At 70.8% G+C, this 45007-nt stretch carries 35 protein-coding genes and 2 pseudogenes; 7 read left to right on the top strand and 30 right to left on the bottom strand.

Going from position 1 to position 45007, the window contains the following annotated elements; genetic code table 11:
- Positions 1-340 precede the first annotated feature (340 nt).
- Complete coding sequence (locus HZB25_06385) at positions 341-976, top strand: PEP-CTERM sorting domain-containing protein (protein ID MBI5836852.1); 636 nt, start codon at positions 341-343, stop codon at positions 974-976.
- A 125-nt stretch (positions 977-1101) separates the two neighbouring features.
- Here HZB25_06385 and HZB25_06390 read toward each other — a convergent pair whose 3' ends face one another.
- From HZB25_06390 to HZB25_06405, 4 genes are all read right to left on the bottom strand, one after another.
- Entirely contained in the window at positions 1102-1998 is an 897-nt protein-coding gene (locus HZB25_06390; GenBank protein ID MBI5836853.1) for a hypothetical protein, read from the bottom strand.
- On the bottom strand, positions 1995-3455 hold the full coding sequence (locus tag HZB25_06395) for a M48 family metalloprotease (protein ID MBI5836854.1): 1461 nt from the start codon (positions 3453-3455) through the stop codon (positions 1995-1997). Before HZB25_06395 ends, HZB25_06390 begins: the two co-directional genes overlap by 4 nt.
- 414 nt (positions 3456-3869) lie before the next feature.
- Positions 3870-4577 carry a hypothetical protein gene (locus tag HZB25_06400; protein ID MBI5836855.1) on the bottom strand — a complete coding sequence of 236 codons (708 nt, stop codon included), beginning with the start codon at positions 4575-4577 and terminating at the stop codon, positions 3870-3872.
- Positions 4578-4905: 328 nt separating this feature from the next.
- Entirely contained in the window at positions 4906-5442 is a 537-nt protein-coding gene (locus HZB25_06405; GenBank protein ID MBI5836856.1) for a hypothetical protein, read from the bottom strand.
- A 242-nt stretch (positions 5443-5684) separates the two neighbouring features.
- Here HZB25_06405 and HZB25_06410 point away from each other — a divergent pair, with 242 nt between their 5' ends.
- Positions 5685-7331 (top strand): hypothetical protein, encoded by a 1647-nt coding sequence (locus HZB25_06410; GenBank protein MBI5836857.1) that lies wholly within the window; start codon positions 5685-5687, stop codon positions 7329-7331.
- Positions 7332-7335: 4 nt separating this feature from the next.
- Here the strand turns inward: HZB25_06410 and HZB25_06415 are convergent, their stop codons facing one another.
- From HZB25_06415 to HZB25_06430, 4 genes are all read right to left on the bottom strand, one after another.
- The gene (locus HZB25_06415) at positions 7336-9411 is read right to left on the bottom strand and encodes a TonB-dependent receptor (GenBank protein ID MBI5836858.1); all 2076 of its coding nucleotides are present in this window, start codon (positions 9409-9411) and stop codon (positions 7336-7338) included.
- 158 nt (positions 9412-9569) lie between these two features.
- On the bottom strand, positions 9570-11150 hold the full coding sequence (locus tag HZB25_06420; GenBank protein ID MBI5836859.1) for a hypothetical protein: 1581 nt from the start codon (positions 11148-11150) through the stop codon (positions 9570-9572).
- A gap of 68 nt (positions 11151-11218) precedes the next feature.
- Positions 11219-12073: an ABC transporter substrate-binding protein gene (locus HZB25_06425; protein ID MBI5836860.1), complete on the bottom strand. Its 855-nt coding sequence runs from the start codon at positions 12071-12073 to the stop codon at positions 11219-11221.
- 184 nt (positions 12074-12257) lie between these two features.
- Complete coding sequence (locus tag HZB25_06430) at positions 12258-12740, bottom strand: hypothetical protein (GenBank protein ID MBI5836861.1); 483 nt, start codon at positions 12738-12740, stop codon at positions 12258-12260.
- 212 nt (positions 12741-12952) lie between these two features.
- Here HZB25_06430 and HZB25_06435 point away from each other — a divergent pair.
- Positions 12953-13736: pseudogene (locus HZB25_06435) on the top strand (acyl-CoA desaturase).
- Here HZB25_06435 and HZB25_06440 read toward each other — a convergent pair.
- The 10 genes from HZB25_06440 to HZB25_06485 all read right to left on the bottom strand — a co-directional run bounded on the left by HZB25_06440 (position 13733) and on the right by HZB25_06485 (position 27188).
- Positions 13733-14695, bottom strand: coding sequence for a DUF2877 domain-containing protein (locus HZB25_06440; protein ID MBI5836862.1), 963 nt, complete (start codon positions 14693-14695; stop codon positions 13733-13735). The pseudogene HZB25_06435 and the gene HZB25_06440 sit on opposite strands and share 4 nt — an antisense overlap.
- Positions 14696-14709: 14 nt before the next feature.
- Complete coding sequence (locus HZB25_06445) at positions 14710-15576, bottom strand: cyclase family protein (protein MBI5836863.1); 867 nt, start codon at positions 15574-15576, stop codon at positions 14710-14712.
- Between the two features lie 39 nt (positions 15577-15615).
- Entirely contained in the window at positions 15616-17052 is a 1437-nt protein-coding gene (locus HZB25_06450; protein ID MBI5836864.1) for a DUF1116 domain-containing protein, read from the bottom strand.
- Entirely contained in the window at positions 17049-18611 is a 1563-nt protein-coding gene (gene fdrA / locus HZB25_06455) for an acyl-CoA synthetase FdrA (protein ID MBI5836865.1), read from the bottom strand. Before fdrA ends, HZB25_06450 begins: the two co-directional genes overlap by 4 nt.
- Before the next feature lie 123 nt (positions 18612-18734).
- Positions 18735-21608, bottom strand: coding sequence for a molybdopterin-dependent oxidoreductase (locus HZB25_06460; protein ID MBI5836866.1), 2874 nt, complete (start codon positions 21606-21608; stop codon positions 18735-18737).
- A complete protein-coding gene (locus HZB25_06465; protein ID MBI5836867.1) occupies positions 21605-22465 on the bottom strand; it encodes a xanthine dehydrogenase family protein subunit M in 861 nt (286 codons plus the stop codon). Before HZB25_06465 ends, HZB25_06460 begins: the two co-directional genes overlap by 4 nt.
- Positions 22466-22497: 32 nt before the next feature.
- Positions 22498-22836 carry an OB-fold domain-containing protein gene (locus tag HZB25_06470; protein ID MBI5836868.1) on the bottom strand — a complete coding sequence of 113 codons (339 nt, stop codon included), beginning with the start codon at positions 22834-22836 and terminating at the stop codon, positions 22498-22500.
- A 1-nt stretch (position 22837) separates the two neighbouring features.
- Positions 22838-24022 (bottom strand): acetyl-CoA acetyltransferase, encoded by a 1185-nt coding sequence (locus HZB25_06475; protein ID MBI5836869.1) that lies wholly within the window; start codon positions 24020-24022, stop codon positions 22838-22840.
- Positions 24019-24708, bottom strand: a complete 690-nt coding sequence (locus HZB25_06480) for a hypothetical protein (GenBank protein MBI5836870.1) — start codon at positions 24706-24708, stop codon at positions 24019-24021. Before HZB25_06480 ends, HZB25_06475 begins: the two co-directional genes overlap by 4 nt.
- A gap of 230 nt (positions 24709-24938) precedes the next feature.
- Positions 24939-27188: a T9SS type A sorting domain-containing protein gene (locus HZB25_06485; GenBank protein MBI5836871.1), complete on the bottom strand. Its 2250-nt coding sequence runs from the start codon at positions 27186-27188 to the stop codon at positions 24939-24941.
- 489 nt (positions 27189-27677) lie between these two features.
- Here HZB25_06485 and HZB25_06490 point away from each other — a divergent pair, with 489 nt between their 5' ends.
- The gene (locus tag HZB25_06490; GenBank protein ID MBI5836872.1) at positions 27678-29855 is read left to right on the top strand and encodes a glutamine synthetase III; all 2178 of its coding nucleotides are present in this window, start codon (positions 27678-27680) and stop codon (positions 29853-29855) included.
- Between the two features lie 69 nt (positions 29856-29924).
- On the opposite strand, the gene ccoS is transcribed toward HZB25_06490, so the two are convergent.
- From ccoS to HZB25_06540, 10 genes and pseudogenes are all read right to left on the bottom strand, one after another.
- Positions 29925-30311 (bottom strand): cbb3-type cytochrome oxidase assembly protein CcoS, encoded by a 387-nt coding sequence (gene ccoS / locus HZB25_06495; GenBank protein ID MBI5836873.1) that lies wholly within the window; start codon positions 30309-30311, stop codon positions 29925-29927.
- A complete protein-coding gene (locus tag HZB25_06500; protein MBI5836874.1) occupies positions 30206-32686 on the bottom strand; it encodes a cation-translocating P-type ATPase in 2481 nt (826 codons plus the stop codon). Before HZB25_06500 ends, ccoS begins: the two co-directional genes overlap by 106 nt.
- Before the next feature lie 10 nt (positions 32687-32696).
- Positions 32697-32858 (bottom strand): annotated as a pseudogene (locus HZB25_06505) (heavy metal translocating P-type ATPase metal-binding domain-containing protein).
- Entirely contained in the window at positions 32855-33565 is a 711-nt protein-coding gene (locus tag HZB25_06510) for a sulfite exporter TauE/SafE family protein (protein ID MBI5836875.1), read from the bottom strand. The pseudogene HZB25_06505 and the gene HZB25_06510 overlap by 4 nt, the downstream one beginning before the upstream one ends.
- Before the next feature lie 4 nt (positions 33566-33569).
- Positions 33570-34043 carry a FixH family protein gene (locus tag HZB25_06515; GenBank protein MBI5836876.1) on the bottom strand — a complete coding sequence of 158 codons (474 nt, stop codon included), beginning with the start codon at positions 34041-34043 and terminating at the stop codon, positions 33570-33572.
- Position 34044: 1 nt separating this feature from the next.
- A complete protein-coding gene (ccoG, locus tag HZB25_06520; protein MBI5836877.1) occupies positions 34045-35553 on the bottom strand; it encodes a cytochrome c oxidase accessory protein CcoG in 1509 nt (502 codons plus the stop codon).
- Positions 35554-35582: 29 nt separating this feature from the next.
- Positions 35583-36173, bottom strand: a complete 591-nt coding sequence (locus tag HZB25_06525) for a c-type cytochrome (GenBank protein ID MBI5836878.1) — start codon at positions 36171-36173, stop codon at positions 35583-35585.
- On the bottom strand, positions 36170-36367 hold the full coding sequence (locus HZB25_06530; GenBank protein ID MBI5836879.1) for a cbb3-type cytochrome c oxidase subunit 3: 198 nt from the start codon (positions 36365-36367) through the stop codon (positions 36170-36172). The genes HZB25_06525 and HZB25_06530 overlap by 4 nt, the downstream gene beginning before the upstream one ends.
- Positions 36364-38580 carry a cytochrome-c oxidase, cbb3-type subunit I gene (gene ccoN / locus HZB25_06535; GenBank protein ID MBI5836880.1) on the bottom strand — a complete coding sequence of 739 codons (2217 nt, stop codon included), beginning with the start codon at positions 38578-38580 and terminating at the stop codon, positions 36364-36366. Before ccoN ends, HZB25_06530 begins: the two co-directional genes overlap by 4 nt.
- 535 nt (positions 38581-39115) lie before the next feature.
- Positions 39116-39988, bottom strand: a complete 873-nt coding sequence (locus HZB25_06540; GenBank protein ID MBI5836881.1) for a hypothetical protein — start codon at positions 39986-39988, stop codon at positions 39116-39118.
- 193 nt (positions 39989-40181) lie between these two features.
- Here HZB25_06540 and HZB25_06545 point away from each other — a divergent pair, with 193 nt between their 5' ends.
- Positions 40182-40937 carry a hypothetical protein gene (locus HZB25_06545; GenBank protein ID MBI5836882.1) on the top strand — a complete coding sequence of 252 codons (756 nt, stop codon included), beginning with the start codon at positions 40182-40184 and terminating at the stop codon, positions 40935-40937.
- Positions 40938-40952: 15 nt separating this feature from the next.
- Here the strand turns inward: HZB25_06545 and HZB25_06550 are convergent, their stop codons facing one another.
- The gene (locus HZB25_06550; GenBank protein MBI5836883.1) at positions 40953-42023 is read right to left on the bottom strand and encodes a thiol reductase thioredoxin; all 1071 of its coding nucleotides are present in this window, start codon (positions 42021-42023) and stop codon (positions 40953-40955) included.
- Positions 42024-42137: 114 nt separating this feature from the next.
- Entirely contained in the window at positions 42138-42344 is a 207-nt protein-coding gene (locus tag HZB25_06555; GenBank protein ID MBI5836884.1) for a hypothetical protein, read from the bottom strand.
- Positions 42345-42640: 296 nt separating this feature from the next.
- Between HZB25_06555 and HZB25_06560 the strand changes: the two genes are divergently transcribed.
- Together HZB25_06560 and HZB25_06565 are read left to right on the top strand one after the other, a co-directional pair.
- A complete protein-coding gene (locus HZB25_06560) occupies positions 42641-43591 on the top strand; it encodes a hydrogenase small subunit (GenBank protein ID MBI5836885.1) in 951 nt (316 codons plus the stop codon).
- A 2-nt stretch (positions 43592-43593) separates the two neighbouring features.
- Positions 43594-45007, top strand: a 1414-nt coding sequence (locus tag HZB25_06565) for a nickel-dependent hydrogenase large subunit (GenBank protein MBI5836886.1), incomplete at its 3' end; no start/stop codon positions are given.

The raw sequence follows: 45007 nt of genomic DNA on the forward strand, positions 1-45007 counted from the left end.
GTCAGGCCAAGCAGGCCGGTATACAGGCTGCGGCTGTCGATCGTCATGCGCGTCCTCTCGGTCGAAGGTCCGCGCCAACTCTATCAGCACCCTACGCTGCACGCCTCAACGGCTTTACCCACACCAAAGCCGGAAGCGCCTATTTTCTTCACTGGCTGTAGTCGAGATACTTCCGGGGTCGCCCCTCGTGGGCTGGACGCTGCCCCCAACTCCGTCCCGTTGTATCGAAAGGAGTACGCCAGCCATGCGCAACAGGATACTGGGATTCCTCTTCTGCGCCGGGTTGTTGCTGACCCAGGCACCCGCATCCACGGCGGGCCTCATCCCGACAGCCCCCCGCATGCCGGGTTACAGTGCCATCGCGGGACCCGCGCCCGACTTCACCGCCACGTACTGGTGGAGGGAGGACGGCTCGACCCAGGTGAACGGGGACGCGCCGCGGGATGCCGTCGTGGGAGTGGGACAGTTCGACTTCTACGTGGAGGACGAGTTCCACAACCCCTACACCGCTTTCCTCTATCAGGTGTCCAACATCGCCTACCGGCCCGCCGCGGGGCTCAATGGCCTCAGCGGCTTCAGCCTGCTCGACATCTCGCCCTTCGCGTACGGGTACATCATCACGCCGAACGACCCGGTGACCGGGACTGACTGGACGGCGCTCTTGTCCGCGAGCCCGAACTGGCAGGCCATCCTCTCGGTGGACCCTCCGTTGGCCACCGCCGGGCTGTACCCCCTCGGTGAAGGACCGACTGGAGCTTTGAACGCGGCCCTGTTCGGCTACCTGGTCCCGGGATTCGCGGAGATCGGGGAGCGGGACGCCGCGGTCAACACGTGGGGCTTTGACGAACTGGGCGGCGGCCTGGGACCTCGCGACTTCCGCATTGGCCGGGTGAGCGCCCCGGTGCCGGAGCCGGGCACGCTGCTGCTGCTCGCGGCGGGCCTCGTGGGTTTGGCCACCCTGCGCCGCAGGGCCTAGCTCGCAGCGCACCGGATCTTCATGACGTGGGGCGCACCTCCCGGGAGGTGCGCCCCTTCGTTTGTGGATGATCCCGGACTGGGAGGGCCGGGCTTCGGGCTGCCGGTCCGGGGAATCGGTCCCGCCTACTTCCCCACCGCCGCATAGACCTTCAGGTGAATCGTCCGGGGCACTTCCCGCGGCCCCAGCGCCCCCTCGGCCTTTCCTCCCAGGTGCACCCGCCCCGCGACCCGCATGTCCGCGCCGAGTACCAGGGCCGTGTACCGGGTCCCGGCCCGCAGGCCCGAGTACGAGTCGACCGCCTGGCCCGCGGCCCCCAGCGGATAGAGGCCGGCGGCGCGAAATGAAAACCACCAGCGCTCCCAGCCCGGATGCAGGAACCGCAGACCGACCTCGAACCCGGTCAGGATCTGATCTTCGTACCGGCCGGTCTCCGGCGTGGGCTCCGTCCCGGAACGGGGCGAGATGCCACGCTTGCGCCACCCCGCGCCCAGCGACCAGTAGCCCTGAGTGGCGGCGCCGCCGAATCCATGGCCGGCTTCGAGCCGGCCTTCGAGCGAGAAGTCGCCGCTGCCGGTCTGCAGATTCAGCCCCGAGCCCGGATGCCCGGGCGACGAGGCGGGCGCGGGATCGCCGATCGGCAGGCCCGCGATCACGGACGCGGAGACAACCAGCGGTCCCCGCACCAGCCCGGTGGTGGCTCCCAGGCGCAGGTCGCCGACACCGGCTTCGGACCCCAACCCTTCCTGACGCACCGCGCGCAGGGCCTGCCAGTCCGCGACCAGTGTCAGCCAGCGGTCCACTACCCCCAGCTCGCCGTAGATCGCGACGACCTGCTGCGAGTATGCCGAGGGAAGTTCGCGCACGGCGCCCGTGGAGTCGAAATAGCTCGAGGCGCGGATGCGCGCGTAGCTCACATTCAGGTAATAGTCCCCCGCCGCGCGGGTCCACGGCGAGGCGGGCGCGGGAGCGGCCCAGATCGAGGCGAGACACACAGCGGCCCAGGCCGCCCGCGACCTCATGGCGCGAACCGCGGCAGTTTCACGGGCTCGCCCCGCGGCGGAACGCTGCTCTCCTCCAGCCCGTTGAGCCACGCGATCTCGGATGCAGGCACCGAAAGCCGGCCCTCGGTTCCCTGCGCCAGCCACGCGGCCAGGCTGAGCCCGCCCGGCGGGGTGCGCAGCGCCAGGCGCGCCGGCTGCACCGCGAGACGCGCCGGGTCCCGCAGGTCGCGCACGCTCTCGACACAGGCGGTGAAGCTGGCACGCACGCCGCCGCCCGCGGCCGGCGCGCCCACCCACTGGAGCAGCGAGCCGGACTGCCACGACACCCAGGCCGCCAGCAGCTCCTGCGTCCCACCCTTGCCGTCGGGAGCGCTCACCGTGCCCATCCACGCCTCGTGCCCGCCGACGCGGCTGGTGCCGCCGGAGGCCGCCGCGATGCGGCCCTGCTGCCGCAGCGAGGCCGGATAGCCGCCGACATCCGGGCCCTGCCACTTGACCAGCGTGAGCTGCAGCCCCGCCTCACCCTGCGCCGCACGGGCGGTCACCGCGCTGCGCGCGTTCTGGATCTTCCAGCCCGGCGGGAAATCCACCTGCAGCTTCAGTGCGGGGTCGAAAAACCGCGAGCTTTCCACGTAGCCCTGCCGCGGGTCCTCCCCGTACACCACGCCATCCAGCGCCTTCCGGTAGTCCGCACGCAGCACCGCCAGGGAACCGGTCGTGCCCCCGACGGCCGCGTCGGCCAGGGCCCGGGTGCGCGCCTCCCGATCGCCGGGGTCCGGGTGGGTGGAGAGGAACGTGGGGAGGGTGCCACCCTCGCGCTGTCGCATCCGGTTGAGCATGCCGTAGGTGGACGGGATCTCGCGCGGATCGTAGCGGGCGCGGGTGGTGTACTTCACACCCAGCTCGTCGGCCTGGGTCTCGTCGTCCCGGCTGAACTTGAGGAACAACAACCCCAGGCCCTCAGAGGCCACTCCGGCGTAGCGGTCGAACCCGTGGATCAGCACCGAGCCCAGCCCCAGGCCCAGGCCGGCCAGCTGCTGCTGCGTGGCCTGGCGTGCGCTGTGCCGGGCGGTCACGTGCCCGATCTCGTGACCCAGCACGCCGGCCAGCTGCGCCTCGCTGTTCAGTGTGGCGAGGATTCCCCGCGTCACGTAGATGTAGCCGCCCGGAAGCGCGAACGCATTGATCACCGGGGAGTCCAGCACCCGGAAGTGCCATTTCAGGTCCGGCCGCTCCGAAATCGCGGCCAGCTTCTGCCCCACGCGATCCACGCTCGCGGCCAGCCCGGCGTCGTCGTACAGGCCGTACTCCGCCACCGCGGCCTCGTCCCCCTGCTCCCCCATCCTGAGCTCCTGGTCCGCCGAGACCAGGCTCAACTCGCGCTTGCCCGTCACCGGGTTCACGGCACAGCCGACCAGCAGGGCCATCCACGCCGCCACCAGCCCGGTCCGGGTCCAACCGTTTCGTGATCGCATGACATCTCCTTCCGCGGGCGCCGGACCCGTGGGACATCCCTCCCCACGGCCTCCAAGACAGGGGCTCGCCGCGCCGTCCCTCCACACTACGCCACGGGGGAAGTCTGCGCCACTCGCGCCGGAACCCCCCTCGTGCCGCCGTGCCCAGGAAGCGCGGGAGCCCGGGACCAGCCGGTCCCCGGGCTCCGGTTCACTCAGGTCACCGACGATGCGCCGGGCCGCGATGCGGCAGGTCGAACTCCACGCGCGCGGCGCCGCGGGGGCGGATCGGGCACATGGTCGCTCCACGGGACTGGGGGGCGCCGCGGACCGGCCTTCGGGCCGCGGCTGAAGCGCCAAGCCCCCCGGCGCCGTGGGCTCCGGGGGGCTCGCGATGCTGCGCACGCCTGCCGCGTCAAGCGGCGGGCGGCCGCGCTAGCGGAATGTCCTCCGCAGCCGGCCCCAGGTGCTGTCCGTGGTCTTCGTGGGGTTGGTGCAGCAGTCATGGCTGTCGTCGAACCGGGTGCTGCCGAGGATGATGTGCTCACCCGAGGCCAGGGTCACGTGCAGCGCGCGGAACACGTACTCGTCCTGCCCCTGGCAGTCCTTGTTGCCGTCCTTGCTCATTTCGTTGACCACGACCGTGGCCACTCCCGGGATGGTGAACACTTCGTTGAATGCCCCGGACGGGGTGACCGGGTTTCCGCCGATGGTGAGCGAGGTGAAGTGGCTCCTGCGGCGGTGCTTGGGAATCGCGCAGCAAGTGTCGTCGTCTTCCGAGTGCATCCCATCGAAGGTGATCTTCGCCGGATGGCCGTCCAGGACCACTCCGCTGACCAGGTCGTTGTCGCTGTGGCCACCGCAGGTGTCCGACTGCGTGTGGCTGTCCGAGCTGGCGAGCTGCAGCACGGTTCCCATGGCGACGTTGTAGGCGTGGCTGGTGAGCGAGCCTCCCGTGGAGGGTAGCCAGCCGGTGTCGCAGATGTACGTGGAGGGGTACCCCATGCTGGGAACGTAGACCCAAGCGCCGTACGCACGGCCGAGCACCGCAGCCGAACCAACCGCCGGGACGATGAGCGCCAGGGCCAGAGCCAGGGCGAGAGCCGGGCGCTTCATGCTGCTGAGGGTGTAGCGCTGATTCATGGGGCGTGCCTCCTGTGTCGGCGCTGCTGGTGGAGCGCGATGTCATCACGGCCAGGTGGGCGATTGACGAAAGTGGTTGATCTCGCGATGATGAGAATCTTATTGCAGGAATAGGGCTTAGCGGCCCGAGGCTGTTCCCAAGTAGACTTTAGTATAATACACAAGCTGCCTTGGGTTGGCAAGTGCAAACCGCCTTGAAGCCCCGAAATCCAGCCACTTGCACGGGCCCCTCCAGCCCATTCCCGGGGACCCCGCCGCACCAACATGGAGAGGGGCCGGCGAGCTGGCCCGCCGGCCCCATGATGCACCTCGCAGGAGGCGCTCTCCCCTACTTCTTCCTCGCCAACTCGAACACCGCCACCCCGTGCTGCTTCCCGCCCTCATAGCTGGCCCACTCGGACCGAAGGTGGTCGGCGTCCACCAGGTCGATCTTCGCGCTGTGCATGTGCGCGTCGCGTTTCGGGTTGATGCCCGGGCTGGGCTCGTAGTCGAAAACCAGCTGCTTCGCCGTGGATTTCTGGCTCAGCAACATGTGGGGCTGATTGCCGTGCGCGCAGTAGTGGGTGAGCGCCACCCGGTGGCCGGCACGGGTGTACATGGTGACCATCTCGTGGGGCGTGCCGCCGAAGATCGTCTCCATGACGGTCGAGCCCGCGGCGGTCACCTTGTACGTGACTTCCATGTCAAAGGTCTCGCTGCCGTGACTGGCCTTGCCGGCCCAGGTTCCCTCCAGGGCCTTGAGGCTCTCGAAGGCGGGAGAAGCGGGCGGAGCCGAAGCCGGGGCGGTGCCCTCGGCGGCATACACGGCAAGGGGAAGGAGCATGCACAGTGCGGCGCAGGATAGGGTGAGGATGGTGCGCTTCATGGGAGTACCTCCTGGAAGCATCAAGATCGGCCCGCCGGCCTGCGGGCGCTCTGGGAATCCCGCGCGCTCCTGGCGCGACGCGGGGCGGGCACGGAAGACGATACAACGCGGAGCAGGGACGTGGAAAGGGGCGCCGGCCGTTGTGCGCCCGCCGTCATGGGGCGCCCGCCGTTGACATCCCGACCCCTCCCCCACACCATGGGCCCAGCTTGCCCCAATGCCACTCCCACAGGAGCCCTTCCGTGACCGTACCGCGCCCGCGCATCACATCCCGGTGCATCCTGGCAGTCTGCCTGGCCGCGGTATTGTCCCCCGCGGGCGCCGCATTCGCATCGCCACCGAATGCAACGGCCCCGCGCCCCGGGGGCCACACCGCTGCCCGCTCCTCCCCCGACCTCTCCCGCGACACGCTCGCCGTGGTCGGCCCCCGCGCCATCACCGCCGAGGACCTGGTGAAGCGGATCGAATGGATGCCCTTCGATGGCGCTGGCGGGCCGGGGGGAATGGACTCCACGAAGGTGCGGGCGCTGCAATCCCTGGTGGGCGAGGCGCTGCTGTCGCAGGAGGCACACCGCCAGGGACTGGGAGAGGGCGGCCGCATCGCGCGGATGATCGCCTCGTTGCGCCGCGCCCTGGCGCGCGACGCGCTGTACCGTGAAGTCACCCGTGGCGTGACGGCCCCGGCAGCCGAGGTGGAGCGGATCGTGAGTGCGCGCGCACCGCGGGCCCGGCCCCCGGCACGCGCCACGTTGCGCAAGGCGGTCTCCGACTCCCTGGCGGCGCTCGCCCGGCGCGATCGCGCCGCGCGGTTCATGGAGGGCGCCCTGCGCGGACAGCGCGTGGAAGTGGATTCCGCCACCTTCATGCTGCTGGCCGACTCCCTCCGCGCCCTTATGGCCGAACGCCGCGCCGGCGACGGAGCCGGACGCGGCCACCCGCTGGACCCCGGCGACGTGGACGTGCTTCTGTCGCTGCTCGCCCCGCACCTGGAGCGGCCCATCGCGCGCCTCCCCGACGGGCCGCTCACGCTGGGGGACGCGCTGGAGGACCTGCGCTACTACTCGTTCTTCATTCGCTCGCTGGCGCCCCGACGCTTCGCGGTGGAGCTCAGCATGAAGTTCCGCGAGGTGGTGGAGGCGGAACTGATGGCCCGCGAGGCGCTGCGGCGGCATCTCGACGCGCGGCCCGAGGTGCGGGCCGACCTCGAGATGTGGAGCGGGGCGTGGCGCGGGCGGCTGCTGCTGGAGCGCGTCGCTGCCGGCGCGGCGGCCACCGAGGACGAGGCGCTGCGCCGGATGGCGGTATTCGAGCCGCAGCGCGCCCGGCAGGCGTGCGAAGTGGACGTGGAGGAGGTGCTCTCGGCCACGGAGGCGGACGCCGGGCGTGTCCGCGCCGAACTGGACTCCGGCGCTCGCTTCGATTCGCTGGCGCGCGCCCGGACCTCGCGCGCGGAGTGGCGCGGGAGCGGCGGCCGCTCGGGCTTCTTCCGCGTAGCGCTGCGCCCGGGCCTGGGCACCGCGGCGCTGCTCGCGCCACTGGATTCGCTGCGCGGGCCGGTGAGGCTGCCGGAGGGATCGTCGGTGTTCCGCGTCCTGGGCAAGCGGCTCACGCCCGACTCCGCGGCGACGCGCACCGCCGTGGAGCGGCACATGGACGCCATCACCGCCGCCCGCCGGTCGGAATGGGTGGCGCGCCGGACCGCCGAAATCGCGGCAGACACCCCGCCCGCGATCCGCTACGAGCGGCTGCCGTCTCTCGAGATCCTGGACACCCGCATGGTCACCCGGCGCACGCTGGGATTCGGGGGCGGCATGCTGGCCGCCCCGGGGCTGCCGCCGCTGTGGGAGTGGGTCCGGATGTGGCGGCCGGGGCGCCCCGCGCTGCCGTAGAAGCCTACGGCAGCAGCTTCACACCCAGCGACACGAACGCGTTGCGCTTCAGCCCCGGCTCCAGGAAGGCGGCGGTCGCGGGGTTGATGAAGGCCGACGCGGCGTACTTCCGGTCGGCCAGGTTGTTCACGCCCGCGCGCGCCTGCACCTGCAGCTTGCCGGCCTCGACGCGGTAACCCGCGGCCGCGTTGAGCAGGACGTAGGACGGCACGCTCAGCGTGTTGGCGTCGTTCGCGAAGTAGCTTCCCAGGTGCTGCGCGCCGATCTCGGCCATGCAGCCGGGCTTCGGCTCGAAGGCCAGCCGGGCGTTCAGCATGGTGTTGGCGATCCCCGGCACCTTGTTCCCCGAGAAGTCGCCGAGTTCGTTGGAGTATTCCTGGTACTTCGCGTCCATCCAGGTGAAAGCCAGCGAGAGCGCCAGGGAGTTCGCCAGGCCGGCCTCGCCGCCGAGCTCGAATCCGTAGCGGCGAGACCTGCCCGCCGAGAAGAAGTACCCGCCGCCGTTGTAGGGCACGATCTCGTCCCGGATGCCGATCCGGTAGGCGGCCGCGTTGTAGCTCACCCTGCGCAGCAGCCCCTCACCTTCCAAGGCTCGATATCCCTTGGCGCCCAGCTCGACGGTGAGTGAGGTCATCGGCTTGAGGAACGGGTTCAGGTACGCGTCCTTCAGCGTGTCGGGCGGGTCCACCTCGTTGAACGCGGGCGCCTCGATCCCCCCACCCAGGGTGAAGTACACCGAGTGCGTGGGGGTCACCCGGTACAGCGCGGCGAACTTGGGCGTGACGCGATCCAGGTTGAGTTTCTGCCCCACGGTGGCCGCCAGCCTGCCGGCGGCGAACTCCTCGTAGATGTAGCGCTGCCGGTCGAAGCGCCCGCCGGCCGTCAACTGCAGCCGGTCGGTGAGGTCCACCTGCGCCTGGGCGAACACGCCCAGGGCGTCGGCGCCCTCCCGCTTGTTGGTCCGCAGCGAGTCGCCGCGCTGACCGTCGGCCAGGTTGTAGAAGAGGATACTGCCGTCGAGGTAGGCCTCGTCCAGGCCCGCGGTGAATCGCGGCCCGGTGCCGTCCGGGTTGGCGCGCCAGCGGTACACCATGCCGCCGCCGACGTGGTAGCGATTGAAGTCGCGATAGGTGCCGCGTTCGGAGCGCTGCAGCACCTTGGGGGTCACGTAGGCGGTGGCCTCGAGGGTGCTGTGCGGCCCGAAGTCGGTCACCAGGTTCAGGCCCAGGCGCCCCACGCGGTTGTAGCGGCGCTCGTCGCGGGACTTGTACATGGCGTTGGCCTGGGTCGCGGCGGAGTCGAACTGCTGCTGCGTGAGCGCCCCGGGAATCTGGAACTTGTTGGAGCTGGCGCCGGCCAGCAACCGGAGCACACTGGATTCACCCAGCTGCGCGGTGAGCACCGAGCTGAACTGCGTGGTGCGGCTCCGGGTATGGTCGCGCCAGCCGTCGAACCGGGAGTTGGACGCGGTGGCCGAGAACCATGCGGAGCCCAGCGGCAGGATCCCGGTGACGCTGTTCTTGCGGAATCCGAACGCGCCGACGATGTTGTCGCTCGAGACCGAGGCCGGCCCGTTCCGCGCGCCCGTCTCGATGTTGATCAGGCCACCCGAGGCGTTGCCGAACAATGTGGAGGCGTTGCTGCGCACCACCTCGATGCGGCTCGCCGCGGCGAGGTCCACCAGGTCCAGCGCGCTGCGACCGTCCGGGTCGGTCTCGGGGATGCCGTCCACCAGCACCTTGATGCCGCGGATCGTGGACGAGTTGGACTTGTCGCCGCTGGCGCGCGCGCCGAAGCCGCGGATGGTGAGGCGAAGGTCACCGCCGCCGGCGCGGCTCTGCGCCTGCACGCCGGGCACCATGCCCAGCGCCTCGTCCAGCGCGAAGTGGCGGCTGTTGGCGAAGGACCGCGCTCCGGCCACGGTCACCGCCATCGGCAGCCCCAGCGGGTCCTCGCCGAGCCGGGTCCCGGTCACGGAGATCTCCGGCAAGCGGTAGCGCAGCGAGTCGGGCGAGGAAGCGGCGTGGGCCGCGGACACCGCTCCGGCCAGGGAGAGCAGTGTGAGGAAACGGCGGATCACGAAGGGCTCCTTTCGGGTTGCCCGGGGCGAGGGTGGCGGCATCCGGGGCCGGTCGAGTCTTTCGGGGGTTTCACGGGAGGCAGGCGAGGGAGGCGGGGAGACACTCGCGCCCCGATCCCCGTGAATCCCGAGCATGTTCGGCGTTTCCCGCGCGAGGGTCAAGGGCGACCGGGCCGGCGACCGGGCCGGCTCACCAGCCGCAACAGCTTCCCCCCGGCGCTGATATCGGGGGTCTCGCGCACCAGCCGCAGCGTGTCGGCCTGCCGCCAGAACTCCGACACCACCCGCTGGCCCGACTTCCTGCGGTGGAGCTCCGCGAGCACCGCGGGCACGAAGGCGGCATCCTCCAGGCCCGGCACCGCGGGGCTGACCACGATTGCGATCCGAACCAGGCCTTCGGGGCCCGCCTCCTCGCGAAACTGGAAGTCGTCCGGGCCGCCGCCCGCGCGGGCCACCAGGTCCGCCACGATGGCTGCGAGGTCCGCGCCCAGCAGGCTCATGCCCTCACCCGTCAGCTTGTCGCGGCTGCCCACGCCGTGAATGTGCAGCCGCATCCCGGCGGCGCCGAACGCACAGTCGCACGGACGCCTCTCCAGCGTGCCGAAATCCCCCAGCTCCGTGTTCAGCAGGATCTTGCCCGTCGCGGTGGACAGGGTGGTGTACAGCAGGCTGCGCGCACCGGGCACACCGGCGGGCTCCCCGCCGGCGATCGCCGCCAACCGGTCCTCGTAGAGGTGCATACTGTCGGGCGGATCCCCGGAGGGGCAGGCGGCTGCGATCAGCCCGGTCTCGGTGGAGACGTAGCGCGCATACGCGCGCGCGCCGCCGGCCTGCAGGAATTCGTGGCGGCGGGCCGTGAGCGGCTCCCCGCCGGTGAGGAACACCGCACCGCGCAGGTCCAGGCCGCGTTCCGCTGCGGCGCGGGCCACGCGCACGGCGGAGCTGGTGAACGCCTTCAGGTAGCATCGCCCGTGCTCCGCGAGGGCACGGCGCATCCAGTCCGCCACCTCGCCCGCCCCGTCGGCGCCGGCGAAGCTCGCGCGCGGCGCGCGCAGCCCCGCGAGCGCGCAGGAGAAGGCCACAAATTCCATGGCCATGCGGTCGGCCAAGCCGCTGCGCACCTGCGAGAACCAGGCCCGCGGGGGTTTTCGGAAGCGGAGCTGGATGAGCAGGTTGTGGATGCCGGAGATGGACGGCAGCGCGGGCATCCAGTACGCGCCGGGCGCGTCCAGCAGGCCGTGTGCCTCGAGCAGCAGCAGCTCGTTGTCGGCCTCCTCCGCCAGGAACTCCCAGTCGTAGAGCACCCGGGTGCCCGCGGAGCGGCTGCCGCTGGTGGAACCGGCGACGGCCCCGCGGGACGGGACGGGGTTGTCGAAGTCGGTCTCGCGCGTCGCCCGCTCCAGCCCCGCGCGGCGCACCGGGGCGCGGGACTTGAACTCATCCAGCGAGAGGCGCACGCCGGCGTCGCGCAGCTGTTCCAGGACGCGCTCCAGCCCGGAGCGTCGAACGCTGTGCTCCAGGTCTTCGTAGGCGCAGCCCGCGTGCTTCAGGAGATCGAGATAGGGGCTGTCCGGATGGTCGAAGATGCGCGAGCGGGCCAGCTCCAGAAAGCGGGGCTCGCGCCGCTGCATCCGGTCGAGCAGGCGGGCCCGCGCCGACCCGGGGGTGAGTGGCGCGCGCAGGTAGTCGTGAAGGCCGAGCGCCAGCGAGACGCGCGATCCGGCCTGGCGCAGGTTCATGCGGAGTATTTCACGCGGGCATTCCCCTCGCACCCGGCCGGGGGCCGGCGTGCGGCCGGGCATCCCGGCTAGCGGGCCGCGACGCGATCCAGGAAGGAGAGATCCACGAACCCGGTCGGGATGGCCTTGATGTAGCCCAGGCGCAACATGAGCTCGAGGATGCGGTCCATCGCCTGCGTGCTGCGCACCGCGTCCACGTTGGGCCGGTTGTGCTCCAGGGCCTTGCGGATGAACACCGGGCTCACGCCCACGTAGCGGCGCGCCATCTCGGCGGCCTCGTCGCGGTGCTCGTTCACGTAGGCCGCGCCGCGCGCAAAGGCGTGCACCACGCGGCCGACCAGGCCGGGATCCTCGTCGCGCAGGCTCTTCGTGGTGCACAGCGAGCAGCCCGGCGCGTCCTTCCAGATGTCGCCGGTGCGGCGCACCACGGTTCCCACGCCCAGCTCCTCGAGCATCGTGGCGTACGGCTCCACCATGGAGGCGGCGTCCACGCCCTGGCCGAAGAAGGCGATGATGGCCCCGTCCCCGGAGGGCTGGCGCAGCAGCTCGGCGTCCTTCCAGCCGAGGCTCTCGATGAGCCCCATGGCCGTGAGGTCCTTCATCCCGCCGCGCATCGGCACCGCGACGCGCTTCACGTCGGGGATGGCCATGCCCTTGCGCACCACGATGGCGGCCTCCTCGTGGCCCGAGCCGCACACCACCACCAACGGCGCCTCGCCCTCGGCGGAGGCGGCCACGCGGGTCCAGGGGATCACGCCGAACTGGGAGTCCCCGCGGTGCAGGCGGGTGGGCACCATCCACGCGGTGGGCTCCACGTTGAGCTCGGAGGCGAGCCCTTCGTCGCGGAAGAAGCCCTTCTCGTGGGCCACGTAGGCCGGGGTCTGACAGACGCCCCGGAGGACGGAAATCTGAACACGACTCATCTGCAGGACTCCTGCGAGCGGGAATTGGCGAGGTGTGGCGACGGGGGCGACCGGGCGCAGGAGAATCCGCTCCGGGTCGCTCGCCGGGACGGCCCATGGTAGCACGTCCCTGCGGATGGTATGCGCTGGATCGCTGGGTGCGGGTCCGGGCGGCCGAAACCCGCGCCGTGGACCCGGGAGTTCGCTAGCGGTAGATGGTGCGGAGGCGGCCCCAGCTGACGGCGTCCGTGGGGATGATGCAACCGGCCAGGGCGTGGAAGGTCGGGCCCGTCGTGGGCACCACGTGAAGCCCGAAGACCTGGCCGGCGGGGCAACTGGAGTACTTGGCCTTGAACCCGCCCACGGTGGGGACTGCCTTGGAAGTCGCGATGCTCCAGTTGAGGGTGGCATCGTCACAGATCTTGGAGTTCCAGCCGGAGGGCGTGGCCACGATGGACTTGGCCTTCTGCGGACCCATGGTGTACACGGTGAGCTGCGCGCACTTGTAGCCGGGCTTCATCTGGACGGCGTACGTCGCCACGCTGTCGGTGCAGGTGACGGATACCGTTCCATAGCAATTGGCGGCCCCCAGCGAGCCCTGGGAGGGGCAGCCCGCGGCCGAAACCTCCCGGACCTGGGATACAATCGGGAGCAGCGACGCAATCAACAGAATAGCGGTCAGACGCAAAGCAACTCCTTGGGTTGGGACCGTGGGGCGGCATCCGGGGCCGTGAAGCGAGTGAACATCGCGCGCTTCACGCGTCCCCCTGTCGGAAGTATTGGATGCCCCGCGGATCTCGCTGTTTCACAATTATCGCATAGATGGAAGAATCAGTAAAGCTATATCTGACCCTGACCTGTATCATACACTTCTGCAAGTACTTGCAACTGCGCATCGCAATGCGCCATTGGATCTTCCATGACCCGCACCTAAACCTGTGTCCGGCGCCGCCCGCCGCCGCGGACAACTTCAACCCGTTGCAGTTCGGCCCAACCCCCGGAGGTCCTGTGTCCGTGACGGCAACCCGAAGCGATGCACCACGCCCCGTCACCCGGAGGGTGCGCTGGCTCCGCTCCTCCCCTTTCCTGGGAATGCACCTGGCCTGCCTGGGGGTGTTCGCGGTGGTGGTGAGCTGGGCCGCGGCCGCGGCCTGCGCGGCGCTGTTCTTCGTCCGGCACCACCATCGTCACTCGGACCTGGTCACCGACGTCCACTCCCCCCCGCCCGCACGGCTTCTGGTGGAGCCACATGTTCTGGTTCACCACGGAGGCCAATTCCGACACCAATCTCAAGGCCGTGCCGGGGTTGCACACCAGCGGCCCGCAGATGCTGGCGTGGGCGTTCTTCGTTTCCACGGTGCTGCTCTACCACGCCGTCCACACCATCAACTCGCTGTCTCACCGGTTCGGGAATCAGCGCTACGAGACCGGCGACGACAGCCGCAACAACTTCTGGCTGGCGCTGCTCACCCTGGGCGAGGGCTGGCACAACAACCACCACCACTACCCGGCATCCACGAAGCAGGGGTTCTACTGGTGGGAGGTGGACGTGAGTTACTACATCTTGAAGGCGATGTCGTGGGTGGGACTGGTGTGGGATCTCAAGTCGCCCCCGCCACATATCCGCGACCGGGTGGCGCGGCTGGACCCGGAGCCGCCGCTGGTGGGAGAGTCCTTCCGCTAGGGCCCGGCGGGCCCGCTGGCGGGCGGGTCCTCCTGCCGGGGGCCGGCGGGCGCGCTGGCGGGCGGGTCCTCCTGCCGGGGGCCGGCGGAGCCGCCGGCGCCGGGCGCGAAACGGCGGAGCGCGGCGTCGAGCCCCGCCAGCATGTCGCGGCCCGAAGTGTGTCCCAGGTTGCACAACGCGGTCGCCGCGGAGTCCACCGCGGACGCTGCGAATCCGCTGGGAGCGGAGTCCACAGCGGACGCGACGCCCCCCCCGGGAGCGGATCCCGCGGCGGCGGCCAGCGCCTCCGCCATCCGGCAGAGCGGTTCGGGGTAGAGGCCCGCCGCGGCGGCGAGCAGCATCTGGGCGGACAACGGATGCGTGCGTGGCGTCCCGCGCCCCGGCTCCAGCGTGGTCCGCAGTTCTTCGACCAGTCCGGCACGATCCGCGCCGGCGGCCACCAGGGCCGCCCCCAGCAGGTCCAATCCGGCGAGCACCCCCACCAGCGCGTCGTCGCCCGAGGGTGTCAGTCCCACGCCCAGGCCCACCAGCGCCGCCAGTTCCCGGGCTCCGTCGCCATCCACGTACCGCCGGAGCCCGCGGCGCAGGGCGTCGCCGAACGGCCCGTGGGCCTCGGGACTTCCCCCGCCCGGAAGCAGGAAGGGCGCGGGGGCAAGCGCCGGCCGGATTTCGATCCGGAGTGCCTCCACCGCGGCGCCCGCAAGGTGCAGGCGGGTGGTCCCCGCCTGCAACACACCCTCCTCCAGCGTGAACTCCATCCCCACGGTGAACCGGGCGGGATCGAGCGACGCGCACACCGCCCACGGGTGCAGCGGCGCGTCGTCGGGCAACAGCGCCACGTACGGGCCGTGCTCCAGCTTCAGGTTGATCGCGCTCCGGTGCACCGAGGCCACCCGCCCGCGGCCCGGATGCGCGAACGCGCCGGCCGCAAGCGGCCCGGCGCGTATCGCGTTCCGCATTCCCAGCCTCTCCCCTAGCGCTTCTTCCCGTGCAGGTGGGCCGCCTTCGCCCCGGCGATGTCGCCCCACCGGGTCAGCTCGCACTTCTGCTTGGCCTTCATCAGCTCCGCGTGGCGGTCGTCGTCCACGAAGGCCACGATGCGCGAAATGCAGCTCTCCCCGTCCACAAGCCGCCACGGGAAGCAGCCCACGGTGCAGCGCTGGTTCAGCAACAGGTCGATGTCCCCGCCCAGGCACTCGGCGTGGATGATGCCGTGGTTGAACATCTCGATGTGCATCAGCTGGTACTTGGAGTCGTCGAAGTACTCCGCCAGCGGCATGCCGTACTTCTCGCGGAAGTGCTTGTCCGCCTGGCGCGCCTGTCGCGGCATCCAGTCGCGGATGATGGTGTTCATGGGATGGTCGGCGCTGCCGCAGTCCACGCCGATCCAGCGGATCTTCTTCCTCTTGGCCCACTCGGCGAACTCCCGGTCGGGCCCGGGGTGCTTCACCATGTAGGAGATCTCGTCGGCGGTGGGCTGGTCCCACCCGAAGTGGTGGTAGCCGGTGTGGATGATCAGGATGTCGCCTGCCTTCACCTCCACGCGATCCTCGACCATCTTCGAAGTGTAGATGTCGTAGTCGCCCACGGCGTCGGAGAGGTCCACCACCGCGGCGTCGTGCACCAGGTAGTCGAGCTGCAGCGCGGCCATGTCCTTGCCCGGGGTGTAGAAGTGGATCTCGCCGTCGAGATGTGTGCCCACGTGGTTGGAATGCGTGAGGATCTGGCCGTTGGCGCCGTTGGGCGCGAGCCGCTTGAAGTACTTCATCTGCAGCGGCTCGTAGGTGGGCCACGCCGGGGTGCCGATGCCGAGGGGAATGCTGAGGTCGATGAGCTTCATGGGTCCTCCGTTGTGGGACGCGCGCGCCGGGTGCGCGCGCTACGCCCCGATCGAATCGACGAAGGCGGCCAGCGCCTTGCGGAAACACTCGAATGGCGGCTTCACCAGGCCCGCGCCGACCATGCCGACGCCGGGCTCGCGGTGCGCGATGCCGGTGTTCACCACGGGCACCACGCCGGTGTCGCAGACCTTCAGCAGGTCAATCCCGGTGGCGGTGCCGCGGAAGTCCAGGACGGGGATCTTGTACGCCGGGTGCTCGGCCAGCGTGATGTCGTACATGCGCCGGGTGAAGGCCAGCGCCTGGGCCACGTTGCCGCCCACGAACTGCACGATGGCCGGCGCGGCCGCCATGGCCATCCCGCCCAGACCGGCGGTCTCGGTGATCACCGAGTCGCCGATGTCGGGCGCGGCGTCGGCGGCGGTGAAGCCCGGCAGGTACAGCCCCTCCACCATCGGCGCGGGGGCGGTGAACCAGCGGCCCGGGAGCGCCGACACCTGGACGCCGAAGTCGGTGCCGTTGCGCGCCATCACCGTGATCATGCTGCTCTTCGCGATTCCCGCGGCCGGGTCCAGCGAGCACTTGCTGGCGGCCATGGAGAGGTTGAGGAAGAAGTGGTCGTTGCCGTCCAGGAAGCGCAGCACCTCCGCCACGTCGCCGGCGGGAGCCTTGGCGCGCGCGAGGTGCGGGGCCAGGGTGCGGATCAGCAGCGAGGTGGCGGCGCGGTTGCGGTTGTGGACCTCGTCACCCATCTGAAGCGCCTGCGCGATGAGGCTGCGCACGTCCAGCGGGCCGTGCGAGGCCAGCGCCTGCGCCAGCAGCGGCTCCAGCACCCGCTCCATCCAGCGCAGCCGCTCGATCACCTCCGGCCCGTAGGCGCCGTAGCGCAGCACCTTTCCCAGGCCCTCGTTGAGCGTGGCGTAGGCGTGATTGCCGAAGGCCGTGTTGGAGAGGATCCACACCGGCATGGACGCCGTGACGATGCCCGCCATGGGGCCCACGGTGGCGTGATGGTGGCAGGGCTCGAAGGTGACGGCGCCCGAGGCGGCCAGCGAGGCGGCCTCCTCGGGGCTCTTCGCCAGGCCCTCGTAGACCAGCCCGCCCATCACCGCGCCGCGCGTCGGGCCGCTCATGCGGTTCCACTCCACCGGCGGCCCAGAGTGCAGCACCAGGTCCTTGCGCATCCCGGGCACCACGTCCAGTGCGCGGCCGATGCCCACCACCGTGGGCTTCGCGGCCAGCAGGCGCTCCACGGACTCGCGCGTGGCCTCCGCCACGTCGCGGCGGACCGCGCCGTCGGCGCCCATGCAGCGGTCCAGCGCCGCCAGCAGCTCCGGGTCTCCTCCGGCGGGCGGGCGCCAGTCCACGTCCACCGCCCGTCCCCCGGCGCGGCGCAGGTCGCTCGCGAACGACGCCAGGCCGACGTTGATCACGGACAGATCGGAAGAGAAGAGCCCCAGCAGCGGCCTGGTGTTCATTTCCCCGCCCCCGCGCCCGAAGCCAGCATCGCCGCGGCCAGCGCGGCCGCACTCCGGTTGTCGGCCTCCACGGTGATGCCTGCGGCTTCCAGGCGGCGGACCTGCGCGCCGAAGTCCTGGGGGTCCCCCGGCGTGCCCGTCACCGACGCCACCGCCACCAGCTCCCGGCCTCGTGCGGCCACGCGCGCGCGCTCCACGCCTTCGGCCAGCACGCCGGCGGGATCGGGGTGCGCGCCATAGCCCAGCACGCAGTCGAAGAGCAGCAGTCCGGTGGCGGGATCCTGCACTTCCAGCGCCAGGCGCTCATTGCGCAGCTCCGGCTCGATCATGGGGTGCGGGCGGCCGACGGTGAAGACGTCGTCGCCCAGGTCCAGCAATGCGTGGCCGGGCGCGAGTGCCGTGCCGTCCACGCGCAGGCCGCCCTTCTTGTGCAGGTTGGAGCGCACTTCGAGACCCGCGCGCGTGAGGATGACCAGCGCCTCCTGTCCGGTGGTGCCGCCGCAGAAGAGGGCGCGCAGCGCTGCGCCGGGCGCCAGCCGCGAGGCGAGCATGGCGATGCGCGCCGGGTCGGGGGCGGGAGGGGCGGCCCCCAGCCCCGGAGCGCCCGCCAGCCGGCACGCGGTGCGCGCCGCGCCGGAAAGGGAATCGGCGAAGTACAGGCCGCGGGCGGGATCGTCCGCGCGCGGCGAGTCTCCCACGAAGTGGACCACGCACGGCCTGGGGCTCGCCGTGAGCGCCGCGATCACCTGCTCCGCCACCGCGGCCGCGGGCGGCTTCGAGACCACCACCAGCACCGCGGTGGCGGGATCCGCCGAGAGCGCCGCGATGCCCAACAGCGTCATGGTGCCTCCCACCGCCTCGGAAAGGTCCCGCCCGCCGGTGCCGATCGCCTGCGACACGCCGCCGCCCAGGCGGTGAATGCAGCACGAGATTTCCTGGATGCCGGTTCCGGCGGCCCCCACGATGCCCACGGGCCCGCGGCGCACCGCGTTGGCGAACGCCAGCGGCATGCCGTTGAGGATCGCGGTGCCGCAGTCGGGCCCCATGACCAGCAGGCCCCGCGCGGCGCCCTCGCGCTTGAGCGCGATTTCATCCTCCAGCGGCACATTGTCGGAGAAGAGCATCACGTGACGGCCCAGCGCCAGCGCGCGCCGCGCCTCGCGGGCGGCGTGCGCGCCGGGCACGGAGATGAGCACCAGGTTGGATTCAGGGTGGGTCTTCAATGCGGCGGCGAGGGACGTGGGCCGGACTTCGGCGCCGGCGCCGCCGGCGCCGCCCGCGGGGGCCTGCTCGGCCTTCAGAAGCGCGTCCAGCCCGGCCTCCACCGCCGACAGGGTGTCCGCGCCGCCCTTCACCGCGATCAGCAGGTCGTTGGGGCCCGCGGAGGCCAGCGCCGGGCCCGCGTAGCCCAGCCCCTCGAGCAACTGCCGGTTATGCGGCGTGCCCATGGCCACCACGGCGTCCTCGACGCCCGCAAGCCCCTTCAGCGCCTGCGACAGGCGCATGAGCAGCACCGAGTCGTGGTAGCTGTCCTTGCGGACCAGGACGTATGCGCCCAATTCCCCGCCTCCCGTACCGGCGGTCGCCCGCCGTCGGTCAGGCATTCATGCCCGACCGGACCGCAGGTCAGGCAATCATGCCTGACCGGGCTGCAGGCCAGGCATGAATGCCTGCCCTGCGCGTCACAAGCCGGCCACTCCGGCTTCCTTCTTCTGTTTCGCGAGCTTCGGCTCCTGCGCCCGCTTCAGGCCCAGGTACACGCACTCGGGATCCAGCGGCAGCTCGAAGAACTCCACGCCGGTGGCGTTGGCCACGGCGTTGCCGATGGCGCTGGGCACCGAGATCATGGGGTGCTCGGCGATGCCGCGGGCGCCGTAGGGACCCTGCGGGTGGGGCGTCTCCACGAAGAACTGCTGCATCTCCGCGGGGATGTCCCTGGCGGTCGGGATCTTGTAGTCGGTGAACGAGTTGTTCACCAGCCGGCCGTCCTGGAACACGAACTTCTCGTTCACCGCCGAGCCCAGGCCCTGCACCACCCCGCCTACCACCTGCGTCTTGCACTGCTGGAGATTGAGCACCTTGCCGGCGTCGAAGGCGGACACGAACTTGTGCACCACGATGTGACCGGTGTCGGTGTCCACTTCCAGGTCCACGGCGTGCGCGCCGTAGGTCCAGTTGAGCGCCGGCAGGCCCTGGCCGGTCTCGGGGTCCAGGTTGGTGAGGCCGGTGGCGATATAGCGGCCCTTGCCGATCACCGGTCCGCCGATGCTGCTGCCGTCGGGATAGGTGTAGCCCAGCACGATGCGGCTGTAGTCGAGCGCCTTGTCGGGCCGGCCCCTGGCCCACACCTTCCCCCCCCCGCATTCCGTCTGGTCCACGGGCACGCGGAACACCTGCGCGGCCACTTCGCGGATCTGGTCCACGCACTCCCGGGCCGCCTGGATGATCGCGTTGCCGCCCATCACCGTGAAGCGGCTGGCCACCGTCTGCCAGTCGTAGGGGGTGTAGTCGGTGTCGGTCTCCCAGGGGATCTTGACCTTGTCCAGCGGCAGCTTCAGCTCGTCGGCGGCGATCTGGGCCAGGGTGGTGTAGGTGCCCTGCCCGTAGTCCACACCGGAGACCAGCACGTTGGCCGAGCCGTCGCCATTGAACAGGATGGTGGCCGAGCACGAGGTGAACGTGGGCATGGCGGGCGCCTTGTGCAGCATGGCCACGCCCTTGGCCCGCACCTTCCCGCTGCCCGGCTTCACCGGAGCCGCGGCGCGCTGCTTCGGGTCCCAGCCGATGGCCTCGGTCACCAGCCGCAGGCACTCGTCGGGGCGGCCGTGCCCCTCGGTCACCAGCTCGCCGGTGATGGTGGTCTCGCCCACGCGCAGGAGGTTCCTGCGCCGGAACTCCACCGGGTCCAGCCCCAGCGCCCGCGCCACCATGTCCATGTTGCGCTCGATCCCCCACAGCACTTCCAGGTGGCCGAAGCCGCGGTAGGCCGTGCCGAAGATCTTGTTGGTGTAGACCACCAGCGAGTCCAGCTTGCAGTTGGGCACCACGTAGGGGCCGGCGCCCGAGTAGGCCGCCGCGCGGCCGATGTTCACGCCGTAGTCGGCGTAGGCGCCCGCGTCCCACAGGTAGGTGATGTCCATGGCGGTGATGCGACCGTCCTTCGTGACGCCGGTCTTGACGGTGCTGTGCAGCCCCTGCCGCGAGGGCAGCGTGTTGAACTCTTCCTCGCGCGTGGCCACGATCTTCACCGGGCGTCCGCCGGCCGCCTTCGACAGGCAGTACACCAGCGGCTCGAGGTGGATGCCCGCCTTGCCGCCGAACCCGCCGCCCACGTAGGGCACCTTCACGCGCACCTTATTGAGCGGCATGCCGAAGGTGTGGCAGAACAGGTAGCGCACCGCGAACGGCGACTGCGCCGAGGTGATGATCTCCACCTCGCCGTCGGCGCGCGCGGTGGCGATGGCGGTGTGCGTCTCCATGGGCACGTGCTGCACCGGCGGGTTCTGGAAGCGGAACTCGAACACGCGGTCGGCGACCGCGAAACCCTGCTCCACGTCGCCCTTGCGGATCTTCTGGTGGTGGGCGATGTTGCGGCCCGGCTGTGGGAAGAACACGCCCTTCATCCACGAGTACTTGTCGAGCTCGGGATGCACCTGCGGCGCCCCCTCGCGCAGGGAGGCCTGCACGTCCAGCAGCGGCTCCAGCGGCTCGTACTCCACCTCGATGGCGGCGCACGCGGCGCGCGCCTGCTCCAACGTCTCGGCGGCCACCGCGGCCACGGCCTCGCCGTGGTGGCGGACCCGGCCGCGGGCCAGGATGTCCTTGTCCTCCATGTACAGGCCGACCTTGTACGGCAGGTCCTCCCCGGTGAGCACCGCCTTCACCCCCGGCATGGCGCGGGCCTTCGACGTGTCCATCCGGCGGATGCGCGCGGAGGCCTGCGTGGAGGTGAGGATGCGCGCGTGCAGCATCCCCTGCACCGTGAGGTCATGCACGAAGGTCGCGGAGCCGGTGACCTTGGCCACCGCGTCCACGCGCGCGGCGCCCGTGCCCACGTAGGGAGCCGCCGGCGCCGGCGCGGCTTTGTAGCCGCCCTTCGCCACCGCCTCCACCGCCTCGGCGATGGGCTCGTAGCCGGTGCACCGGCACAGGTTGCCGGACAGCGCTTCCAGGATTTCGTCCCGGGTCGGGTGCGGGTTCGCCTCCAGCAGCGCACGGGCGGAATTCAGCATCCCGGGGGTGCAGAAGCCGCACTGGATGGCGCCGAAGTCCACGAATGCCTGCTGCAGGTCGGTGAGCAGCCCCGCCCCGCGGTTGGCGCCCTCCGCGGTCTCGATCACCGCGCCGTCGGCTTCCGCGGCCAGCACCATGCAGGAGTTCACCGGGTGGCCGTCCATGAGCACCGTGCACGCGCCGCATTCGCCGATGCCGCAGCCCAGCTTGACGCTGTGCCGGTGCAGATCGCCCTTGAGCAGCTCCAGCAGCGTGCGCTCCGCGGGCACTTCCAGCGTGGAGGCCTCGCCGTTCACGGTCAGGGTGATGGTGCGCGTGCTCATGACGCCCTCCCCCCGGCCAGCAGCCGCCGCGCCAGGCGGCGGCACAGCACCGCGGCCATGTCCCGCCGGTACTCGGCGGAGGCGCGCACGTCGTCAATGGGGCAGATGAACTCCAGGGCCAGCGCGGCCAGCCGCGCGCCCACCTCCGCGGGATCGGAGGTGGAGGGGTCCACGCCGGTGAGCGGCGGCGTGGCCATCGGCGTGATGCCGCAACTTCCGATCGCCACCCGGATGGAGCGGGCCGTCGCGTCGAACACCGCCGCTGCGTTGACCAGCGCCAGGTCGTGCCCGTACACGCGCTTGATCTTGTCGAAGGCGCTGCGCGTTCCCGGCGCGGGCCGGGGCACCACGATGGCGGTGACCAGCTCGTCGGGCCCGAGCGAGGTCCGCTTCACGCCCACGAACAGGTCCGACGAGCCCACCTCGCGGGCGCCCTTCGTGCCGGCGACACGCAGGCGCGCGCCCAGCACCAGCAGCGGCGGCGCGGTGTCCATGCACGGCGAGGCGTTCACCAGGTTGCCACCCACGGTGGCGCGCCAGCGCACCTGGATGGAGCCGATGGCCTCCGCGCCCTCGGCCAGCGCCGGGAACGTGGCGCGGATGCGCCCGTCCTCGGCCACGCGCTGCACCGGCACGCACGCGCCCAGCACCAGGTCGCCCCCGGGCGTCCACTCCACGTCGGTCAGCCCGGGGACGCGCTTGACGTCCACCAGCAACTCGGGGGTGGCCTTGCCGGCCCGCAGTGCGACCATCAGGTCGGTGCCCCCGGCCAGCACCCGGGCCCTGCCGGGCGAGGCCGCCAGCAGCGCGGTCGCCTGCTCCAGCGTGTCGGGGCGCTCGTAACGGAAGCTGCTCATCGTCTCTCTCCTCGCGCGAGGCGTGGCCGGGATCAGGCCTCGGTGAACACCAGGCCGGTCACGTCCCGTCCGCCGATGTCGCGGACCTTGCCCAGGCCGGCGCGGACCCGGGCACCCAGCTCCGGCTCGGCGATGTGGAGCCTCCCGAGCGCGCGCACGCCCATGTCCAGCTCCACGATGCCCAGCGTGATATACAGGTCTTCGTAGTCCAGCGGCAGCGCGTAGACGCGGGTGAAGGTCAACAGCGTGCCCTCCCCCTCGATCGGCACGCCGTCAAAGCCCGTGCCCCGGCACGCGGGGCAGGTGAAGTGCGTCGGGTAGGACAGCTTGCCGCAGTTGCGGCACTTCGCAGCGAGCACGCCCGCGGCCATGTCACAGCCCTCCCTTCAGCACGGTGGCCAGCACGTTGTTGCCGAACCCGCCGAAGTTCACGGCGAGGCCGGTCTTCGGCTGGTTGGGGACCTGGTAGTCGCCGGCTTCGCCGCGCAACTGGTTCACCAGCTCCACGATCTGCGACACGCCGGTGGCCCCCACCGGGTGGCCGCGCGCCTTCAGGCCTCCCGACGGGTTGATGGGCATCTGCCCGCCGATCTTCGTTTCGCCGCGCTCCAGCGCCCTGAAGCCCTGGCCCCGGGGGAACAGGCCCGCCTCTTCGCTCTCGGCGATCTCGAGGATGGTGAAGGCGTCGTGCAGCTCCGCCACGTCAATGTCCTTGGCCGTCACTCCGGCCATCGCGTAAGCCCTGGAGGCGGCGGTGCGCACCGCGGTGAGCTCGGTGGGATCGGGCCGCTCGTGGACCGCGTGGGTGTCGGTGGCCTGGCCGAGCCCGGCCACCCGGACCGGCTTGCCGCGGAAGTCCTTGGCCATGGCCGCCGGGACCAGCAGCAGCGCCGCGGCCCCGTCGCTCACCGGGCAGCAGTCGAAGAAGCGCAGCGGGTCGGCAATCCAGGGGTTGTTGTTCAGCGCGTCCGGGCCCGTGAGGATGCCCTCCATGCTGACCGCGGTGCGCAGGTGCGCCTTCTTGTTCAACAACCCGTTGGCGTGGTTCTTGATGGCCACCATCGCCAGGTGCCGCGGCTCGAGGCCGTGCTTGTGCATGTACAGGCGTGTGAACATGCCCGCCAGCGCGGGCAGCGTCACGCCGTAGGGGTACTCGGCGTAGCGGTGCGAGAGGTACGAGACGAACTCGGTGGACTCGAAATTGTTGACCTCCTGCATCCGCTCGCCGCCGCACACCAGCACCACGTCGCACAGCCCGGAGGCCACCGACTGGAACCCGATCTTGAGCGCGGAGGCTCCGGACGCGGGCCCGTTCTCCACGGTCTCGGCGGCGGCCGGGTACAGGTTCAGCCGGTCCACCAGCGCGCTGGCGACGCCCGCCTGCTTGTTGTTGCGCACCGCGCCCATGTTGGCCACCACCACCGCGTCCACCTTGCGCTCGCCCAGGCCGGCGTCCTGCATGGCGTCGTGCGAGGCCTCGCACATCATCTTGAGCAGGCTCCACTGGGCCCTGCCGAACTGGGTGGCCCCGGCGCCGACGATCGCGACGTCCCTCATATGCGGGCCTCCAGCGTGTGGTCAATCTGGACCAGCATGGTCTTCAGGTCGGGCTCGCGGAGCGGGTGGGAGGCCGCCAGCAACTCCGCGGACACCGGCCGCACGCCGGTCACCAGGCGCTCCTTGGCGGCGAAGTAGGTCTTGCGCGTGAGCACCCAGGAGGGCGCCCCGCCCAGCTCGTGCTGGATCTCGAACTTCTGGTCCAGGGGGTACTCGATCATCCAGCGGCGGTGCCCGATGGGGCTCTCGGCCACGATCCAGACCTCGTCCTGGCCCAGGTACTCGATGTGGTGCTCCATCTTCGAGGCGAACAGGTGCGCGCCCACGCGCAGCCCGCGCTTGAGGGTCAGGGTGTGGTAGCTGATGCCGTGCTGCTCGTCGTACATGCGCCCGTTGACGATGCCGGCCAGCACGCCGTCAATCACGCCCACCAGGCAGTACTCGTTGCGCACGCGCTCGCGCCACCAGCCGAGCAGCTCGGAGAACAGCCGCGCCGAGACCACGTCGTAGAAGTCGCGGTCCAGCCACGTGAGCGGCTGGATGTACTTCAGCATGGCCGGCACCTCGTCCTTGGCGGCCTGGCGCACCACCATCACCTCGCCGCTGGCCAGGGTGATCGCCTTGGGCGGGTACGGAGCCATGGGCAACACGGGCGGCCTCAGCATGGCCTCGAGCTGATCAATCATCCCTGCCTCCTTCGCTGACAGATAACCGCCAGCATCCCAATGGTTTGCGTGAGTCCAGCACGCCGGCCGGAAAACCGAAAGCCCCACGAGGGCAGAGCCTCACGGGGCTTCCGGGAATCCCGGCGTCGCAGCGCACGCGGCCATGAACCACCCAATCCCCCGCGCCTCCCACAGGCCTCGATTCTACAGGCCCCGGGCCGCCCGTTCAACGGGGATGTGGGCGGGCGGAGCTACCTGGCCACGGCCACCTTCCGCGTGGCCGCGGCGCCGGCCGCGCCCAGCCGGTAGAAGTACAGCCCGGACGCGACCGGCTGGCCGGTGGCGTCGGCGCCGTCCCAGGCGACGCTGTGCCGGCCGGCGTCATACGGCCGGTCCGCCAGGCGGCGCACCAGTCGGCCCGCGGCGTCATAGACCTCCGCCCGCACCGCCCCCGCGCGCGGCAGCTCGAAGCTGAGGCTGGAACCGCGCAGCGAGGGATTGGGGGCCGGCAGGTCCACCCGGAACGCCCGCAGCCCGGCCGAGGGCGCGGCCACCGTGATGGACGGCCCGGGGCTCAGGACATTGAGCGCGCTGGTGGAGCCGGACATGCCGCCAAACGTCCCGCCGGGCGAGCCGATGAAGTCAATCCGGTAGGTGATGTCGAAGAAGCTGTTCACCGCCCAGTGCCCGCCCGGCTGGGTCCAGAGCGTGGTGTGGCCCGGGGACGGCATGCCGAAGCCGCTGCCGCCGGTGATGCGCAGCAGGTCGAAATCCGGATCGCCCGGCGGCAGTTGGCCCTGGAGCATGAACATGTCGGTGTCGAACTCCTGGGGCGTGGTCCCGGCCCCCTGAGGGCCGGAGTGGGTGGTGCCCTGCATGGGCACGGTGAGCGAGCGGGAGTATCCGCCGTACAGCCCGGTGCCGGTGAGCTGCACCGTCAGCATCCCGGTCCACTGCTGGTAGTTCCCTCCCAGGGAGCCACCCGGGCCTTCGGAGAAGACCACGATGTTGGTGAGCGACATGTCGGCCTGGATGTGGGAGCCGGACGGCAGCCCGCTGACGATGAACAGCGACTGCGGGCGCCCCCGATGACCGGTGGGGCAGTCGGGCGGGAAGCTGGCGGTGCCGGTGCCGTTGTCGGGCATCACGCAGTCCTGCGGGAACGGCCGGCCGGTCTCGAAGCGTTCCATGGAGGTGAGGCTGCCCGAGTAGCCTCCCAGGGGCCCGCCCGGGTGGCCAACGAAGTCGATGCGATAGGTGATGTCGAAAAAGCTGTCCACGGCCCAGCGGCCGGTGGGCTGGCGGTGCAGCGTGGTGTGGCCCGGGCTGGGCATCCCGTAGGACGAGCCCGCGGTGATGCGCAGCAGGTCGAAGTCGGGATCCCCCGGAGGCAGCTGGCCCTGCAGGAAGGCCAGGTCGGTCGGGAAGCCCTGGTCCATGACCCCGTAGTTCGGAGGGCCGATCCCCGTCTGTCCGCTCACCCCGATGGGGATGACACGGTGGTACGAGGACAGCGAGCCGGTGCCGTAGACTTCGAGCACCACCTTGGCGTTGAAGTCCTCCTGCTCCCAGCCCAGCGAGCCGCCCCCCGGGGTGATCAGCGTCAGCAAGGGGCTGGTGATCGAAATCCGGGCCCGCAGGACGTCGCCGGAGAGCGGCGCCACCTCGCACAGCGCCCGGCCGGGCAGGCTCTGGTAGCCCCCCGGACAGTCGGGCGGGAACTGGATGCTGCCCACGCCGTTGTCGCTGACGATGCCGACCACGCGCTCCGGGCGGCCCTCGTGGAAGCGGTCCTCGGCGACGGTGGAGCCGGACATGCCGCCGAACGTGCCGCCGGGGTGGCCCACGAAGTCCACCCGGTAGGTGATGTCGAAGAAGCTGTCCACGGTCCAGTCGCCGCCCGGCTGCCGGGTCAGCGTGGTGTGGCCCGGGCTGGGCATCCCGAAGCCGGAGCCGGCGGTGATGCGCAGCAGGTCGAAGTCCGGATCGCCCGGCGGGAGCTGGCCCTGGAGCATGAACATGTCGGTGTCGAAGCTCTGGGGCATGGTGCCGGGCACGCGCGGTCCGCAGTGGGCCTCCCCGGTCAGCGGGATGGTCACGCTGCGGGAGAACCCGGCGAAGGCACCGGTGCCGTGCATCACCAGCACCAGGTCCGCGGTATACGTGGCCGTCTCGCCACCCAACGTCCCGCCGGGCCCGCTGGAGCCGATCACCACGTTGCGGAGACTCAGCGTGCCCAGGACCGGCTCGCCCGGCGGCAGTCCGTTGAGCATCACCACCGCCTCGGGCCGGGAGTTGTAGCCGCCGTTGGTGTGGAGGAACTCGGGGCTTCCGGCGCCGTTGTCGGGCACGTAGCACAGGTTGCGCGTGGCCGCGCCGGCGGAACCGGGAGCCAGGGCGAGGAGTATCAGGAGCATGGAGGCGGCCAGCGCGCCCAGGGGCGCGCGGGCACCCGGGGAGGCGCCGACGCGGGGTCGGAGGCGGCGTGAAAGGGTGCTCATGGGGACGGTTCCTCCGCGGCCAGGCGTGGGGACAGGGCCGCGCCCCGGGGCGCGGGAGCGCACCTCGGGGGCGGCGACACCGATGGAAGCGAGCGGCAAACTGCTCTCGAAAAGCGGCCGGGAATTCGCTGCGGGACATGAATCCGGAGAGTTGGGCCCCCCGGGGCAACCGGCCCCGGCGAGCGTGGAATAACGTGAACCAATTATAGTCCGATCCCGGAGGATTCTCAACTGTAACGGGTGGGCGGTTCCATCCAAAGCGGCCCGCCCGGGCTCATTTTGCCGCCCAGCAGTTCGCCTCCGCGCTTGCCGATACTCCCACGGAGTGCGAAGATGCAGCCTTCACCCGGACAGGACTGGGCCGACCCGGTCCCGCGCGCCAAACGCGGGCGGGTTGGAGCATTTCCCGCCGGTGACGGGCGGGGCGCCGGAGACTACTCGTGGCGCCGCCCGATACCCGAAGCAGCCGATGCATGAAAGGAGCGAACCTTGGGGTCGAGAGCCTCGAAGAGTGCCATCCGAGCCATCCGCGACTGGGCCGTGACCGAAGGGCACCGGGCACCGAAGAGTGAAGCCAGGCCGGAGGAGTTTGGCAGCCTGGTGTTCAACGACGCCGTCCAGCGCTCGCGCCTGCCCAAGCCCGTGTACGAGGCCCTGCGCCGCACCGTGACCCGGGGCGAGGCGCTGGACCTGGGCGTGGCCGACGCGGTGGCCGCCGCCATGAAGGACTGGGCGGTGGAGCACGGCGCGACGCACTACACCCACTGGTTCCAGCCGATGACCGGCATCACCGCCGAGAAGCACGACTCCTTCCTCTCGCCCACCGGCGACGGCCGGGCGGTGGCGGAGTTCAGCGGGCGCGAGCTGATCCAGGGCGAGCCCGACGCGTCCAGCTTCCCCTCCGGCGGCATGCGCTCCACCTTCGAGGCCCGCGGCTACACCGCGTGGGACCCCACCAGCCCGCCGTGGCTGCTGCAGAGCCCCAACGGCTCCACGCTGGTGATCCCCACCGCGTTCGTGAGCTGGACGGGCGAGGCGCTGGACAAGAAGACGCCGCTGCTGCGCTCGCAGGAAGCGGTCTCCACGCACGCGGTGCGCATCCTCAAGGTGTTCGGCTCGAAGGGCCGCCGCGTGGTCACCACCTGCGGGCCCGAGCAGGAGTACTTCCTCATTGACCGCTACTTCTATCTCAGCCGCCCGGACCTGGGCATGGCCGGCCGCACCCTGTTCGGCGCCAAGCCGCCCAAGGGCCAGGAGATGGAGGACCAGTACTTCGGGCACATCCCGGAGCGGGTGCTGGCGTGCATGATGGAGGCGGAGCGCGAGCTGTACCGCGTGGGCGTGCCGGTGAAGACGCGCCACAACGAGGTGGCGCCCAGCCAGTACGAGGTGGCCCCCATCTTCGAGAACGCCAACGTGGCCACCGATCACCAGTTGATGACCATGGAGGCGCTGCGCCGAGCGGCCCCCAAGTACGGTCTCGCGGTGCTGTTCCACGAGAAGCCCTTCGCCGGCGTGAACGGCTCCGGCAAGCACCTCAACTGGAGCATGGCCGACGACCGCGGCAACAACCTGCTGAGCCCCGGCGAGAGCCCGCACGACAACATCCAGTTCCTGGTGTTCGTGGCCGCGGTGCTGCGGGCCATCAACAAGTTCCAGGGACTGCTGCGCGCCAGCATCGCCAGCGCCGGCAACGATCACCGGCTGGGCGCCAACGAGGCGCCGCCGGCCATCCTGTCGGTGTTCCTGGGCGACATGCTCACCGACATCTTCGAGCAGATCGAGAAGGGCAGCGCCAAGTCCACCAAGCAGGGCGGCCTGCTGGAGACCGGCGTGAAGGTGCTGCCGCGCCTGCCGCGCGACGCCGGCGACCGCAACCGCACCAGCCCGTTCGCCTTCACCGGCAACAAGTTCGAGTTCCGCGCGGTGTCGTCGAACCAGAGCATCGGCTTCCCCAACATCGCGCTCAACCTGGCGGTGGCCGAGTCGCTGGACGTCATCGCCACGGAACTGGAGACCAAGGTGGCCGCGGGCGGCAAGCTCGAGGACGCCGTGGGCGCCACGCTCACGCGGCTCATCAAGGAGAACAAGCGGATCATCTTCAACGGCAACGGCTACGCCCAGGAATGGCAGGACGAGGCCGCCCGCCGCGGGCTGCTGAACCTGCGCAACACGGTGGACGCCCTGCCCGAGCTGGTCGCCCCGGAGGTGCTGCAGGCCTTCGAGAAGTACAAGGTCCTGAACGAGCGCGAAATGCGCGCCCGCTACGACATCTTCGTGGAGGCCTACAACAAGACGCTCAACATCGAGGGCCAGGTGATGGTCTCGATGGCCGGGCGCTACATCCTGCCCGCGGCGCTGGAGTACCAGGAGCGCCTGGCGCGGACCGTGACGGCCTCGAAGGAGGCCGGCGTGGAGTGCGGCGAGGGCCGCAAGCTGCTGGAGACGCTGTGCGGAGAGGTGTGCGAGTTCAAGCGCCGCACCGACGCGCTGCTGAAGCTGCTGGACCACAACGGCGACGCGCCGGACGCCCACGCGAAGCACTTCCGCGACAAGGTGGTGCCCGCCATGAACGCCCTGCGCGAGAGCGGCGACAAGCTGGAGAACATCGTCCCCAGCGAGTTGTGGCCGCTGCCGACGTACCGGGAGATGTTGTTCCTGAAGTAGTTCATGCGTGGGATTGAAGCGGGCGCCCCGGGCATCAGGTCCGGGGCGCCCTTTCGATTCGGGGGGTTCCTATTGGGGAGGCTCCTGTTTCCGGAGGGGCTGCACTTCGGGTCCGTCCGAGGGTCGCGGCTTCCCCTCCGCATCCGTCGAGGCGCTCGCGGTCGAGCCGCCCTGGGCGCCCGGCGGGGCGGCCTTCCCCAAATCTTCGCTCTTCCCCTCGTCCTCGTGCAGCACCCGCAGCGCCGGCGTGTCCAGGTCGTCGAACTGGCCCCTCCGCGCGGCCCACGCGAAGGCGATCACCGCCGCCAGGACCACGATCAGCGCGAGGGGCAGCACCACGAAGAGCGCGCTCACAACCGCTCCTCCTTCGCGAGGGTCTCGACGGTCGCGGCGCCCCCCGCGCCCGTTCGATCCGAGGGCCCGGACCGCTTCCCCTCGAAGGTCCTCGACAGCCACGACGAGGCCACCACGGTGAGCGAGCTCGCCGGCATGGCCACCGCCGCGATCAGCGGGTTGATCACACCGGCCACCGCCAGCACCGTGCCGGCCACGTTGTAGCCCAGGGAGAACAGCACGTTGAGGCGTATCACGCCCAGGACCCGGCGCGATCCTTCCACGAGCTCCACCAGCCCCGCCACGCCGGGACGGGCCAGGTACACGTCCGCGGCGGCCAGGCACGCCTCCGCGCCTCCGTGCACGCCCACGCCCACGGAGGCGCGGGCGATGGCCGCGGCGTCGTTCACGCCGTCGCCCACCATCACCACGCGCCCGCGCGCCTCGGCCGCTTCGATCACGCGCAGCTTCTCCTCCGGCGTGGCGCCGCCGCGGCATTCCCCGGGCGCAAAGCCCAGTTCGCGGCCCACCGCGGCCACCACGTCGGGGTGGTCGCCGGAGAGCAGGCGCAGCTTCCATCCGATCCCGCGCAGGCGCGTCAGCGAGGCCGCGGCGTCGGCGCGCACCCGGTCGCCGAAGCCGGCCCGGGCGGCGAGGCGGCCGTCCACGCACACCCAGACGGGCGTGAGCCCGGTTGCCGCGCCGGCGGTGTCGCATGCGAGGGAGCCCATCGGGGCACCGGTCGGGCCTCCCGCCAGTACGACCGCGGCCTGCGCGACTTCTGATGCGGAGCCCACGCCTCCGGGCCCGGCCTCCCCACCCAACCCCGCCCGCTCGTGCGCGAACTTGGGCGAGCCCACCACCACGCGCCGCCCGTCCACCTCGCCCTCGATGCCGCCGCCCGCGGTGTGCGTGACCCGCGCGGCCGTGGCCGGCACCACTCCGGCCCAGGCCTCGGCGAAGCCGGCCGCGATGGGGTGCGCCGAGTGGCGCTCGAGCGCCAGCACCAGCGGGCGCAGTTCCGCGGGGCCGTCCCAGGCGACCAGCGTGGTGCGGCCCTCGGTCACGGTGCCGGTCTTGTCCAGGTACAGCGTGCCGGGCCGGCCCAGCAACTCGAGCACCGAACCACCCTTCACCAGCACCCCTGAGCGCGCCGCGCGCCCGATGCCCACGGTGATGGCCAGCGGAGTGGCCAGCGCCAGCGCGCACGGACAGGTGACGATGAGCAGCGCGATGGCGTTGTCCACCGCGTCCGCGGGCTTCCAGCGCAGCCAGAGGAGGAACGTCACCGCCGCCAGCGCCAGCACCACCGCCACGAATCCGCCCGCCAGGCGGTCGGCCAGCATCACCACCGGCGCGCGGCGGTTCGCGGCGGCCTCCACCTCGCGCAGGATCTGGCCCACCCGCGTGGCCTCGCCGGCGCGCTCCACGCGCACCTCCAGGGGCGCGGTGCGGTTGAGCGTGCCGGCGAACACTTGCCCGCCGGGGGTCACGTCCACCGGGCGCGTCTCGCCGGTGAGCAGCGAGAGGTCCACCTCGGAGGCCCCCGCGGTCACCACGCCGTCGGCGGGCACGGTGTCGCCCGGGCGCACCTCCAGCGTCATGCCCGGCAGCAGCGCCTCGGTGGGCACGTCGCGCGTGAGGCCGCCCTCGAGCACGCGGGCGGTGCCCGGCGAGAGCGAGTACATGAGCTCCGCCGAGTCGGCCGCCGCGCGATGGGCGCGCTGTTGCAGGAAGCGGCCCACCAGCAGCAGGAAGATCAGCATCGCCACGCCGTCGAAGTAGATGGGCCCGCGGGCGGTCACGGTGTTGATCGCGCCCCGGGTAAAACCCGCGCCCAGCGCCAGCGCGATGGGCAGGTCCATGTGCAGCGTGCGCGAGCGCACCGAGCTCCACGCGCCGCGGAAGAAGAGCCGGCCGGGACCGAACACCGAGGGCGCGGTGAGCAGCAGGCTGATCCAGCGGAAGTACTGTTCGTAGGTCTTCTCCATGCCGCTGAACCAGCCGCTGTAGAGCGCCACCGCGAGCATCATCACGTTGCCCGCGATGGCCCCGGCCACGCCGATGCGCACCAGCATGGCCCGGTCCTCCGCGCGGCGCAGGCCTTCCGCGCCCACGCCGCGGCAGGGCCGCGGGCGGTAGCCCCGCGAGTCCAGGAAGCGCGCCACCTCGGAGAGCGGCGCGCGCGTGCCGTCCCACACCAGGCGCACCAGCGAGCGGCCCACGTCCAGTTCCGCGCCGGCCACGCCGGGCACCGCCAGGTGCACGCGCTCCACCAGCCACACGCACGAGGCGCAGTGGACACCCTCCAGGTACAGGCTGGTCTCGGAGGCCCCGTCGGCGCGGCGGCGCACGTACAGGTCGCGGAAGGAAGGGTGGTCGAACTCCTCGAAGCGGCGCCCGGTGGGACGCACCGCCGCCTCGCGCCGCGCGCTGTCCGCGGGCGCCGGCCCGAGCTCGATGGCGACCCCGGTCCAGTGCAGAACGTGCCACGACAAGCACGATCCAAAAAAGCTGCTCCAGCCCGCTCTCGTGAATGATGGCGTAGGCGGTGCGGCAGCCGTGGCAGCAGAACTGCGGCCCCTCACCCGCGGTGAGCAGGCCCCGGGGTACGGGCAGGCCGCAATGGGTGCAGTCCACGGGATCGGAGGGGGCGGGCGCGCGCCTCACCGGTGGGTCTGCTCACAGCAGTCGGTCTTCGGCGACCCGGTCATGAGACCCGGGCGCAGCTTGCCGGCCATCGTGAGCAGCCCCAGCACCACCAGCAGGCCGGCGGTGGCCACGGGCAGGTGGCGGCGCAGCGGGCCCAGCGCGCGCTGGGCGACGAGGCCGAGCCCGGTCATCACCGGCACGGTGCCGGCCCAGAACACCGCCATGGCCAGCGCGCCCATCCAGGGCGAGCCGGTGCCGGCCGCGATGGCCACGTAGGCGTACAGGAACCCGCACGGAAGCAGGGTGGAGAGCAGCCCCAGCGCCAGGGCGCGCAGTTCCGGCGGTTGCTCGCGCAGCCCGCGCAGCGCCGCGGCGACCGGGCCGCGGGCGGTCTCCCCCAGCCCGCCCGGGAGGCGCACGCCCAGGGCGCGCAACAGCGCGGCGCCGCCCCAGGCCACCATCAGGGCGCCGGCCAGGATGGCCGCGCCCCGGCTGATGCCCACGGTGGCGCCGAGCCGCTCCACGCGTGCACCCACCAGTCCGGCGATGGCGCCCAGCGCCGTGTACGATACCAGCCGCCCGCCGTTGTAGGCCGCGTGCGCCAGCCACCGGCTCCGCCCGCTTTCCTGGCCGGAGTAGAAGCACACGAACCCGCCGCACATGGCCGCACAGTGGGGGCTGCCCAGCAGCGCGGAGGCCAGGACGGTGCTCACCAGCGCCAGCATCGGTTCACCTCGCCAGGTCGCGGCGCAGGGAGGTCACGAAGCGCTCCGCGCCGCGGCTCGCCTCGAAGCGCAATTCCCACATGCCCGGGTGGCGGAACGGCACGCGGGCGGCGTAGCCGCCGCCCGTCCCGCCCAGCACCACGCGCACGTGACGCGAGGCGTCCAGGTTGTGGATCGCCTCCAGGCTCACGTGCGCGCCGCGCACCGGGCGGCCGTCGCGGTCGAGCAGCGTGACCGCCAGCTCCGCCGAGCCGTCGTCGCCCAGCGGGCCGGGCCGCGCATCGAGCGTCCAGCCCAGCCGTTCGCTGCCCGCGCGCAGCGCCTGCGTGGAATCCCACCCCAGCGACTTGTGATAGTAGTCCGGCTCCACGACGGCCCCGTTGGGCTCGTCCGCGACCCGGTAGGCCCAGGCGTAAAATCCGACCAGCGCCAGCAGCGCCACCACGATTGCCGCGGGCCACAACCGCGCCGCGTTCACCCTAATGCCCCCCGCCCGACGGACCGTGCCCCGCGCCGCGTCCGGCATCATGTCCCGAATCGTGGCTGTCCCCGGGCGCACTCTTGCGGGCGTCGTCCGGGCCGTGGTGTTCCTCCTCCTCGTGCTCCGGCGCCAGCACCCTGTAGGGCACCTGCGTGGAGAAGTGGTCGCCGTCGGTGACCAGGAACCGGACCGGGATCTCCCGGCCATGCCCGTTGTGCGCCGGAATCACCGCGAACACGGTCGTCGTGCGCACCTCCCCCGCCGGCACCGGCACCGGGTTCTGCGGGACCACCAGCGTCAGCCCGGCCTCGCTCGCGAGCCCGATGTGGTAGCTCCGGTCGCGCGCGCCCCGGTTGGTGATCTTCACCAGGATCTGGTTCACCACCGTGCCGTCGCCCTCCCTCACGTACGGCTGCCCCCCGGCGCGCAGCACCGTCACCTCGGTGTCCGACCGGGTGGCCAGCGTGAACCCGAACAGGCCCAGCGTCGCCGCCAGCACCGCGGGATACATCAGCACCCGCGGGCGCAGCATGCGCCGCGGCCGGTGCTCCAGCTCGGCGCGCGAGGTGTAGCGGATGAGCCCGACCGGCTTGCCGATCTTGGTCATCACCGCGTCACAGGCGTCCATGCACTGGGTGCAGTGGATGCACTCCATCTGCAGCCCCTCGCGGATGTCTATGCCGGTGGGACAGGTCATGACGCAGCGGCGGCACTCGATGCAGTCGCCCATGCCGGGCGCGCGGTCGCGGATGCCCTTGCCGCGCGGCTCACCGCGGTTGGGGTCGTATCCCACGATGAGCGACTGCCGGTCCAGCAGCACCGACTGAATGCGCCCGTAGGGGCAGGCCACCAGGCAGGTCTGCTCCCGGAAGTAGGCGAAGTCGAAGAAGATGAGCGCGGTGGTGCCGAGCATCACGAAGAACGAGGTGGGATGCTCGATGGGCGAACGGGTCACCCACTTCGCGAGCTCCTTCACTCCCACGAAGTAGGCGAGGAAGATGTGCGCCAGCGCGGCCGCCAGCACCAGGTAGATGAGGTACTTGAGGAGCCGTCGCGGATGCAGCCCGCGCTTCTGGTCCATGAGCTGCGAGCCCCGGTAGCCGCCCTCCAGCCAGCGCTCGATGGGCCGGAACAGGAACTCCATGTACACGGTCTGCGGGCAGGCCCAGCCGCACCACACCCGGCCCATGAGCGCCGAGAACAGGAACACCGCGATCACGGCGCTCAGGAACAGCAGCGCGAACAACAGCATGTCGGTGGGCAGGAACGTGGCGCCGAAGATGGTGAACTCGCGCCGCGGCAGGTCCAGCAGCACCAGCGGCCTGCCCGCCACCTGGATGTAGGGAATGAGGATGAACACCAGCGTCAGCACGCAGGCGGTGATCCGCCGTCGCCGCCAGAACGCGCCGCGCTCCGGCTTGGGGCGGATCCACCGCCTGGTGCCGTCGAGGTTGAGGGTCGAGAGGACTCTCTCGGGCGCCTCCATCGGGCCCGGTTGCACGCTCATCGGCGGATCCCCCGGACCTCAGGTCCGGCTCATGGAGAGGGCGGCGCGGGTTGCCCGGTGAGCTCGTGGACGCCCTGCGGCGGCTTCGGGTTCGCGGGATGGGTGTTTCGGATCGAGATCACGTACGCCACCGCGTCCAGCACCTGCTCCGGCTTCATGGTCTGGCCCCACGCGGGCATGCCCTTGGCGAGCACGCCGTTGTTCACCGTGGCCCACACCTGGTCCGGCGCGCCGCCGTGGATCCAGTAGTCGTCGGTGAGGTCGGGGCCGATCAGCCCGCCGCCGTCGGGCCGATGACACGCGGCGCAGGTGGTGGCGAAGGTGGCCTTGCCCGCGGCCAGCTTCGCCGGGTCCTTCGCGGCGGCCAGGATCACGGCCCCGCCCGGGCCCACGGCGGGTCCGCCCCCGCCGTACCTGGCGTGGAACGACTTCATCTCCTCTTGATAGTTCGCGACGCGGCCCTTGCCGGTCCCGACGCCCGGCACGTTGAACCAGTACAGGGCCGCGAAGATCGCGGTGGCCCAGAAGATGTAGATCCACCAGCGCGGCATCGGGTTGTCGTACTCCTGGATGCCGTCGTAGTTGTGTTCCATCAGGCGGTCCTGCGACTTGTCCGTCATGGCTTGGCTCCCGGGCGGAGGGCCGCTGCGGGCTCGTCCTCGAGCGGCAGGCGCTTCGCCTCGTCCATTTCGCGCCGCCTGGACGGCGCGAACACCCACACGACGATCACCAGAAACGCGATCATGAAGAGGGCCATCGCCACCTCGGCGTATACCGCCAGGCCGGCGTGGCTCATCACGTCCACGAGGCTCATCGAACCGCTCCCGGAGCGGACGGGGTCGCGGCCGCGGCCGCGGACGCCACCGGCGTCCCCTTCCGGATGTCGGTGCCCAGGCGCTGCAGGTAGGCCACCAGCGCCAGGATCTCCTTGTCCGCGACGTCCCTCGGCCCGCCCTGCGACACGATGCCGGCCGCCACCGAGCGCGCCTGGTCGCGGGCCATCATCTCCGCGCGGCCCACGGCGTCGCCGCAGGGCACGCCCAGCATGGCCATGACGTCCACGCGCTTCTGGATCCCGCCGTACTGGATCGGCTGGCGGAGCAGCTGCGCGTAGGCGGGCATGATCGAGTTCGGGGTGATGGAGCGCGGGTCCTGCATGTGGCGCACGTGCCACAGGTCGGGGTACTTCCCGCCTTCCCGCGCCAGGTCCGGGCCGATGCGCCGCGAGCCCCACAGGAACGGGTGGTCGTACACCGACTCGCCCGGCTTGGAGTACTCCCCGTAGCGCTCGGTCTCGTGGCGCAGGGGGCGGACCATCTGCGAGTGGCAGTTGAAGCAGCCCTCGCGGATGTAGATGTCCCGGCCCGCCAGCTCCAGCGGCGTGTACGGCTTCACCGACGCGATGGTCGGCACGTTGGAGCGGATCAGGAACGTGGGCAGGATCTCGAACAGCGAGGCCACGATGACCGCCAGCGCCGTCATCACCGTGAACAGCAGCGGCAGCCCCTCCCAACGGCGGTGCCACGATACGCTGGTGAAGCGCGCCCAGGCGCCCGCGGGCGCGCCGGCGGGCGCGTGCTCCACGTAGCCGCCCGAGAGCGGCGCGGCCTGCATCACGGGCTCGGCGTAGGTCTTCGGCCGCGAGGCCCAGGTCTTCAGGATGTTGAACAGGAACAGCACCATGCCGGCGATGTAGAGCAGCCCGCCCACCACGCGGAGCCAGTACATCGGGATCAGCTTCATGGTGGTCTCGACGAACTGCGGGTACTGCAGGCGGCCGGTGTCGTCGAAGGCCCGCCACATGAGCCCCTGCGTGAGGCCGGCGGAGTAGATGGCGGTCACGTAGAAGATGATCCCGAACGTGGCCAGCCAGAAGTGGATCTCCGCGAGCTTGGTGCTGTGGAGCTTCACCTGGAACAGCCGCGGCGCCAGCCAGTAGATCATGCCGAAGGTCAGCAGGCCGTTCCATCCCAGCGCCCCGGTGTGCACGTGGGCGATGATCCAGTCGGTGTAGTGCGCCAGGGCGTTGACGGTCTTGATCGAGAGCATCGGCCCTTCGAAGGTGGACATCATGTAGGCCGTCACCGCGAGCACGTAGAACTTGAGGACCGGGTCCTCCACCACCTTGTTCCACGCGCCGCGCAGCGTGAGCAGGCCGTTGATGCCGCCGCCCCACGAGGGCATCCACAGCATCACCGAGAAGACCATGCCCAGCGTGGAGGCCCACTCGGGCAGCGCGGTGTAGTGCAGATGGTGCGGGCCGGCCCAGATGTAGAGGAACACCAGCGTCCAGAAGTGCAGGATGGAGAGCCGGTAGGAGTACACCGGCCGCTCGGCCGCCTTGGGCATGAAGTAGTACATCAGCCCCAGGAACGGGGTGGTGAGGAAGAAAGCCACCGCGTTGTGGCCGTACCACCACTGCATGAAGGCGTCCTGCACGCCCGAGTAGATCGAGTAGCTCTTGAGCGCGGAGGCCGGCACCGAGAGGTTGTTGAAGATGTGCAGCAGCGCCACCGTGACGATGCTGGCGATGTAGAACCAGATCGCCACGTACAGGTGCCGCTCGCGCCTCCGGGCCAGGGTGCCGAAGAAGTTCACCGCGAAGACGACCCACACCACCGCGATGGCGAGGTCAATGGGCCACTCCAGCTCCGCGTACTCCTTGGCCTGCGTGAAGCCGAAGGGCAACGTGAGCGCCGCGGACACGATGATCGCCTGCCAGCCCCAGAAGTGCAGGTTGCTCAGCAGGTCGGAGAACATGCGCGTCTTCAGCAGGCGCTGCGTGGAGTAGTACGCCCCGCAGAAGAAGGCGTTGCCCGCGAACGCGAAGATCACCGCGTTGGTGTGCAGCGGCCGGATGCGGCCGAAGCTCAGCCACGGGATGTTGAAGTTGAAGAGGGGGTTCGCCAGTTGCAGGGCGGCCAGCAGGCCCACCAGCATGCCGACCAGGCCCCACACGATGGTGGCGAAGAGGAACTTTCTCACGACGGCGTCGTCGTACTTGAACGACTCGAGCTGTGGGTTCATTCCGTCTCCCAGTCCTTTAGAGAAGGAATCGGGTAATCCCAGCACCCTTCCGCGGCCGCGGCCAGGTGCACTGCTTCCACGGGGCGCCCTCCCGGCCCCAGGTCCCGCGGCCTGGGACGTGGGCGAATCGGCATTTCCCTGGGCGGGCTTGGGTTCCGCGGAATCCGAGCCGCGGGACCTGGGTTCCGCTGGCGCGGAACCACCCGGTCGGGGAGTCTATCCCCTTGTGGAATCAGTTTCAATCGTCCGGATTCGTGCCCTCCCACCGGGAGTGTTTGCCTGTTCCAAGTTGGCGTCCTCGGAGACCTCTCCCCCGGAGCGGGTGCACCTCTCACGGCCCGCTCGGCGCGCCATCCTGGCGCGACGTCGCTGCGGCTGCTCCCTCCTTCGCCTTCTTGGCTATCACATCCAAAGCGCTACGTCGGTCGCAGACGCACCGTGAGAGGTGCACCCGCTCCGGGGGAGAGGATTGTGCTGTCTCGTGCGTCGGTTGTGAGGCGGGCACACATTCGCGTCTGCGGGCGGCACACTTCCTCTACTGGCCGATGCGGATCGATTCCACCAGGTGATCGAGGGCTTTCAGGCCTGGCGTGAAGTCCTCCGGCTTCAGCTTCTGCATGCGGCGGACCGTGGAGTCCAGGTAGGCGGTGTACCTGGGGGATTGCCACGCGGAGTTTCTTGGCCAGAAGGCATCCAGGGCGGTCAGTGGGATGCCTTTCGCCCGCTCGGGGTGGAAGACGGTCACCATGTAGCGGCCGTCGTCGGTGAGGCCCTGGAAGGTGTAGAAGATCCGCTCGTTGGCCACCGGGCCCAGGGCCTGCTGGTACTGGGTTACGCAGCGCACGCCGTGGCCGCCCTTGAATCTCAGACGTTTCACCTGCACGGCAAAGAGCTGGCCGCCGGGTGGGGCGGGCAGGATGGGAATCGGGCCGGCGCCGGGGGCGTCGAGGTAGCGCCGGAGGGCCTCGGCGGGATCGGGGGCCGGCGGGCTCGAATCGCCGGCGGGGGTGCCCGCGGCGCGTTCGGCGGCGCCGGCTCCTGCCGGGACGCGCGCGGCCGCCAGCTTCCGCCAACCGTCTGCGGGGTACACCAGCACCTGCCTCTGGCGCGCGGGATGGCCGGCGTCGAAACTGTCGGCGTTGAAGAACATCCACACGTGTTCCGGCGTGCCGCCCTCGCGGGGCTCCTCCGGGGTGGCGCGGGGCGCGGCGGGATGGAGACGCGGGTGCAGGGAGGCGGCCAGGGAGCCGGGGCGGACGTGAACCTGGTCGGGGGTGAGCGCGATCGGGGCGCCGCCGGCGGGCGAACGGGCGGCGTGCGCCGCTTCACTCCCCCCATTCCCGCTCCCTCCGGGCGAGCAGGCGCCGCAGGCCAGCGCCAGCCACGCCGCCCCGCACCACCGCAGCATCCGCAATTTGCACCTCGCACCTGGTTGGAGCACCGTCATTCACGCCGCCCGGCGGGCCCCGCCGCGGCGCCCGGTCCGCCGGCGATTGTACCCGGCTTGACCGGTGGGCTCCCATCGGAAACCATCGGGGTGACAATGCACCCTTGCCCGCTGCCGATCCCGGTTCCCGGTTCCCTAGCCCCTCGGAGGTGCCATGTTCACGAAGTTCCGCCGGGCCCTTGAGCCCACCGCCGTCCTGGCGCTCGCCGCCTTGATCGTTGCCGGCGCGGTCGCGGTCGCGCCCTCCCCGGCGCGCGCCGCGGACCCCTCCCCCAGCGCCTTCGACAGCCCGCTGCCCGCCGACGCCTCGGACAGCGTGGCGGTGCTGCTGAGCGTGCGCACCGCGGATGCGATCCAACGCGATCTCGAATGGGCGCACGCCGACGAGCGCGCGGCCGAGTCGGACGCCGACCGCGTCAAGAGCCTGCAGGCGCGCATCAAGTCGCGCATCGAGATCAAGAAGGGCGAGATCGACGCGCTCAAGGGCCGCGTGAAGCTGGCCAAGGACGGCGGGCAGGCGGAGGAGCAGGCCTCGCTGGAAGCCCGCGTGGACGCGGAGAAGCGCCAGCTCGACATGCTGGAGGCGACCCGGGACCTGCGTGATGCGGAGAAGGGACTGGCCGACGCGCGGCGCGAGGCGGCGAAGGCGCGCGCGGATTTCTTCGAGCGCGAGATTGAGTTCGACAACCGCCACGAGTCGCTGGCCGGGCTGCACTCCGGCGGCGAGGTCCCCGGCCCGGGCGAGGTCGCGTCCCGCACGAAGAGCCTGCGCGACGCGGAGAAGAACGCACTGTCGGCGTTCAAGGACGCCGCGGACAAGGCCCAGGAGGTGGCCAGGCGGCAGGGCAACGTGGCCGACCGCCGCAAGAACATCCTGGGCATCCAGGTGGCGGTGGCGGGCGGAAAATAGCGCCCGCCCTGCCCGCTATTTCGCCGGCGCCGCCGATCCTCCCTGGAGGGTCTGAATCCGCTTCTTGAACGCCGCGACGGTGCGCGCCGGCTGCTGGTCGGCGGGCAGGGCGGCGGCTTCGCCCAGGGCGTCGTTGAGGGTCTTCACCGCGGCCGAGGTGTCGGCCATGCCCACGTAGATCTCGGCCCGATTGCTGAGCATTCCCAGCTTGCGCGGGCCGTACGCCAGCTTCAGTGCCCGGTCCGAGGCCGCCAGCGCCTCGTCCCAGCTCTTGAGGTTGCGGTACACCACGGACAGCCGCGCCGGCGGGTTGTAGTCGCCCGGCAGGTCGCGCTCCGAGGCCTGCAGCATGGGAATCGCGCGCTCGTAGCGGCCCAGCTCGCCATAGGCCGACATGCGGTGCGAGTCGAACACCGCGCGCTCCTCGGGCGTGCGGGCCTTCACGGCGGCGCTCTCGAGGAAGTCCGCCCACTGCTCCGCCACCGCGTGCGCACCCACGGAGTCCTTCGCTTCCTGGCGCGCGGTCAGCAGGCCGATGTACACACCCGAGCGGTCGTCGGCGGCCATTTCCAGGGTGGTGTCCGCCGCCACCTCGCGCGTCCACGCCTCCAGCGTGTCGGCCAGCTCCCGGCGATCCGGATGGTCCGGCGGCAGGCTCAGCGCGCAGTCCAGCCCGGTGGCCGCCAGGTTGGCGGCCGACACCGTGCGCCGCAGCCGCGGGAAGGCCTCGCGCGCCAGCTTCGCGGCGTCCTCGAACTTCTCGGTGGTCTGCAGCGAGAACAGCAGCGACTCCACGGAGCGGCCGTAGCGCGGCCATTCCGCGGGCGCGGCCGCCAGCGCTTCCCTGTAGGCCGCCGCGGCGCCGGCGTAGTCCGCCTGGCCGTAGAGACCGTCCGCACGCACCAGCGCCTGGTCGGCCGGGCTGCCCTTGCCGGCGCGGCCGTCGAAGGCCAGCAGGCCGTCCTCCAGCAACCGCTGGAACTGGGGCAGCGTGGCCCCGCCCACCCAGCGGATCAGCACCTTGCCGGTGTTGGGATCCAGCACCAAGAAGGTCGGCAGCGCCTGCACGGCGAGCGTCTTCTTCATGATCGAGGCGTTCTTCGATTTTTCGCTGTCGAGCTCAAGCCAGACGAACCGCCCGGCGTGCCGTGAGAGGGACTTGTCCGTGAAGACATAGGCCCTCATCGAGCGGCAACTGTGTCACCACGGGGCCCAGGCCTCGACAATCATGGGCACCTTGCGGGCCCGGGCCTGTTTCAGGGCTCCGGCGTAGTCGTCGTGAATCCAGGGCAGAACCGAGGGCGGGCCGGTCTTCGCCGCGGACTTCGGTGCCGCGGCCGACTCGGCGGCGATCGGGGCCGTGGCGCAGAGCGCCAGCAGCAGCAGAGTGAAGCGTGTGAGTTTCATGAGGGGCATGGTAGCCGCGGGCGTGGCCCCCGACAAGGCCCCTCCGAACCGGCTGGACGGGCGCCGGCGGACCAGCCCTGGCGAACCGGGGGACCGGCCCCAGCGAGGCGAGTCGGCGGATTCCGACCCGGACTGTTGGAAGTCCCCACAGTACAGCCTCCGAGTGTCCCGTATTCCCACATTCACGCCGGTGTCTCCCCTCCCGTACCACCAGGTCGCCGTCCGCTGGCTCCAACCATTTGTATATGTGTGTTATTCGCACAGTTCCGTTCTCTCATTCGTATCCGGGAGGGGATATGACCGAGCCCCAGTTCTCACGCCGCGAATTCCTGAAGTGGGCCCTGGCCGCCGGCGCGATGTCGGCGTTCCACCAGTCCTTCCTGCCCAAGGTGGCGGCCGCGATCCAGGAGGCGGTGAAGGAGTATCCCCTGATCTGGATGCAGGCCTCCGCCTGCAGCGGCTGTTCCGTGTCGGTGATCAACACCATTCATCCGAGCATCAAGAACGTCATCCTCGACCAGATCCTCCCGGGGCACCAACTGTACCTGGATTACCACTCCACGCTCATGGCGGCGACCGGCAGGCAGTCCACGGACACCGCCTTGAAGACCTCCCGCGACCACAAGGGCAAGTACATCTTCATCCTCGAAGGCGCCGTGCCGACGCAGGCCAACGGCATCTACGGCACGCTGGGGGAAGAAGACGGGCGCCAGGTGGCGATGTTGGAGTGGGTGAACCGGCTGGGGGCGGACGCCATGGCGGTGCTGGCCGTGGGCACCTGCGCCGCCTACGGGGGTGTGGCGGCGGCCAAGCCCAATCCAAGCGGTTGCAGGGGGGTCGGCGAGGTCTTCAAGACCAGCGGCATCACCACCCCCGTGGTGAACATCCCCGGATGCCCGTGCCACCCGGACTGGTTCATCGGCACGGTGGCCCGGGTGCTGCTCTACGGCCTGCCCAGGCCCAACGAAGTGGACGAGTTCGGCCGGCTCAAGATCTACTACGGGCGCACCGTCCACAACCGCTGCATCAACCGCGATTACATGGATGAAGGCATCTTCTCCGCGAACTTCGGCGAGCCCGGCTGCCTGCTCGAGATCGGGTGCAAGGGGCCCTTCACCTACGCCGACTGCCCGTCGCGCCAGTGGAACAGCGGCGTGAACTTCTGCCTCAGCGCCAACGCCCCGTGCATGGGGTGCACCGAGCCGGGATTCCCGGACGCCCACTCGCCGCTGTACCAGAGGAGGTAGGGATGAAGACGCGCGTGATGGTGGACCCGCTGACCCGGATCGAGGGACACCTGCGGGTCGAGGCGATGGTGGAGGACGGCAGCGTGGTGGAAGCCCGCTGCGGCGGCACGCTGTACCGGGGGTTCGAACAGATCCTCGAGGGCCGCGACCCGCTGGATGCGGTGCAGCTCACGCAGCGATTCTGCGGCGTGTGCCCCACCGCCCACGCGGTGGCATCCTCGCAGTGCCTGGACCACGCGTTCGGCATCATGCCGCCCGACAACGGGCGCATCATCCGCAACCTGATCCAGGGCTCCAACTACATCCAGTCGCATATTCTCCACTTCTACCACCTGGCGGCCCTGGACTACGTGCGCGGGCCCGAGTTCCCGCCCTTCATCCCGCGGTACGAGGCGGACTACCGGCTGCCGAAATCCACCAGTGACGAGATCGTGAGCCACTACGTGCAGGCGCTGCACGTGCGCCTGAAGGCCCACGAGATGTCGGCGGTGTTCTCCGGGAAGATGCCCCACTGCGCGTCGGTGGTTCCCGGAGGGGTGACCGTCACCCCGGCGGTGGACAAGGTCACCACGTTCCTGTGGCGACTGAAGGAGCTGCGCGAGTTCATCACCGGGACGTACCTGCCCGACGTGCTCACCGTGGCGGAGGTGTACCGCGAGTACGCGGAGATCGGCGCGGGGGCGAAGAACTACCTCTCCTACGGTGCGTTCGACCTGGACAACGAACCGGCGGTCACGAGCCGGAAGCGCTTCTTCCCGATGGGCCTGGTACGGGATGGGAAGCTGGAGCCGCTGGACCCGGCCCGCATCGCCGAAGACGTGCGGCACTCCTGGTACTCGTCCCCCAGCCATCTCGCCCCGGCCGTGGGACGGACCACGCCCGATCCGGCCAAGCCCTCGGCCTACACGTGGCTCAAGGCGCCCCGCTACGCCGACTCGGTGTGCGAAGTCGGTCCGGCGGCGCGCGCCGCAGTCGCCGTCGCCGCCGGCGGCAGTTCCCCGCACCTGGACGCGCTGCACGAAGCCCTCACGCGCCTGCGGCTCAAGCCCGGAAACCTGTCCTCGGTGCTGGGCCGGCACCTGGCGCGGGCCGTCGAGACCCGGGTGCTGGCCGACGCCATGTCGGACTGGGTGCTGCAGATCAAGCTGGACCAGCCCGTGGCCACGCCGTTCACCATCCCCGACCAGGCCCAGGGCTACGGGCTGTGGGACGCCTCGAGGGGGGCCCTCGGGCACTGGGTGAGCATCCGGAACAAGCGAATCGAGCGGTACCAGGCGGTGGTCCCGACGACCTGGAACGCCTCCCCGCGCGACGATCGCGGCCGGCCGGGGCCGATCGAGCTGGCGCTCGTCGGGGCGCCGGTCCCGGACGTCGAGAATCCCTTTTCCCTGGCCCGCGTGGTGCGCTCGTTCGACC

The organism is Candidatus Eisenbacteria bacterium (genome assembly GCA_016235265.1).
Taxonomy (GTDB): Bacteria; Eisenbacteria; RBG-16-71-46; order RBG-16-71-46; family JACRLI01; genus JACRLI01.

Coding starts and splice junctions, on each gene's coding strand:
- HZB25_06440 (MBI5836862.1), bottom strand. CDS start 14,695: ATGCGGAACGCGATACGCGCCGGGCCGCTTGCGGCCGGCGCGTTCGCG.
- HZB25_06465 (MBI5836867.1), bottom strand. CDS start 22,465: ATGAGCAGCTTCCGTTACGAGCGCCCCGACACGCTGGAGCAGGCGACC.
- HZB25_06510 (MBI5836875.1), bottom strand. CDS start 33,565: ATGCTGGCGCTGGTGAGCACCGTCCTGGCCTCCGCGCTGCTGGGCAGC.
- HZB25_06400 (MBI5836855.1), bottom strand. CDS start 4,577: ATGAATCAGCGCTACACCCTCAGCAGCATGAAGCGCCCGGCTCTCGCC.
- HZB25_06560 (MBI5836885.1), top strand. CDS start 42,641: ATGACCGAGCCCCAGTTCTCACGCCGCGAATTCCTGAAGTGGGCCCTG.
- HZB25_06480 (MBI5836870.1), bottom strand. CDS start 24,708: ATGATTGATCAGCTCGAGGCCATGCTGAGGCCGCCCGTGTTGCCCATG.
- HZB25_06530 (MBI5836879.1), bottom strand. CDS start 36,367: ATGAGCCTCGTGGACGTGATGAGCCACGCCGGCCTGGCGGTATACGCC.
- HZB25_06460 (MBI5836866.1), bottom strand. CDS start 21,608: ATGAGCACGCGCACCATCACCCTGACCGTGAACGGCGAGGCCTCCACG.
- HZB25_06385 (MBI5836852.1), top strand. CDS start 341: ATGCCGGGTTACAGTGCCATCGCGGGACCCGCGCCCGACTTCACCGCC.
- HZB25_06405 (MBI5836856.1), bottom strand. CDS start 5,442: ATGAAGCGCACCATCCTCACCCTATCCTGCGCCGCACTGTGCATGCTC.
- HZB25_06420 (MBI5836859.1), bottom strand. CDS start 11,150: ATGAACCTGCGCCAGGCCGGATCGCGCGTCTCGCTGGCGCTCGGCCTT.
- HZB25_06485 (MBI5836871.1), bottom strand. CDS start 27,188: ATGAGCACCCTTTCACGCCGCCTCCGACCCCGCGTCGGCGCCTCCCCG.
- HZB25_06425 (MBI5836860.1), bottom strand. CDS start 12,073: ATGAGTCGTGTTCAGATTTCCGTCCTCCGGGGCGTCTGTCAGACCCCG.
- HZB25_06395 (MBI5836854.1), bottom strand. CDS start 3,455: ATGCGATCACGAAACGGTTGGACCCGGACCGGGCTGGTGGCGGCGTGG.
- ccoG (MBI5836877.1), bottom strand. CDS start 35,553: ATGAGCGTGCAACCGGGCCCGATGGAGGCGCCCGAGAGAGTCCTCTCG.
- HZB25_06450 (MBI5836864.1), bottom strand. CDS start 17,052: ATGAACACCAGGCCGCTGCTGGGGCTCTTCTCTTCCGATCTGTCCGTG.
- HZB25_06555 (MBI5836884.1), bottom strand. CDS start 42,344: ATGAAACTCACACGCTTCACTCTGCTGCTGCTGGCGCTCTGCGCCACG.
- ccoN (MBI5836880.1), bottom strand. CDS start 38,580: ATGAACCCACAGCTCGAGTCGTTCAAGTACGACGACGCCGTCGTGAGA.
- HZB25_06540 (MBI5836881.1), bottom strand. CDS start 39,988: ATGCTGCGGTGGTGCGGGGCGGCGTGGCTGGCGCTGGCCTGCGGCGCC.
- HZB25_06470 (MBI5836868.1), bottom strand. CDS start 22,836: ATGGCCGCGGGCGTGCTCGCTGCGAAGTGCCGCAACTGCGGCAAGCTG.
- HZB25_06525 (MBI5836878.1), bottom strand. CDS start 36,173: ATGACGGACAAGTCGCAGGACCGCCTGATGGAACACAACTACGACGGC.
- HZB25_06545 (MBI5836882.1), top strand. CDS start 40,182: ATGTTCACGAAGTTCCGCCGGGCCCTTGAGCCCACCGCCGTCCTGGCG.
- HZB25_06445 (MBI5836863.1), bottom strand. CDS start 15,576: ATGAAGCTCATCGACCTCAGCATTCCCCTCGGCATCGGCACCCCGGCG.
- HZB25_06475 (MBI5836869.1), bottom strand. CDS start 24,022: ATGAGGGACGTCGCGATCGTCGGCGCCGGGGCCACCCAGTTCGGCAGG.
- HZB25_06390 (MBI5836853.1), bottom strand. CDS start 1,998: ATGAGGTCGCGGGCGGCCTGGGCCGCTGTGTGTCTCGCCTCGATCTGG.
- HZB25_06550 (MBI5836883.1), bottom strand. CDS start 42,023: ATGAAGAAGACGCTCGCCGTGCAGGCGCTGCCGACCTTCTTGGTGCTG.